At 50.2% G+C, this 57,671-nt stretch carries 49 protein-coding genes, 2 pseudogenes and 1 riboswitch (2 of these 52 cut by a window edge); of the genes and pseudogenes, 17 read left to right on the top strand and 34 right to left on the bottom strand.

The features are described from left to right. The 5 genes and pseudogenes from lpdA to mdh form a co-directional block, all read right to left on the bottom strand. Window positions 1–1,338 carry the 5' portion of a dihydrolipoyl dehydrogenase gene (gene lpdA / locus C2M34_RS04780; RefSeq protein WP_105200195.1) on the bottom strand. It extends 75 nt beyond the left edge of the window, so 1,338 of the gene's 1,413 nt are visible here — the first part of the coding sequence; the start codon lies at window positions 1,336–1,338; its stop codon lies off the left edge, out of view. A 153-nt stretch (window positions 1,339–1,491) separates the two neighbouring features. Continuing rightward, window positions 1,492–3,381 (bottom strand): pyruvate dehydrogenase complex dihydrolipoyllysine-residue acetyltransferase, encoded by a 1,890-nt coding sequence (aceF, locus tag C2M34_RS04775; RefSeq protein ID WP_105258195.1) that lies wholly within the window; start codon window positions 3,379–3,381, stop codon window positions 1,492–1,494. Between the two features lie 10 nt (window positions 3,382–3,391). After that, complete coding sequence (gene aceE, locus C2M34_RS04770) at window positions 3,392–6,058, bottom strand: pyruvate dehydrogenase (acetyl-transferring), homodimeric type (RefSeq protein ID WP_105258194.1); 2,667 nt, start codon at window positions 6,056–6,058, stop codon at window positions 3,392–3,394. 88 nt (window positions 6,059–6,146) lie between these two features. Then, window positions 6,147–6,896 carry a pyruvate dehydrogenase complex transcriptional repressor PdhR gene (pdhR, locus tag C2M34_RS04765; RefSeq protein ID WP_105200192.1) on the bottom strand — a complete coding sequence of 250 codons (750 nt, stop codon included), beginning with the start codon at window positions 6,894–6,896 and terminating at the stop codon, window positions 6,147–6,149. A 282-nt stretch (window positions 6,897–7,178) separates the two neighbouring features. Next, window positions 7,179–8,113: pseudogene (mdh, locus tag C2M34_RS04760) on the bottom strand (malate dehydrogenase). A 493-nt stretch (window positions 8,114–8,606) separates the two neighbouring features. On the opposite strand from mdh, the gene argR reads away from it, so the two are divergent. After that, on the top strand, window positions 8,607–9,074 hold the full coding sequence (argR, locus tag C2M34_RS04755) for a transcriptional regulator ArgR (protein WP_105200190.1): 468 nt from the start codon (window positions 8,607–8,609) through the stop codon (window positions 9,072–9,074). Window positions 9,075–9,113: 39 nt separating this feature from the next. Here the strand turns inward: argR and C2M34_RS04750 are convergent, their stop codons facing one another. The 5 genes from C2M34_RS04750 to C2M34_RS04725 form a co-directional block, all read right to left on the bottom strand. Beyond that, complete coding sequence (locus C2M34_RS04750; RefSeq protein ID WP_105258193.1) at window positions 9,114–10,010, bottom strand: Dyp-type peroxidase; 897 nt, start codon at window positions 10,008–10,010, stop codon at window positions 9,114–9,116. Window positions 10,011–10,070: 60 nt separating this feature from the next. Next, window positions 10,071–11,111, bottom strand: a complete 1,041-nt coding sequence (locus C2M34_RS04745) for an ABC transporter ATP-binding protein (RefSeq protein WP_105200188.1) — start codon at window positions 11,109–11,111, stop codon at window positions 10,071–10,073. Beyond that, entirely contained in the window at window positions 11,111–12,742 is a 1,632-nt protein-coding gene (locus C2M34_RS04740) for an ABC transporter permease (RefSeq protein ID WP_105214699.1), read from the bottom strand. The genes C2M34_RS04745 and C2M34_RS04740 overlap by 1 nt, the downstream gene beginning before the upstream one ends. 13 nt (window positions 12,743–12,755) lie before the next feature. Continuing rightward, a complete protein-coding gene (locus C2M34_RS04735) occupies window positions 12,756–13,772 on the bottom strand; it encodes a Fe(3+) ABC transporter substrate-binding protein (RefSeq protein WP_105258192.1) in 1,017 nt (338 codons plus the stop codon). Between the two features lie 856 nt (window positions 13,773–14,628). Next, window positions 14,629–15,081: a Spy/CpxP family protein refolding chaperone gene (locus C2M34_RS04725; protein WP_105258191.1), complete on the bottom strand. Its 453-nt coding sequence runs from the start codon at window positions 15,079–15,081 to the stop codon at window positions 14,629–14,631. A gap of 165 nt (window positions 15,082–15,246) precedes the next feature. On the opposite strand from C2M34_RS04725, the gene C2M34_RS04720 reads away from it, so the two are divergent. Genes C2M34_RS04720 through C2M34_RS04710 form a run of 3 tightly spaced genes read left to right on the top strand, consistent with a single transcriptional unit; the run spans window position 15,247 to window position 18,246 of the window. Next, on the top strand, window positions 15,247–15,930 hold the full coding sequence (locus C2M34_RS04720) for a response regulator transcription factor (RefSeq protein WP_105200183.1): 684 nt from the start codon (window positions 15,247–15,249) through the stop codon (window positions 15,928–15,930). Beyond that, window positions 15,931–17,298, top strand: a complete 1,368-nt coding sequence (locus C2M34_RS04715) for an ATP-binding protein (protein WP_105258190.1) — start codon at window positions 15,931–15,933, stop codon at window positions 17,296–17,298. It begins immediately after the preceding gene. Window positions 17,299–17,304: 6 nt separating this feature from the next. Further along, window positions 17,305–18,246: an alpha/beta fold hydrolase gene (locus C2M34_RS04710; protein WP_105258189.1), complete on the top strand. Its 942-nt coding sequence runs from the start codon at window positions 17,305–17,307 to the stop codon at window positions 18,244–18,246. A 124-nt stretch (window positions 18,247–18,370) separates the two neighbouring features. Here C2M34_RS04710 and panP read toward each other — a convergent pair whose 3' ends face one another. The 7 genes from panP to C2M34_RS04675 all read right to left on the bottom strand — a co-directional run bounded on the left by panP (window position 18,371) and on the right by C2M34_RS04675 (window position 27,089). After that, the gene (gene panP / locus C2M34_RS04705; protein WP_105200180.1) at window positions 18,371–19,999 is read right to left on the bottom strand and encodes a pyridoxal-dependent aspartate 1-decarboxylase PanP; all 1,629 of its coding nucleotides are present in this window, start codon (window positions 19,997–19,999) and stop codon (window positions 18,371–18,373) included. A gap of 233 nt (window positions 20,000–20,232) precedes the next feature. After that, on the bottom strand, window positions 20,233–20,898 hold the full coding sequence (gene trmB, locus C2M34_RS04700) for a tRNA (guanine(46)-N(7))-methyltransferase TrmB (protein WP_105258188.1): 666 nt from the start codon (window positions 20,896–20,898) through the stop codon (window positions 20,233–20,235). Beyond that, window positions 20,898–21,665 (bottom strand): ABC transporter permease, encoded by a 768-nt coding sequence (locus C2M34_RS04695; protein ID WP_105200178.1) that lies wholly within the window; start codon window positions 21,663–21,665, stop codon window positions 20,898–20,900. Before C2M34_RS04695 ends, trmB begins: the two co-directional genes overlap by 1 nt. Before the next feature lie 2 nt (window positions 21,666–21,667). After that, the gene (locus C2M34_RS04690) at window positions 21,668–22,588 is read right to left on the bottom strand and encodes an ABC transporter ATP-binding protein (RefSeq protein ID WP_105258187.1); all 921 of its coding nucleotides are present in this window, start codon (window positions 22,586–22,588) and stop codon (window positions 21,668–21,670) included. Then, window positions 22,589–23,212: a flavin prenyltransferase UbiX gene (locus C2M34_RS04685; protein ID WP_105214717.1), complete on the bottom strand. Its 624-nt coding sequence runs from the start codon at window positions 23,210–23,212 to the stop codon at window positions 22,589–22,591. Then, on the bottom strand, window positions 23,209–24,564 hold the full coding sequence (gene mpl / locus C2M34_RS04680; RefSeq protein ID WP_105258186.1) for a UDP-N-acetylmuramate:L-alanyl-gamma-D-glutamyl-meso-diaminopimelate ligase: 1,356 nt from the start codon (window positions 24,562–24,564) through the stop codon (window positions 23,209–23,211). The genes C2M34_RS04685 and mpl overlap by 4 nt, the downstream gene beginning before the upstream one ends. A gap of 95 nt (window positions 24,565–24,659) precedes the next feature. After that, a complete protein-coding gene (locus tag C2M34_RS04675; protein ID WP_234398766.1) occupies window positions 24,660–27,089 on the bottom strand; it encodes a zinc-dependent metalloprotease in 2,430 nt (809 codons plus the stop codon). A gap of 177 nt (window positions 27,090–27,266) precedes the next feature. Here C2M34_RS04675 and C2M34_RS04670 point away from each other — a divergent pair, with 177 nt between their 5' ends. After that, a complete protein-coding gene (locus C2M34_RS04670; RefSeq protein ID WP_105200174.1) occupies window positions 27,267–28,235 on the top strand; it encodes a class 1 fructose-bisphosphatase in 969 nt (322 codons plus the stop codon). Between the two features lie 61 nt (window positions 28,236–28,296). On the opposite strand, the gene C2M34_RS04665 is transcribed toward C2M34_RS04670, so the two are convergent. From C2M34_RS04665 to C2M34_RS04650, 4 genes are all read right to left on the bottom strand, one after another. Further along, entirely contained in the window at window positions 28,297–29,124 is an 828-nt protein-coding gene (locus C2M34_RS04665) for a sulfurtransferase (RefSeq protein WP_105258184.1), read from the bottom strand. A gap of 45 nt (window positions 29,125–29,169) precedes the next feature. Next, window positions 29,170–29,574 carry an adenylyltransferase/cytidyltransferase family protein gene (locus C2M34_RS04660; RefSeq protein WP_105258183.1) on the bottom strand — a complete coding sequence of 135 codons (405 nt, stop codon included), beginning with the start codon at window positions 29,572–29,574 and terminating at the stop codon, window positions 29,170–29,172. After that, a complete protein-coding gene (locus C2M34_RS04655; RefSeq protein WP_105258182.1) occupies window positions 29,564–30,643 on the bottom strand; it encodes a CDP-glycerol glycerophosphotransferase family protein in 1,080 nt (359 codons plus the stop codon). The genes C2M34_RS04660 and C2M34_RS04655 overlap by 11 nt, the downstream gene beginning before the upstream one ends. Window positions 30,644–30,873: 230 nt before the next feature. Next, window positions 30,874–31,974, bottom strand: coding sequence for a phosphoribosylaminoimidazolesuccinocarboxamide synthase (locus C2M34_RS04650; RefSeq protein ID WP_105258181.1), 1,101 nt, complete (start codon window positions 31,972–31,974; stop codon window positions 30,874–30,876). Between the two features lie 276 nt (window positions 31,975–32,250). Here C2M34_RS04650 and C2M34_RS04645 point away from each other — a divergent pair, with 276 nt between their 5' ends. The 4 genes from C2M34_RS04645 to C2M34_RS04630 all read left to right on the top strand — a co-directional run bounded on the left by C2M34_RS04645 (window position 32,251) and on the right by C2M34_RS04630 (window position 35,814). Then, on the top strand, window positions 32,251–33,288 hold the full coding sequence (locus C2M34_RS04645; protein WP_105200305.1) for a CDP-glycerol glycerophosphotransferase family protein: 1,038 nt from the start codon (window positions 32,251–32,253) through the stop codon (window positions 33,286–33,288). 82 nt (window positions 33,289–33,370) lie between these two features. Continuing rightward, complete coding sequence (locus C2M34_RS04640) at window positions 33,371–34,069, top strand: ABC transporter ATP-binding protein (protein ID WP_105258180.1); 699 nt, start codon at window positions 33,371–33,373, stop codon at window positions 34,067–34,069. Continuing rightward, window positions 34,056–35,315 carry an ABC transporter permease gene (locus tag C2M34_RS04635; RefSeq protein WP_105258179.1) on the top strand — a complete coding sequence of 420 codons (1,260 nt, stop codon included), beginning with the start codon at window positions 34,056–34,058 and terminating at the stop codon, window positions 35,313–35,315. Before C2M34_RS04640 ends, C2M34_RS04635 begins: the two co-directional genes overlap by 14 nt. 7 nt (window positions 35,316–35,322) lie before the next feature. Next, a complete protein-coding gene (locus C2M34_RS04630) occupies window positions 35,323–35,814 on the top strand; it encodes a DUF3299 domain-containing protein (protein ID WP_105214747.1) in 492 nt (163 codons plus the stop codon). A 193-nt stretch (window positions 35,815–36,007) separates the two neighbouring features. On the opposite strand, the gene mutM is transcribed toward C2M34_RS04630, so the two are convergent. Beyond that, window positions 36,008–36,817: a bifunctional DNA-formamidopyrimidine glycosylase/DNA-(apurinic or apyrimidinic site) lyase gene (gene mutM, locus C2M34_RS04625; protein ID WP_105258178.1), complete on the bottom strand. Its 810-nt coding sequence runs from the start codon at window positions 36,815–36,817 to the stop codon at window positions 36,008–36,010. 187 nt (window positions 36,818–37,004) lie between these two features. Between mutM and C2M34_RS04620 the strand changes: the two genes are divergently transcribed. Then, on the top strand, window positions 37,005–37,928 hold the full coding sequence (locus C2M34_RS04620; RefSeq protein WP_105200165.1) for a manganese-dependent inorganic pyrophosphatase: 924 nt from the start codon (window positions 37,005–37,007) through the stop codon (window positions 37,926–37,928). 45 nt (window positions 37,929–37,973) lie between these two features. Here the strand turns inward: C2M34_RS04620 and C2M34_RS04615 are convergent, their stop codons facing one another. The 7 genes and pseudogenes from C2M34_RS04615 to C2M34_RS04585 form a co-directional block, all read right to left on the bottom strand. Further along, a complete protein-coding gene (locus tag C2M34_RS04615) occupies window positions 37,974–38,729 on the bottom strand; it encodes a HesA/MoeB/ThiF family protein (protein ID WP_267894342.1) in 756 nt (251 codons plus the stop codon). After that, window positions 38,726–40,263 (bottom strand): annotated as a pseudogene (gene thiE, locus C2M34_RS04610) (thiamine phosphate synthase). Before thiE ends, C2M34_RS04615 begins: the two are co-directional and overlap by 4 nt. Before the next feature lie 7 nt (window positions 40,264–40,270). Beyond that, window positions 40,271–41,062 carry a thiazole synthase gene (locus tag C2M34_RS04605; RefSeq protein ID WP_105258177.1) on the bottom strand — a complete coding sequence of 264 codons (792 nt, stop codon included), beginning with the start codon at window positions 41,060–41,062 and terminating at the stop codon, window positions 40,271–40,273. Continuing rightward, on the bottom strand, window positions 41,063–41,260 hold the full coding sequence (thiS, locus tag C2M34_RS04600) for a sulfur carrier protein ThiS (protein ID WP_105214765.1): 198 nt from the start codon (window positions 41,258–41,260) through the stop codon (window positions 41,063–41,065). It lies immediately after the preceding gene. 11 nt (window positions 41,261–41,271) lie between these two features. After that, window positions 41,272–42,276: an FAD-dependent oxidoreductase gene (locus C2M34_RS04595; RefSeq protein WP_105200161.1), complete on the bottom strand. Its 1,005-nt coding sequence runs from the start codon at window positions 42,274–42,276 to the stop codon at window positions 41,272–41,274. Further along, complete coding sequence (gene thiC / locus C2M34_RS04590; RefSeq protein ID WP_199878772.1) at window positions 42,276–44,225, bottom strand: phosphomethylpyrimidine synthase ThiC; 1,950 nt, start codon at window positions 44,223–44,225, stop codon at window positions 42,276–42,278. Before thiC ends, C2M34_RS04595 begins: the two co-directional genes overlap by 1 nt. A 129-nt stretch (window positions 44,226–44,354) precedes the next feature. Further along, window positions 44,355–44,472: riboswitch (TPP riboswitch) on the bottom strand. Window positions 44,473–44,495: 23 nt separating this feature from the next. Next, window positions 44,496–44,939, bottom strand: a complete 444-nt coding sequence (locus tag C2M34_RS04585; protein ID WP_105187885.1) for a YaiI/YqxD family protein — start codon at window positions 44,937–44,939, stop codon at window positions 44,496–44,498. 166 nt (window positions 44,940–45,105) lie between these two features. Here C2M34_RS04585 and C2M34_RS04580 point away from each other — a divergent pair, with 166 nt between their 5' ends. Continuing rightward, complete coding sequence (locus tag C2M34_RS04580) at window positions 45,106–47,892, top strand: S9 family peptidase (RefSeq protein ID WP_105258175.1); 2,787 nt, start codon at window positions 45,106–45,108, stop codon at window positions 47,890–47,892. A gap of 221 nt (window positions 47,893–48,113) precedes the next feature. On the opposite strand, the gene C2M34_RS04575 is transcribed toward C2M34_RS04580, so the two are convergent. From C2M34_RS04575 to zapB, 3 genes are read right to left on the bottom strand one after another with little or no spacing between them, the layout of a single operon-like run. Continuing rightward, entirely contained in the window at window positions 48,114–49,091 is a 978-nt protein-coding gene (locus tag C2M34_RS04575) for an MBL fold metallo-hydrolase (RefSeq protein ID WP_105258174.1), read from the bottom strand. Window positions 49,092–49,127: 36 nt separating this feature from the next. After that, window positions 49,128–49,418, bottom strand: coding sequence for a cell division protein ZapA (locus C2M34_RS04570; RefSeq protein ID WP_105200157.1), 291 nt, complete (start codon window positions 49,416–49,418; stop codon window positions 49,128–49,130). Continuing rightward, window positions 49,418–49,639 carry a cell division protein ZapB gene (gene zapB / locus C2M34_RS04565; protein ID WP_105200156.1) on the bottom strand — a complete coding sequence of 74 codons (222 nt, stop codon included), beginning with the start codon at window positions 49,637–49,639 and terminating at the stop codon, window positions 49,418–49,420. The genes C2M34_RS04570 and zapB overlap by 1 nt, the downstream gene beginning before the upstream one ends. Window positions 49,640–49,904: 265 nt before the next feature. Here zapB and C2M34_RS04560 point away from each other — a divergent pair, with 265 nt between their 5' ends. Further along, on the top strand, window positions 49,905–50,744 hold the full coding sequence (locus tag C2M34_RS04560; protein WP_105258173.1) for a 23S rRNA (adenine(2030)-N(6))-methyltransferase RlmJ: 840 nt from the start codon (window positions 49,905–49,907) through the stop codon (window positions 50,742–50,744). 49 nt (window positions 50,745–50,793) lie between these two features. On the opposite strand, the gene C2M34_RS04555 is transcribed toward C2M34_RS04560, so the two are convergent. Next, window positions 50,794–51,651 carry a cation diffusion facilitator family transporter gene (locus tag C2M34_RS04555; protein WP_105200303.1) on the bottom strand — a complete coding sequence of 286 codons (858 nt, stop codon included), beginning with the start codon at window positions 51,649–51,651 and terminating at the stop codon, window positions 50,794–50,796. Between the two features lie 334 nt (window positions 51,652–51,985). After that, window positions 51,986–52,432, bottom strand: coding sequence for an REP-associated tyrosine transposase (locus C2M34_RS04550; protein ID WP_105200154.1), 447 nt, complete (start codon window positions 52,430–52,432; stop codon window positions 51,986–51,988). A 289-nt stretch (window positions 52,433–52,721) separates the two neighbouring features. On the opposite strand from C2M34_RS04550, the gene trmL reads away from it, so the two are divergent. From trmL to C2M34_RS04525, 5 genes are all read left to right on the top strand, one after another. Then, window positions 52,722–53,186 (top strand): tRNA (uridine(34)/cytosine(34)/5-carboxymethylaminomethyluridine(34)-2'-O)-methyltransferase TrmL, encoded by a 465-nt coding sequence (gene trmL / locus C2M34_RS04545; protein WP_105200153.1) that lies wholly within the window; start codon window positions 52,722–52,724, stop codon window positions 53,184–53,186. 22 nt (window positions 53,187–53,208) lie between these two features. Then, window positions 53,209–54,051, top strand: a complete 843-nt coding sequence (nadC, locus tag C2M34_RS04540) for a carboxylating nicotinate-nucleotide diphosphorylase (RefSeq protein WP_105258172.1) — start codon at window positions 53,209–53,211, stop codon at window positions 54,049–54,051. 372 nt (window positions 54,052–54,423) lie between these two features. Further along, complete coding sequence (locus C2M34_RS15990; protein WP_199878771.1) at window positions 54,424–54,864, top strand: pilin; 441 nt, start codon at window positions 54,424–54,426, stop codon at window positions 54,862–54,864. Between the two features lie 120 nt (window positions 54,865–54,984). Continuing rightward, window positions 54,985–56,679 (top strand): type IV-A pilus assembly ATPase PilB, encoded by a 1,695-nt coding sequence (gene pilB, locus C2M34_RS04530; RefSeq protein ID WP_105258171.1) that lies wholly within the window; start codon window positions 54,985–54,987, stop codon window positions 56,677–56,679. A gap of 96 nt (window positions 56,680–56,775) precedes the next feature. After that, window positions 56,776–57,671, top strand: partial view of a type II secretion system F family protein gene (locus tag C2M34_RS04525; protein WP_105258170.1) — the 5' portion only. The gene runs 328 nt beyond the window's last position; only the first 896 of its 1,224 coding nucleotides appear in the window; the start codon lies at window positions 56,776–56,778; its stop codon lies beyond the right edge, outside the window.

Below are 57,671 nucleotides of genomic sequence, written 5' to 3'. Positions count from 1 at the left end.
AGACTCGTTAAGAGTCGGGTGAGCATGGATAGTTAGCGCCAGGTCTTCACCGTCTGCACCCATCTCAACCGCTAGGCCGATTTCACCCAGCATTTCACCGGCGTTGATACCAACCATGGCACCACCAATGATACGGCCATTGTCCTTATCGAAGATAAGCTTAGTTTGACCTTCGGTACGTGCAGAAGCGATAGCACGACCCGATGCTGCCCACGGGAATACCGCAGTTTCAATATTAAGGCCTTGCTCTTTCGCTTCTTTCTCAGTTACACCTACCCAAGCGATTTCTGGATCTGTGTAAGCGATTGAAGGAATACACTTAGGATCGAAGAAGTGCTTCTGACCAGAGATAACCTCGGCAGCAACGTGACCTTCGTGAACCGCTTTGTGCGCAAGCATAGGCTGACCTACAACGTCACCGATTGCATAGATGTGACCAACATTGGTCTTCATTTGCTTGTCGGTGTTGATGAAGCCGCGCTCGTCTACGTTAACACCCGCTTTCTCAGCGTCGATAAGTTTACCGTTAGGTGTACGACCAACAGCAACTAGTACCTTGTCGTAACGTACTGGCTCAGCAGGTGCATTCTTACCTTCGAATGATACGTAAAGACCATCGTCTTTCGCTTCAACAGCAACTACCTTAGTAGAAAGCATTACGTTGAACTTGTCTTTTACGTAGCGCGTGTAGATCTTGATAACGTCTTTATCAGCCGCAGGAACTAGTTGATCAGCAAATTCAACAACGTCGATTTGTGAACCTAGTGCACGGTAAACAGTACCCATCTCAAGACCGATGATACCACCACCTAGTACAAGTAGTTTCTCAGGAACGTCTTTAAGCTCAAGGGCACCGGTTGAATCGATTACGCGATCATCTTCAGGGATGAAAGGTAGGTTAACAGGCTGAGAGCCCGCAGCGATAATAGCATTGTCGAAAGTGATAGTAGTGCCATCAACGTCTAGGGTATTGCTGCCAGTGAATTTACCGTAGCCGTTAACTACCTTCACTTTACGCATTTTCGCCATGCCGTCTAGGCCGCCAGTTAGCTGGCCAATTACAGACTCTTTCCAACCACGGATCTTGTCCAGGTCGATTTCAGGCTTGCCGAAAGAAACACCGTGAGACGCCATTTCGCTTGCGTCATCAATAACTTTAGCAACGTGAAGTAGTGCTTTAGATGGAATACAACCTACGTTCAAGCACACGCCACCAAGGGTGCTGCGTGACTCAACTAGAGTGACTTCTAAACCTAAGTCTGCGGCACGGAAAGCTGCAGAATAACCACCAGGACCACCGCCTAGTACAACGACTTGAGTTTTGATTTCGTTGCTCATGCTATTACCTTATTTTGTCCGAACGGGAAGCAATAACGAATAATTTCATTTACCCGCCATTACTCACAAAAATTGTGCAAAGATTGTATCATTGCAAAGTAAAAAAATCCCAGTAAAAACCGTTTACTGGGATTAAAGTTCTATCTATTTAGCTTACATTACCAGGTTGCGAATATCGCTTAGGTAATTTGCCAGGGTCACAGTGAAGCGTGCTGCCAAGGCACCGTCAATTACACGGTGGTCGTATGAGCAGCTTAGCGGCACCATGAGGCGCGGCTCAAACTCTTTACCATTCCACTTAGGTTTGAAGTCAGACTTAGACACACCCAAGATCGCCACTTCTGGCGCATTCACGATTGGCGTAAATGCCGTACCGCCGATGCCACCCAGGCTGGAGATGGTGAAACAGCCGCCCTGCATATCTGCAGAGGTCAGCTTGCCATCGCGCGCTTTGGCAGAAATTTCCATCAGCTCACGTGATAGTTCGATGATGCCTTTTTTGTTTACATCACGCACTACCGGTACAACCAAACCGTTTGGTGTATCTACAGCGATACCTATGTGTACGTATTTCTTCAGGATCAGGCTTTCACCGTCTTCCGATAGCGATGAGTTAAAGGTTGGGAACTCTTCCAACGCTTTCGCCGCTGCCTTCATTACGAACACAAGTGGAGTGATCTTCACGCCTAGCTTTTTCTTCTCGGCAAGGGCATTTTGCTCCTTACGGAAAGCTTCCAAGCTGGTGATATCCGCTTCATCGTATTGAGTTACGTGAGGGATATGAACCCAGTTACGGTGCAGGTTGGCACCAGATAGTTTCTGGATACGTGAAAGTTTCTTCTCTTCCACATCGCCGAACTTGCTGAAGTCCACTTTTGGCCATGGGATCAGATCTACACCCGCACCATTACCACCTTTACCGGCATTGCCAGACTCAACCTGCTTCACTAACTCTTTCACATAGTTCTGCACGTCTTCTTTAACAACGCGGTTCTTACGGCCAGTCCCTTTTACTTTCGCAAGGTTGATACCAAACTCACGCGCTAAGCGGCGAACCACAGGCGATGCGTGCGCATAGTCACTGTTCTCAACGAAGTCTTCACGCTTCGCTGGCGCCGGACCACCTGCTTTTTGAGCAGGAGCGGCAGCTGGTGCAGCGGCAGGCGTTGCTGTAGCAGCAGGTGCAGCCGCACTTGCATCTACTGGCACTGAGCCTTGCACTTCGAAGGTGAAGATAAGAGAGCCAGTGCTCACCTTGTCGCCCACATTCACTTTTACTTCTTTGACGATACCGGCGAAAGGAGCAGGCACTTCCATAGAGGCCTTGTCGCCTTCAACGCTCAGAATTGATTGCTCTTCTGAGACGCTGTCACCAGCGCTGACCATAACTTCGGTCACTTCAACTTCGTCACCGCCGATATCTGGCACAACCACTTCTTTGATTTCAACGCCACCAGTTTTTGCTGGTGCCTGAGCTGGAGCGGCTGGCGCTGCAGCAGGTGCTGAGCCGGCAGTTTCAAAGACAAACACCAGCGAGCCAGTTTTCACCTTATCGCCTACGTTGACTTTAATTTCTTTAACCACACCGGCTTGTGGTGCGGGTACTTCCATAGAAGCCTTGTCGCCTTCAACGCTTAGGATTGATTGCTCTTCTTCTACCGTGTCGCCGACGCTGACCATGATTTCAGTAACTTCAACTTCATCGTCACCGATATCAGGTACCTTGATGTCAACGCTTTCGCTTGCAGCCGCGCTCGCCGCTGGGGCGGCAGGTGCACTTTCTTGCGCAGGCGCAGCTTCGGCTACCGCCGACTCACCTTCGAAAATCATGATCAAGGTGCCGGTTGAAACCGTGTCGCCTTCAGCGATTTTAATCTCTTTAACCACACCCGCTTCGCTTGCAGGTACTTCCATAGAGGCCTTGTCGCCTTCTACGGTAATAAGCGATTGCTCAACTTCAACCTTGTCGCCAACGGCAACAAGAATCTCAGTAACTTCAACCTCATCACCGCCGATATCTGGAACTTTAATTTCAATAGTCATTGCTAACCTCTTAAGCGTACAGCGGGTTAATCTTGTCTGCGTCGATGTTGAATTTCTTAATTGCTTCGGCAATTACAGACTTCTCAACATCACCACGTTTAGCCAGCTCAGTCAGTGCGGCAACTACCACGTAACCTGCGTTCACTTCGAAGTGACGACGTAGGTTTTCACGGCTATCCGAACGACCGTAACCGTCGGTACCTAGTACGCGGTAAGACTCAGCCGGGATAAAGGCACGAATTTGCTCTGCATAGTTCTTCATATAGTCGGTCGCAGCAATCGCAGGTGCATCACCTAGTACAGAAGTTACATAAGGCACTTTTGCCTCTGCTTCTGGGTGTAGCATGTTGTAACGGTCTGCGTCTTGAGCATCACGGGTGATCTCATTGAATGAGGTTACCGAGAATACGTCAGAGGCAATGCCGTAGTCATCGCTAAGGATCTGTGCTGCTTTGCGTACTTCATTCATGATAGTACCTGAGCTTAGAAGCTGTACCTGGCCTTTGCTGCCAGCGTAACTTTCTAGCTTGTAGATACCCTTACGAATACCTTCTTCGGCGCCTTCTGGCATCGCCGGCTGATGGTAGTTTTCGTTCATCAGAGTCAGGTAGTAGAACACGTTCTCTTGGTTCTCACCGTACATGCGACGGATACCGTCTTCGATAATTACAGCAACTTCGTAGCCAAACGTTGGGTCGTAAGAAATACAGTTAGGCACTGTGTTTGCAAGAATATGGCTGTGACCATCTTCGTGCTGCAGACCTTCACCATTAAGCGTTGTACGACCAGCCGTTGCACCTAGAAGGAAGCCACGTGCTTGTTGGTCACCGGCCATCCACGCCATGTCACCTACACGTTGGAAACCAAACATTGAGTAGTAGATGTAGAACGGGATCATAGGTAGATCGTTGGTGCTGTATGATGTTGCTGCAGCAACCCATGAAGACATTGCACCTAGCTCGTTGATACCTTCTTGCAGTACCTGACCACCTTGGTCTTCTTTATAGTAAGAAACGATGTCACGGTCTTCTGGACTGTAGTTCTGGCCGCGCGGGTTATAAATACCGATTTGACGGAACAGACCTTCCATACCGAAAGTACGGGCTTCATCGGCAATAATAGGCACTATGTTTTTACCAATGCCCTTGTCTTTAAGAAGTACGTTTAAGGTACGTACGAAAGACATGGTCGTTGAAACTTCACGCTTTTGCTCTTCAAGCAGTGGCTTGAATGCATCTAACTGAGGTAATGCCAGCTCTTCGCTAAAGTTAGGTAGACGCTGTGGCGTGTAACCGTGTAGGGCATTACGACGGGCGTGCAGGTATTCGTACTCTTTCGAACCTTCTTCCAGAGTCAGGTACGGAAGATTTGCTAAATCATCTTCAGATACCAAGTCATCTAGACCAAGACGGCTACGTAGGTGCGCTACGTGGGTCATGTCCATTTTCTTAACCTGGTGCGCGATGTTCTTACCTTCAGCAGCATCACCCATGCCATAACCTTTAACGGTTTTTGCAAGGATTACAGTTGGACGACCTTTGGTTTCTTGTGCTGATTTGAATGCTGCGAATAGTTTCGAAGGCTCATGACCACCGCGCTTAAGGGCGAAGATCTCTTCGTCAGTCATATCGGCAACAAGGGCTGCAGTTTCTGGGTAACGACCAAAGAAGTGCTCACGTACGTAGGCGCCATCCTTCGCTTTATAGGTTTGGTAGTCACCATCAAGCGTTTCGTTCATAAGCTGTAATAGCTTACCTGTTGTATCTTTAGCAAGAAGCTTATCCCAGCCACTGCCCCATACAACCTTGATCACGTTCCAGCCGGCACCTTTGAACAGACCTTCAAGCTCTTGAATGATCTTGCCATTACCCATTACAGGTCCATCTAGACGCTGCAGGTTACAGTTAATTAGGTAACATAGGTTATCCAGACCTTCACGAGCGGCGAATGAAATCGCACCACGTGATTCTGGCTCATCCATCTCACCGTCACCCAGGAAGGCATAAACGCGCTGGTTAGATGTGTCTTTAAGACCACGGCCGTCAAGGTACTTAAGGAAACGCGCTTGATAGATTGACGCAATTGGACCCAGACCCATGGATACGGTTGGGAACTGCCAGAACTCTGGCATTAATTTCGGGTGCGGGTAGGAAGGAAGACCCTTGCCATCCACTTCCTGACGGAAGTTATCAAGCTGATCTGCAGTCAAACGACCTTCAACAAAAGCACGGGCATAAATACCCGGTGAAATGTGGCCTTGGTAATAAACCAGGTCACCGCCGTCTTGCTCATTAGGAGCACGGAAGAAGTGGTTAAAGCATACTTCGTAGAAGGCTGCTGACGACTGGAAAGACGCCATGTGTCCACCTAAGTCAAGTTCCTTCTTAGACGCACGCAGAACAATCATGATCGCATTCCAACGGATGATAGAGCGGATACGGCGCTCGATATTTACATCACCCGGGTATGCAGGTTCTTGATCTGCAGGGATGGTATTAACGTAGTTAGTGGTGGTGCCGGTTGGCATATCAACACCGTCTAAACGCGCTTGCTCTAGCACTTGCTCAAGAATGAATTGCGCTCGCTCAACACCCTCTTCACGCACTACAGACTCAAGGGCTTGTAACCACTCTTGGGTTTCTAATGCGTCTACGTCAACTTTATTGACTTCAGACATATGGAGTTTTCCTTATGTTTAAAATACGAATTTAAAATGCTAAAAAGCCCCCGTGCGAGCAAGGCTCCACAGGGGCTTAAAGCGAATTTTATTGTGTGCGGGTACGTCGCAATGAGCGCTCGATACGTGAGTGCTCCTTGGTCGCTTCCAATAATGCCTCTTCAATAAAGGCTAAGTGGGCATTACTGGCTAAACGTGCCTGCTCTGGGTGCCCTTCAATAACGGCTCCCATCAACACTTGACGGTGCTCAGCAAGTTGCTGTGACACCTCGGTTTTCTTCATCAGTACCTGCAGGTTTTGCAGGACATTTTGCTCCAGCAAGGCCTGCATACCGCGCACCAAATGCAGCAAAACTACATTGTGTGACGCTTCGGCGATGCAAAAATGAAAGGCATTGATGGCTTTGGCCTTCGCCGCCAGGTCATCGCTTACCTGAGCGATTTTTTCAAAGCTTTCTTTAACCTTGTCAAAATCAGTTTGGGTACCACGCAAGGCTGCATAGTACGCCGCAATTCCTTCAAGGGCATGACGAAACTCTAGTAAATCAAATTGTGATTCCGGGTGCTTACTGATCAGCTCGAAAAGCGGATCGCTTAACCCTTCCTCCAACTGGTTTTTGACAAAGGTGCCACCGCCTTGACGACGAGTGACTAAGCCTTTGGCTTCGAGTTTTTGAATTGCTTCGCGCAGCGACGGACGAGAGACTTCAAACTGTTTCGCAAGCTCACGCTCCGGCGGTAATTTTTCACCCGGTGCTAACGAGCCCTCGAGAATCATGTTCTCAAGTTGCGCTAGGATCACATCCGAAAGTTTCGCTGCTTTGACTTTTAATGACATGGTTATCTTTAGCTTCGGGTAAATTGGTCATACCAAAAAGTGCGGATAAGGTATCAGATTCCCCTCAGGCTGTCAAAATTGCCGCTATACACCGCCATTTTTATTCACTTCAGTATGTAAGATATGGACAAAAGTGAAAGTAATTTTCGCTCGGTAACAAATGGTCAAACCAGTTAATTGTATGTAAAAAGGCATAAAAAAAGCCCCTACAACAATCTGTAGAGGCTTATGCATCCGCGAGTAATACTCAAGGGATGCGACTAACTGCCCAAAGGCGTTAGCTTATTTATTCATGAAGTCGACACCTTCTTGGATGTCTTTGTTCAGAGTTGCAAGCATGTCGTCTTTTGCTTTTTGCTCAAACGCGCTTAGCTCGCCGTAAGAAAGAAGCTCTTCAACACCGTTCTTACCAAGGCGTACTGGCTGTGCGAAGAATTGTGCGTCTTCACCATTACCTTCAACGTAAGCGTATTCGATCACGTCTTCACCCTGTAGGCCTTTCACTAGTGATAGGCAGAAACGTGCTGCCGCTCACCCATTGAAAGTGTTGCACTACCGCCACCGGCTTTAGCTTCAACAACTTCAGTACCCGCGTTTTGAATACGTGTAGTAAGTGCTGCGATTTCCTCGTCAGAGAAAGTAGCGCCTTCCACTTGTGAAAGAAGAGGAAGAATCGTTGTGCCCGAGTGACCACCGATCACAGGAACTTTAACCTGGCTTACGTCTAGACCTTTAAGCTCAGCTACGAAAGTCTCGGCACGGATAACATCAAGCGTTGTTACACCGAATACGCGAGCTGGGTCATAAGTACCCGCTTTTTTGAATACTTCAGCAACGATTGGCACAGTGCCGTTTACCGGGTTAGTGATAACACCCACCATGGCTTTAGGACAGTTTTTAACTATGCCTTCAGCAAGAGTCTGGATGATGCTCGCGTTTACGTTGAATAGGTCAGCACGATCCATGCCCGGCTTACGTGGCATACCCGCTGGGATCAAAACAACGTCACAACCGCTTAGTGCTGCATCAAGGTCGTCTTTACCGAAACCTTTTACTGCTACTGCAGTTGGGATGTGTGATAGGTCTACGGCAACACCAGGAACAACAGGCGCTACGTCGTATAGAGACAGTTCAGAACCAGCAGGAAGGCTATTTTTTAGTAGTAAAGATAGCGCTTGACCGATACCACCGGCAGCACCTAAAACGGCAACTTTCATTTTAATTCTCCGTAAATAACGAGACTAGGTTATGTGAGATTAGGGTCATCAGACCTAAAGATGGCCTAAAGATAATGAAAATAGGCGATAAAGACAAATTAATCCGCGTTATTTTGAGGATAATCTCGACCATAGTCGTAAACTTAACTGTAAAGATTCTAGGGTCTGTTTATCTTTGAGGTTTACTTTATGTTCAATCTAAACGCATTCTGGTCACGACGCTCGTTATGGTGCATAGTCATTCTATGTACATGGCGAGTAACACAGAGCAGGATGCGTTTAGATGAACCCGTAGGGCAGCGCTTGTAGCGCATTTCTACTGTGTTGTTACATGTTCATGTAGAATAACTACACCACACATGTGCCGCCTTGTATAAATACACTACAAACTGCTGAAGAAACAAACAGCAAAGGTCAACAGACCCTACTAAGATGAAATACACTGACTTCTTAGGTAGAATATTGACAACAATTTGCAAAGAAGAATGACATTATGCAAGCGCAAGAAAAACAGGAAGCTTTGGTCAAGGCCTTTAAGGCAATTCTTAAAGAAGAAAACTTTGGTTCACAAGGTGAGATTGTCGACGCCCTTAAAGAACAAGGTTTTGACAACATCAGTCAAAGCAAGGTTTCGCGCATGCTTAGTAAATTCGGCGCGGTGCGAACCCGAAATGCCAAACAGGAAATGGTGTACTGTTTGCCGGCCGAACTCGCCGTACCAACCGCTAAGTCCCCACTGCGCCAATTGGTGATCGATATAGTTCACAATGAAATGATGATCATCATCAACACCAGCCCGGGTGCGGCGCAATTGATTGCCCGCCTGCTCGACTCCTTGGGCAAGGCCGATGGCGTACTGGGCACCATAGCCGGTGACGATACCATCTTTATCGCTCCCGCCAAGGTGTCTGAAATCGATGTCACCTTAGATCGGGTACGCAAACTATTCGATAACGTATAAAAAAAAGAGGCGCTCGCCTCTTTTTCTTTGTGCAATTACTTATAAACTTTTCAGTAATTCCACCGAGGGAGCAAAGAAAGCCGCGCCCATATCCGCCTGGGTGAAGTCGAGCCAGGCATCATAATGCAGATAATTACCCAGCTGGCTATTAAGCATTTGCGCAAAGGCATTACCACTGGCGGCGCAGGTCACCGACAGCAGACCTTGTTTATTCATACTCGCAAAGGGCATACCCTGATGTAATAACAACGGCTGGCCCTTTTCATCTTTTAACTCGGTGCACACCGCATGACTGTTGGCGTTAAGCGGCATCAACAGCTCACTGTCAAGACGCGTGCGTCCCATTACCAGCTCCTGATCTTCCTGACTTAGTGCCTGCCAGGACGTGAGGTTATGGGTAAAGCGCTGCACATGGATATAGCTGCCATGCGCAAAATACTCTTCGTCACTGACTAAAGCGGTAAGCATTTTCTGGCGCCCGAAAGGGGTATCCGGAGCATAAACAAAGCCGTTAAAATCGCGGCCATCGAGAAAACGGAAACAGCTGATTTCCTCAACCAGCTCCACCTTCCCTGCCAATAATTGCAAAACCCGCTGACCAAAAAGATGATTTACGTCTTCACGGTCCGAGCGTATTTGCACAAATAAATCGAATGGCTGCACACCGACGCTATGATCGCTATGACTGATACGAGGAAAACTCGTGAGTGTTGATGGTGTACGTTGGGGGTGTAATAGCGGCCAATACTGAGCGCCGATGGCAACAAAGCTGGCCACCATGGCCTCAGAGAAGCGCTCGTCAAACTCCGTCTGCACATCGAGGAGCTGAGCAAGTTTGCTCTTGAGTGCTTCATCCTGACCATCAAGGACATTAAAAAACAGATGCAAGCCATGTAAGTTAGCTTGCGCGCACACGCCGGATTGCGCTTTGGCCATCTAATTTCCTATGTTTTTATTCTTGGATTGTGCCCGCCTGCGCTGCGGGCTGGGGCTGTTTTAGGCGGTGAAAAAATTCACCGCATGTGAACTAATTGTAATAGATAGCCTTTGTCCCGGCAAAAACTCTTGTTCAGGTTGTTTTACTGGTATTTCAATCTCTTGCCCTAACACCTGCACCCGATACACATACTCGGTGCCGACAAAACGCTTAGACACAACGGTTACAGGCCCCTTGTCATCGCGTATCAGTTGCAAGTCGTGCGGGCGCACGTATAACTGCCCGGTAAGCTCATTACCCGCCACCGCTTGGTGCGATTGAACCACGCCAAACTGGGTTTCAAAGTGATAGTCATCCTGTTTTTGCGCATCCAGATATAAACCTGAGCCAAGAAACTCGGCCACCACTTTCGAGCGCGGGTGATGAAAAAGCTGCTGCGGTGTGCCCTGTTGAGCAATTTGCCCTTGGTGCATCACAGCTAGGGTATCGGCAAAGGCAAAGGCCTCTTCCTTGGAGTGAGTCACGAAAATCGCCGACACCTGCTGGTCTTTAATAATGCGACGAATATCGGCGATCAGCTGAAAGCGCACCTGATGGTCAATATTGGAAAAAGGCTCATCCAACAACAAGAGGCTAGGCTTATAGGCTAAGGCTCGGGCGATGGCGACTCGCTGCTGCTGGCCACCGGATAACTGATGCGGGTAGCGGTTGGCACAGTCTTCGAGATGGACCAGCGCCAGCATTTCCTTAACCCGCTGCACCTTGTTGGCCCGGGTCATGGCCTTTAAACCAAAGGCGATATTCTGGGCCACATTTAAGTGTGGAAATAGGGCATAGTCCTGAAACATCATGCCCATATTACGATGCTGAGGCGCCACAAAGCGATTATCGTCGCATAAAATGGTCTCGCCGAGACGGATAACCCCTTGATGCGGGCGCAGCAAACCGGCGATGGCCTTAAGAGTGGTGGTTTTGCCGCAGCCACTGGCTCCTAACAGGCAAAGAATTTCGTTATCGCCCAAATGCAGGCTCAGGTTATCCACCACGGCACGCTCGCCATAGTTAAAGCTGATATTGTCTAAATGAAGCTGTGCCGTCATCAGTGTTTTTGCTCCATAGAGCGATTAATAAAATAAAGCGGAATAAGACCCACAAGGACGATAAACAAGGCCGCCACCGAGGCCAGCTCAAGCTGTTCGTCGCTGACATATTGGAACACATGGGTGGCCAGGGTTTCGAAGTTAAAAGGCCGCAGCAGCAAGGCCGCTGGTAGCTCTTTCATACATTCGATAAAGACCAATAATCCTGCGGTTAAAATGCCCCGCTTCAGAATAGGAATATGTACACTGGTCAGGGTTTGCCTCGCATTGCGCCCCATGGACTGGCTGGCCATATCCAAACTCGGGCTAATACGGCTAAAACTCGATTCTATGCTGCCGTGGGCAATGGCGTAAAAGCGCACCACATAGGCAAACACAATTGCAAACAGGGTGCCGCTTAAGAACAGCCCAGGAGCCTTATCGTAGGGCTCAAGCCACAGATTGATGCTCTCTTCCAGAGTCGTCAGCGGCAACAACACTGCGATGGCCAGTACCGTACCCGGTAAGGCATAGCCTGTGCTGGCAAGACGCCCAGGCCAAAGGCTGGCAGGCGACGGCGTTAAGCGCTGAAAGTAAACCACCAAGATACTCAGGGTAATAGCCAGGACGCTCACCAGAGCGGAAATCTTCAGGCTTTGCCAGGCATAAAGGAAAAACTCGCTGTTCCAGGCCTGCTCGAAGTAATCGATGGCATAACCCCCGAGCACCCAGACCGGCACCACAAAGGCGACCAATAATACTAGGCTGGCAAAAGCGCTGGCGGCGAATGCCTTGCCACCGGTGAGCGGATAGAGAGACTCATCACTGGGCTGGGTTTGTCGCTCAAACACAGCCTGATTACGACGGGAATAGCGCTCAATAAAAATCGCCACAAACAGAATTAGCAGCATGATGCCGGAAATTTTCGCCGCCGCGGTCAAGGAGTAGTAACCAAACCAAGTATCATAAACGGCGGTTGTTAAGGTGCTGACGGCAAAGTAACTTACGGTGGCAAAGTCGGCCATGGCTTCCATGCTGATCAGCGCTACCGCCGCGGCAATGGCGCCCTGGCTCAAAGGCAGACTGATCTTAAAAAAGCTTTGCACCGGCGTATTCCCCATGATCTCCGCGGCCTGCACCAGCTTATGTGACTGCTCCTTAAGCGCCGTTTTAAAAATTAAAAACAAATAGGGATATAACACCAGGGCCAGCATAACTATGGCACCGCCTAGGGTACGGATATCGAAAAACCAATAGTCGTCGGGAGATTGCCAGCCAAAGGCATCGCGCAGCGCAATTTGCACTGGCCCCGCATAGTCGAACAAATCTGTATACACGTAGGCAATCAGGTAGGAGGGCATGGCCAGGGGCAACATCAAGGCCCAGGAAAAAAGCTTTTTACCGGGGAAATCACAATAGGCCACCAACCATCCCAGCGGCAGCGCTATCACGCAGCTCAACAAGGCCACGCCAAGGATCAACAAGATGGTGTTGCCGATATAATCCCACAGCACGGTTTCCCACAAATGCGCAAACACCAGAGGATCACTTTGCAAGGATTCAAAAATCAGGAAGCCTAACGGCAACGACAGGCCTAAGCCTGTCGTCCACGCAATCAGCTGCCACCAGGACAGCGAAAATTTAAACTGCATTGAAACTAATCAGTTAAAGGTCGAATTTAACCTCGTCAAGGAGTCGTAACGCGGCGCTACGGTGCTTGCTAATTTCCCCCAGCGGCAGCGTATCTTCTTTAAACTCACCCCAGGACGCAACCAGCTCAGACAAGGGCACACCCGGCTTCACCGGATATTCCATATTGACGGAGGCATACATATTTTGTGCCGTATTGTCGGTCATAAACTCGATCAGTTTCAAGGCATTTTCCTTGTTTTTCGAGTGCTTGGTCAGTACCACACCAGAGACGTTCACATGAGCGCCACGGTCTTGCTGGTTAGGGAAGTTGATATACACGGCATCCGCCCAGGCCTTTTGCTGCTCATCCTGCATCATTTTGCCGAAGTAATAGCTGTTACCTATGGCCACATCACACAGGCCCTCTTTCACCGCTCTCACTTGAGCGCGGTCATTTCCTTGCGGCTTACGCGCCAGGTTGGCTTTTAGGCCTTCGAGCCACTTTTTCGTCTCGGCTTCACCATGGTGAGCTATCATGGATGCCACCAAACCCAGGTTATAAGGGTGCTTGCCCGGACGCATACAAACCTTGTTGGCATACGCATCCGTGGCCAGGTCTTCGTAACTCAGGCTATCTAGCTTGCCGACTCTGTCTTTTGACGAATAAACATTACGAACGCGCTTGGTCAGTGCCACCCACTGACCATCAGGGTCGCGAAAGCCGGCGGGAATATTGGCATCGATCTGCTCGCTGCTGATGGTTTGCGTCAGTGCCATGTCTTCTAGCTGCATTAACGCACTGAAGTTTGAGGTTAGCACCAAATCAGCCTGCGTATGCTTGCCTTCACGCTTTAAACGCTCGATAAGACCTTTTTTGGCAAACACCACCTTGGTTTCGATACCGGTTTGCTCGGTGAATTTTTCTAAAATAGGTTCAATTAAGAAGGGCTGGCGAAATGAGTAAATATTAACGGTTTCTGAGGCTAATGCTGGCGCTGCAGACAAAACTGAAACAACCGATGCCAATGCAAATCCAAGTGCTTTCTTCACCAAGAGCTCCTAGTTAAATAAAAATAATTCTCAAAAGCATCATACTGTTTAAGACGAAAAAGTACAGTGCTAAACCGCTGGTAACCCCAATAATTTCCCAGTTGGCCCCCCACCTTGTGAGATATATCTTACAAGTCACATGGCGATTGCCGCAATCAGTGCTAAAAATTTAAACAAAACATTGCGTAACTCATTATTTATTAAGGAAAACATAGTTTATTACGCGGGTTTTACAGCTTTTATTATGAGTTTACCTGGCTGACCAGGGAAGAAACATTCCCTTATACTATCTTCATTGCTTGTGAGGGCGTACAAGCGGCAAAGTTAGGAAAACTTAGCAGGGACTGCCAGGAAGGACAGCTGCAGGATGCAGAACACGAAGGACTGTAATCTAGGACAAGGAAAAAGAGCAGGATGCTCAGGCACAGGATGTGCGAGAGGATACGGGCATTGGTTCGCCTAAGGAACGCCAGCAGGGAGCGGGCAACACAGGATGTGGGGGAGAGAACCAAAGCGGCTTAGTTATTCAAAATGCTAACTACATGCGATGCACTAAACCGTACGACAGGTTGTCACAGGAAAAAGGGGACAGGGACGACACTGCAGCAGCCATGTTGCAGCTTAATCACCCAGTGATTACAGGGAATTGAACTTGCTTCAATGCCGGCAGGATGCTGGAAAATTCCGTCAGCGCGACCTATATGGTCGCGTCTTTTTTATCTGCAATAAAATTTATCCCTGGTGTTTAACTGATGCTCACACTGTATTCCCAGCTGCGTTCATCTCCTTATAAACACACAAAGAAAAAGGGAGAAATTTCCCCCTTTTATTACTGCGTAGCTCAAATCAAACCAGCTTATTTATTGGCATCCCGTTTCTCGGCATGACGTTTACTACGCTTTTCCTTCATTTGTGCAAACTTTTGTTGCTGCTCTTCGGTAAGAAGATTCCATACCTGATGCTTGCTTTTCAGATGAGCAATCTTGCGCTCCATCTGTTTGCTTTGCTGGGCCTGAATGATTTCTCGGGCCGCCTGCTCATCAAAACTTTCGCTGGTATTAGTTAGCGCTTGCAAAGCCTTGTAGCCCTCGTGACGCGAGCCTCGTTGTGGCTTAAGTTGTTTATTGGCATCCATAATGGCTTTGATTTGCGTTTGCTGTTGCTCGCTAAGCTGTAATTGCTCAATCATGTGCTCGCTTAGCATGCCGCGCTCACCCTGTTTATGATGACCGCCCTGGCCTGCCATGGCGACGCTTGATGCTAAGCCGATAGAAATAACGGCGGCTGTAAGTAATTTATTTAATTTCATAACGGACTCCTAAGTTGTCCTTGGTTGTGAACTGGGTGTGTTATTTACTCTAGCAAGCGCAACGCAAAGCAGTGTCAGGAGCACGTAAAGGTTGTGTAAAGGTGTCGCACTGGAAACTTGCTATCAGTTAAGATGAAACTAGTTCCCGTGTTTTTGAGATAGGCGATGAAGGTTTTATTAATAGACGACGACATTGAACTGGCCTCCATGCTCAGTGAATATATACACTCCCAAGGCTTTGAAGTGGAATGTGCCCACGATGGTGAGCAAGGTCTGGCAGTGGCCATGGAAAACAGACATGACCTGATCCTGCTTGATGTAATGCTGCCTAAGCTCGACGGCTTTGAGGTACTTAAGCAACTGCGCGCCACTTCCTTGGTACCAGTGATCATGCTAACCGCCAAGGGCGATGATTTTGATCGCATCTTCGGCCTTGAGCTTGGTGCCGACGACTATATTCCTAAACCCTTTAATCATCGCGAACTGATAGCAAGGATCAAGGCGATCACCCGGCGCATAGAACATATAAACAACAGCCAGCCGCGCCAAGAGTTGGAATTTGCCAACCTGAATATCTGTATGCAAAGTCGCAGCGCCAGCGCGCAAGGGCAAGCCCTGACCCTGACAGGTACCGAATTTGCAATCTTACATCTATTGTTACAAGAGCCCGGCGCAGTGATCAGCAAGGAGCAGATCAGCGAGCAGGTGTTAGGCCGGCGTTTGGCGCCCTACGATCGCTCCATAGATATGCATGTCAGCAACCTGCGCAAAAAAATAGCCGAACACATAGAAAACGAGCGCATTCGCACCGTTCGAGGTGCCGGCTACGTACTGATCGGAGACGCCTAAGTGTTCAAGCCTTTTAACAAGCTCTATGTAAAAATTTTCCTGTGGTTCTGGCTCACCTTCGCGGCCACCATAATACTCATGGCGGCACTGAGCTCAGTTAGCTTCAGCGATCTCAGTTATGAACCCTTGCAGGGCAGCGATGCCCATTACTTTAAGCGTTTGGGTCATGCTCTGGAGCGCTCGGCTAAAAAGCATCAGCACACGGCAGAGGCAGTGATCAACCAAGGACGCATGAAAAAACGTAAGCTATATCTGTATTCACCGGAAAAAGACCTGGCCTACAGTAACTTTAACGCCGCTGATGAGGTGGATTTAGGCCTGCTGAATTTTCGCCAGGATATGATGCCACAGATGATTTTTAATGAGCATTTCCACGCCCTCGGGCCCTTGCTGATCAATTTGCCAGATGGCCAGTACCAACTGTATGAGCTGCGCCCAGGTCGCACCCTACCCTGGTTTGTGCGTCTCAAACTCCTGCCCCATTGGCTAAAGGTAGCGGTTGCCGTAGGAGCCTCCTTATTGTTGAGTTTTCTCTTTACCCGCACCCTGATAGGCCCGCTTAATTCCCTGCGCTCTAGTGCCCGGGCCATTGCCGAGGGTCAACTCGACAGCCGTGTGACTCAAGCCGCACAGCGAAACGATGAAATAGGCATTCTCGCCCGTGAATTCAACGCCATGGCGCAGCGTCTGGAAACCCTGGTCAATACCCAAAGGACCTTGCTTGGTGATATCTCTCACGAGCTGCGCTCACCGCTCACGCGCTTATCACTGGCCTGTGCCATAGCTCAGGACAAGGCCGATAAAGACACCTTGGCACAGCTGCAACGTATAGAAAAAGAAGCGCAACTCTTGGACCTGATGATAGAGCGCATACTGACGCTATCACGTCTGGAGAACCGCCAGCAAAACCTGCAAACCCAAGCCATTTCTCCAGCGCAACTGTTTGCCCCTGTGTTTACCGATGCCGAGTTTGAGGCCAAATCACACAACAAAACCATCAGCTTACCCCAATTGCCAGAGCAACCGCTGCTGAATGTCGATGCCATGCTCTTGGCAAGCGCCTGCGAAAACCTGCTGCGCAACGCCATCAAATATGCCAATAGCCATATCGACGTGACGCTCAAGCATGAGCAGCAACAATGGCAACTGAGCATTCGCGACGACGGCCCGGGCGTTGCCGAGCAGGAACTGGCTCATATTACCGAGCCCTTCTATCGCGTCGACACAGCCCGCACTCGCCACAGCGGCGGCACCGGGCTAGGTTTGGCCATTGCCGCCAAGGCCATCGCCGCCCATCAGGGGGAGCTGGTATTGCAAAATCATCCTCAAGGTGGTTTAGTAGCCACCATCAAGCTACCTACGACTTAATACTGAATGTTTTATTCCAGCGAAGCCCTGCTCCATAAAAACCATGATGCCATTGCCCATTTTTGGCATCAGGATATGACCTCAGGCTTTTTGGATACCAAGCATGGTAAGTTGTTTTACGCCTATCATCTGCCCTATCGCGCCGATTACGCCTTGGTGATCAGCTCGGGGCGCATCGAAGCGGCGCAAAAATATCAGGAATTGCTGTGGGAGCTGGCGCGTAACAATATCGCCGTGTTTATAGTCGATCATCAGGGCCAGGGGCGCTCCTACCGCCATCTTACCGATACCCATAAGGGCTATGTCGGCGATTTCGAGGACTATAAATCGGATCTGCATGAGTTTATTACCCAGGTCGTCAATCCCCAATGGCCGGGCAAAAAGGTCTTGCTCGGTCACTCCATGGGCGGCGCCATCGCTCTGGATTATGCATGCACTCATCCTGAACAGTTTGCCGGACTCTTTTTAAGTGCCCCCATGTTGCAGATAAACACGGGCTCAACGGCGCCCTGGCTCGCCAAGTTGTGGGCCAGCTCTGTCTGCACCTTTACCAAGGGCGAAGGTTATGTGCCCGGACACGGCCCCTATGCGGCGGTGCCCTTTAGCGAAAATGAATTAACCCATAGTGAGGAGCGTTACCGGCGTTTTCGTGCCTTGTATCAGCAAAGCCCGGAATTACAGCTAGGTGGCGTGACCTATAAATGGTTGAATGCGGCCTTTAAGGCGATAGCAAAACTAAGGAAGAGTCTGTGCCCTGTGCCCTTGTTTATTGCCGCAGCGCAACAAGATAGCGTGGTGGATACCTCGCCCTATCAGGACTTTGTCCATGCCCAGCAGCAGGCCGCGTTAAAAACCTACTCTGGCGCTCGGCATGAACTTTTATGCGAGCAGGACTCCATACGAAAAGCCCTGCTGCGCGATTTGCTCAACTTCTGCGAGCAATTATAAGTAACCTGAGCTTCGGATAGCTAATGCCTTTCTAGCAGCCTGTTTTGGCGCTAACGGCGTTGAGTTCACTACCAATAGCCAGCTATTAGTGCGTAAATTCGCCTGGTTATCCCTTACCCAAACCTCAGGTTAAGTATTTCGCTAGGTATTTCTTATACATGGGATCGGACAAGGCCAGCTCCCGCTGCTCAGCCAGGATATTTTGCAATATTTCCTTTGAAGTAAGAGGGTTAGCCAAGACCACACGGAACACTACGGTCGGCTGATAGCCATATTCTGGCGGCGTTAATCGGGTTCGCGACACGAATGAACGTCCGGCTTCACGCTGGCGCTTCTGCATACTGGCGGTAAAGCGGTTAAGGGCAGCGTAAATATCCAGCTTGGTTTGCTCATCGGCGGTTTTTAAGCGCGCCTTGATGGCCTCGGGCACATAGCGATAGGTCAGCAAACACAGCTCAGGCTCGGAGATCAGTTCAAAGTCCGGCTCCGCCTTGATCAAGTCGGCAAAGTAACGGGCCTTGTCCAAGCTCTTGTCGATCAGCATTTCATAGCCTTTACGGCCAATAATACGCAAGCAGGCATGCACCAGCATGGCCATGCCCGGACGGCTGCCTTCCAGGGTATGGCTGCCTAAGTCTTTTGAGCCCTTACGCAGAATATATTCGGCGTGGTGTTCGATGGCATCGGTGGCCGTGGGATCTTTAAACAGCACGATACCCGCGCCCATGGGCACATACATTTGTTTATGGGCATCTATGGTGATGGAGTCGGCACGCTCGATACCGGCCAACAAATGACGGGCATTTTGCGACAACAGGGTCGCGCCACCCCAAGCTGCATCGACATGGAAATGGCAGTCGATTTCCGCCGCCAAATCCGCCATCTCATTAAGAGGGTCGATATTCCCGGTTTCCGTAGTCCCGGCTACACCGACAATGGCCATCACCTTAATACCTTGCGCCTGCAGCGCCTGCGCTTCTTTGCGCATGGCCTCCACATCCACCTTATTGTCTTTATCGGTAGGAATGGATATAAAGTGGTCGCGACCTATGCCAAGTAAGTCTGCCGACTTACCCAGTGAATAGTGACCGCGCTCCGACACCAGTACCGCCAGGCCCTTGTAGCCATAGTGGAACATGGCCGCAATAAGGCCTTGAGCGCCTATGCCTTTAAAATCACCTTCGGGTTTGAGTAAGCGGTTACGGGCGATCCACAGCGCCGTAATATTAGCCACTGTGCCGCCGGAGCAAAAAGCGCCCAGGGATGTCTTGGCACTGTGCATCCATTTATCATAAAAACCCTGCTTACGGTCATAAGCCATATGATGGAGCATGCCGATAACCTGGCGCTCCAAAGGCGTAAAGGCCTTAGAGGTCTCAATTTTTACCAGGTTCTGGTTTAAACCCACCATCAGCTTAGACAGCGGTAACACAAAGTGAGGCAGGGCCGAGGTCATATGGCCGATAAAGCTTGGAGCTGCGGTGTGCACCGAATGCGCCACCAGCTTATCCATGATGTCCTGCGCGTGAGCGCTGACAAACATAGGCTCTTCTGGGATCTGCGCCGATTCAAAATCGCGCTCAATTTCATGCAGCGGTTTTTCCACCGCAGCGATGTTCTCATTCAGGAAACCGGCCAGGTTACTGGAGATCTCGGCTTCTATTTTGCTGAGCGTTGAGTCCGGTGCCTCTGGCACCGTAAAGACGCGCATCAAGCTGTGCTCTGATGCTACGGCAAAACGCTTATCACTCATGACATACCTAATTGGGTTGGCTTGGATACCGGTTCACTATACCGATATAAGGCGATGACGGATCGCTTCAAGCGGTCGATTTACTTGCGCTCACTTTATAGCAATCACCTAAAAAAGTCTTGCAGCTTTGGTCAATTTTAAGAATGTTGCATGAATTTTTTACGACATTCTCAACATAAGTTTCAGTGATGGGCACAAGTTCGGAGTCCGTCCTTGTGCCCAACCAGATACGCTTACAGATCAACCACTAAGCGATAGCTTTGCTGGCCACTGGCCCAATACTTACGCTCGAACGGGGTAATGGCTGTGTCACTGGCATACTCACTGACCTGAGTTGGGTGTCCCGCCAGTTGCAGAGCACGGGCAAACTCACGCACATAAATATCCCAGTTGCTGCGCAGTTCAAGCTTGCCGCCAAGCTGCACTATGCTTGGGAATACCGCGGCACCATGCCAGCGTCGCTGCAAGTGCTTGGCTTTGGGCCAAGGGTTGGGATAGAGCAAATAATGGTGCGTTGGCTGCCAGTTGGCCTGCACAGCCAAGCGCCAAAAGTCGTTCAGATCCGCCTGCACCAGCATATACTGGGCATCTTCATCCTGGCGATACTGCACATCATGCTTATCTAAACGGTGCGCCGACTTATCTATGCCTATCACTAGCGCGTCTGGGTGCAGCTTAGCCAAGTTCGCTGTACTCTCCCCGACGCCACAACAGGAATCAAGAATAATAGGGCCATTAAAAGCCTGCACCCTGGCATTAACCTCATCAAAGGCCGCTTGGGTATGCGCGGCAATGGGCTTTTTAAACTCCACACTCAGGTGCTTGTTCACCACTTCATCAAGTTTTTCATGCAGGCTTGGCTGGTTAGAGACTATGGCTCTTGAATTTGCTTCGCTCATCAGTGACGTAACCCCACACCCTTACGAATCAATGTTAATGCTAAGGTAAATAACACAGTAATAAACGCCAGCAAGACGGCGAATGAGAACCAGATATTTACATCGGACACACCTAAAAAGCCAAAGCGGAAAGCATTAACCATGTAGATGATGGGGTTAATTTGCGATACCCCTTGCCAAAACTCAGGCAGTAGCGTGATGGAATAAAACACGCCGCCCAGGTAAGTCAGTGGCGTTAGCACAAAGGTAGGGATAATGCTGATATCGTCGAAGCTGTTGGCATACACGGCATTGATTAAACCGCCGAGGGCAAACACCGCCGAAGTTAAAATCACCGTGGCGACAATCACAAAGATATTATGAATTTGAATATCCACAAAAAACAGTGATACCAGGGTCACGATTAAGCCCACCAGCATGCCACGGGCCATGCCACCGCCCATATAACCCAGCACAATAATGTAATTGGGCACCGGCGCCACCAGCAGCTCTTCTATACTCTTTTGAAACTTGGTGGAATAGAAACTTGAAGCCACATTGGAGTAGGAGTTAGTGATCACCGACATCATGATCAGACCCGGGACGATAAATTCCATATAGCTAAAGCCACCCATTTCGCCGATGCGCGAGCCGATCAGGCTACCGAAAATCACGAAATACAGGGTCATGGTGATCGCCGGGGGCACCAGGGTTTGCACCCAAATTCGCAAAAAACGAATACATTCTTTGATCCAAATACTTTTTAGCGCAACGCCATACTTCAACATGATCACTCCCCTCGCCCTTGATTTAACAAGCCGACGAACAACTCTTCTAAACGGTTGGCCTTGTTACGCATGCTCAACACAGTATTGCCCTGCTCACTTAAGGCGCTAAATACGCCATTAAGGCCCTGTGACTTGGCGACTTCCACCTCCAGGGTGTGGTCGTCGGTCAGGGCAAATTGGTAGCCCTCCAGGCTTATCGGCTGCACCGGCTGCTTTAAATCAAGCACAAAGGTTTCTTTATCCAGCTTAGCCAGCAGCGCCTTGATGGTGGTGTGCTCAACTATGATGCCATGGTCGATAATGGCGATGTTTTTACAGAGCAGCTCGGCTTCTTCCAAATAGTGGGTGGTAAGAATAATGGTCACCCCTTGCTTGTTGATTTCACGTAAGAAATCCCACATGGAGCGGCGTAATTCGATATCTACACCCGCGGTTGGCTCATCAAGGATCAACAGCTTGGGCTCATGCATCAGGGCGCGGGCGATCATCAGGCGGCGTTTCATACCACCAGAAAGCGTACGATCGGCCTTGTCTTTTTTATCTAACAAACCAAGCTGTGCCAGGTACTTGTCGGCACGCTTATGGGCTTCGGCGCGAGGCACGCCATAATAACCGGCCTGGTTAACTAAAATCTGCTGCAGGGTTTCAAACTGGCTAAAGTTAAACTCTTGCGGCACTAAACCCAGCTCGGATTTAGCCGCTTCCAGGTCGGTATCTATATCATGGCCGAAAACTTCAACCTTGCCCGCGGTTTTGTTCACCAGCGATGAGATCACCCCTATGGTGGTGGACTTACCGGCGCCATTGGGGCCTAACAGGGCAAAGAAATCTCCCTGCTGTACTTGTAAATCTATGCCTTTGACGGCTTCAACGCCGTTTTTATAGGTCTTTTTTAACCCTTGAATATTCAATGCAATGGTCATTTATTTTTGTTCTCCATAACCCCAACGCGAGGTAAGTCTCTGCTCTATGCCCAGATGATCGAGAATACGGGCTACCATAAAGTCGACCAGATCGGCTATCGACTCAGGTTGATGATAAAAGCCCGGAGCCGCCGGCATTATGGTGACGCCCATGCGCGCCAGTTTCAGCATATTTTCCAGGTGAATTTCACTAAAAGGGGTTTCTCTGGGTACCAAGATCAGTTGGCCACGCTCTTTGATCACCACATCGGCGGCACGCTCCATCAGGTTGTCCGAGGCGCCTAGGGCAATTGCCGACACGGTACCGGCACTGCAGGGACACACCACCATTTTTTTCGGCGCGGCTGAGCCTGATGCTACCGGGCTGAACCAGTTATCCTTACCAAAGACCTTAAGTTGGCCATCGGCAGCATTGACCAAGGCACTGAGTTGCTCCGTTGCCTTATCCTCATGGCCGGACAGCTTAATGCCTGATTCGGTATCAAACACCACCCGGGCGGCGCTGGAGATCAACACAAATACCTGGTGGCCTTGCTCTATCAACACCTGTAATAAACGCAAACCGTAAGGGGCTCCGGAGGCGCCGCTAAAGGCCAGGGTAATGGGCTCTTTAAATGTGCTCATGATGTTTCCTTTTGTGCTAAGGCATGGAGCAGCTTTTGGTGAATGCCGCCAAAGCCACCGTTACTCATAACCAGTATATGACTCCCAGTTTCGGCCGCGGCCACTATCTCTGCCACCAAGGCATCAATATCCGCTAAACAACGGGCACCGGCCTGCTCGGCGCGCTCTTGCAGCGACCAGCCAAGCTCGGGGGGCTCGAATAAAAATACTTCATCGGCGCCTGCCAGGGAGTCCAGCAGGGTGTCCTGATGCACACCCATCTTCATAGTGTTTGAGCGCGGCTCTAGCACCGCAATAATGCGCTCATCGCCGACCTTGGCACGCAGACCCGCCAAGGTGGTGGCAATGGCCGTGGGGTGATGGGCAAAGTCGTCATAAACATTGACGCCAACCACCTCACCCTTGTGCTCCATACGGCGCTTAGGCGAGATAAATTCCGCCAGCGCGGCTATGCTGCTTGCCACCGGAATACCCACATGGCGTGCGGCGGCTATGGTCATCAGGGCATTCTTAACATTGTGTTCGCCAATGGCCTGCCAACGCACCACGCCTTGCGGCTCACCGGCAAACAGCACGGTAAACTCACTGCCATCGGCCTTCAATAATTGATAATCCCATTGCTCAGCACCTAAGACTTCTTGCTCACTCCAAAAGCCCTTGTTGATCACCTCGACCAGAGCCTGATCATCGCTGGGGTAAATCGCCTTGCCCGAGCCCGGCAGGGTTCGCAGTAGGTGGTGAAACTGGGTTTGAATGGCGCTTAGGTCGGCAAAAATATCCGCGTGGTCAAATTCCAGGTTATTCAGGATCAGCGTTCTTGGCAGGTAATGGACAAACTTACTGCGCTTGTCGAAAAATGCCGTGTCATATTCATCGGCTTCGATAACGAAAAACGGGGTTTCACCCACGCGCGCCGAGATACCGAAATTCTGCACTACACCGCCAATTAAAAAGCCCGGCTTGAGTCCGGCGTATTCGAGCACCCAGGCCAGCATACTGGCAGTGGTGGTTTTACCATGGGTACCGGCGACCGCTAACACCCAGCTATCACGCAGGATATGCTCTTTTAGCCATTCAGGACCCGAGGTATAACGCAGGCCTTTTTCCAATACATATTCAACACAGGGATTGCCGCGACTCATGGCATTACCAATGACCACTACGTCGGGGGCTGGCTCTAGCTGAGCGGGATCATAGCCCTGCACCAATTCAATGCCTAACTCTTCAAGCTGAGTGCTCATCGGCGGGTAAACGTTTTGATCCGAGCCGGTCACATGATGGCCTAAGGCCTTGGCAATCGCCGCAATACCGCCCATAAAGGTACCGCAGATGCCGAGAATATGTATGTGCATAATGACTTCCTAATAATAAAAGCCGCGCAATCGCTAAGTATTGCGCGGCCTTATATGATGCCAAATTTAGCCCTGCCAATCTACCTAGGGTCTCCCTAAATAGGCGAGCCTGGTGGTAAGGGTAATGGCTTAAAGCCTTGTTGCCACTGACCGGTTTCAAGGAAATGATTAATGGCATCGGCCAGATGTTGTTTAAAGGCGCTCTCCCCTGAGCTAACGCTACCTAGCAGCTTGTTTTGTCGGTAATCATCAGCCACACGCTGCAGGTAAAATTTGAACTGGGCCTGTACCTCAGGTGCCACCTTATCGCTGGCAACCAGATTGGCAAAGTGCTGTGCCGTCAACCATTGAATACGGTGCTGCACTTTTGCCTCCATGGCATTGCCATGGTTATTGTCGAATACCCGCTTCACCAGGGTATCAAGCAAGGTATCCAGATTATAGGCCTGTTCAGAGCGGGCACCTTGCTGCGCCAGACGATTAACGCGCTCTGGGTGTAACAGCAGGCTCAAGCTATGGTTTGCCGCCACTTCAGGCAGAGCCATGGCATCCAGAGTCAGACCGGTACGGCCTACTATGCTTTCGCGGGTGTTGTATTCGCCATAGGCTTTAGGCGGGATCAAGGCCAGAATTGACTCCGGCACCACCAGCTCTTTGGCATCCAAAGTAAGCAGCAGCGAGGCCAAAGCCTGACGTTGCACCCCGGCATCGACCACTTGCGCGCCCTGCACCTGCTCTTTACCACGCACCTCGTAGCTGTAATCCACACCGGCGATCAGCTTGACCGCGGCTTCCACCTGATAACGGTGGAATAGATACAAGGGCACCAGCACTTCTTCAAGCTGAGATAAAGAGGTGCCGGCTTTGATATTATCAACTCCAAAACGGGACAGGGCTTTGGCCCGTACCGCCATCACGCGTTCCAGCTCTCTACTTGGATTATCGCCGTTATCCCACAAATGACCATTGGGATGGGCGCCGCCCTGAGCACGGGCGTCTCTATCGGAGATAAACTCGAGGCCAAGGGCGTTGTTCTCGGCAAGGATCTTGGCCAAGGCTTGAGCCTCGTTTTGGCGGCTAAAGTCGCCATAACCATATTTAATCACCTGTTCATCCCACACGCCCATGCCCTTGGCATAGGCTTTTGATATATCCAGCACGCCCTGCTCGTCCAGGCTGACCAAGGGATGCGGGTAGTCCATCACCGAAGCACGCGCTTTGGGCGAAGCGGCAAAGTTATGGGCTATTCCCAGGGTGTGGCCAATTTCATGGGCACTGAGCTGACGAATTCTGTCCAGCGCCATGGCCTGCAACTCGGCGGTGACTTCATCACCCTTTTTATAAGGAGCGGCCAGGGCTTCGGCAATCAGGATATCCTGACGCACACGCAGCGAACCTAGTGTGACATGACCTTTAATAATTTCACCGGTGCGCGGATCTATCACTGAGCTGCCGTACGACCAGCCTCGAGTGGCGCGATGTACCCATTGAATAACGTTAAAGCGTACGTCCATGGGATCGGCATGCTCGGGCAGCATTTTGACCTGGAAGGCATTTTTATAACCGGCTTTTTCAAACGCGGCATTCCACCATTTGCCACCATCGAGCAAGGCGCTGCGCACCGGCTCCGGCACACCCGGATCAAGGTAGTAAATAATGGGTTTCACCGGCTCGCTAACGGCCTGATTGGGGTGTTTTTTGGCCAGGCGGTGACGGGGGATATAACGCACCAGCATGCTCTCCCCCAAGGGCGCCGAATAATCCTTGTGCTCTATGCTCCAATACCCGGATTGCGGGTGGAAGGCTCTTGGCTGGTATTTATCGTCCGGCAAGGCAACGAATGAGTGATGCATATTCACGCTGATGGCGTAAGGGTCGGCGCTCACCTGTTTCACATACTCGCCAGGCTTAGTGCCGGTAAAGGTGAGCACAGCTTCCAGTTCGGTATTTTTCACAAATGACTTACTGCGCGGCATAAACACCGCACTGCGGCTGGTGTCGACACTAAAGTTACCTTGCTTACGCGCCGCCAGGGTGCGACTAACACCGTGCACATCACTGAGCAGATAAGGGGTGTAGTCCAGCAGCACTCGGGAATCCGTGCTCGCCTGCACCTCAAAACCGTACAAAATACTCGAGGCAAAGGCCTCATTCACGCTTTGTTGCTCTGCACTGTTACTGCTTGAGGCACGGTAATTCGTGTTCAAGGCACGCAACATCACCTTGTTGCCCATACGCTCGAACTGCGCCAAATAGGTATTACCCAACTGGCCACGGTCTAAGCCTATATCATTGGAGCCCAAACCATAGGGCAGGCTTTGCTGCAATAGAAATGGCGCCTTCAGCTTATCCACCTCAAGATAGAGCTTGCCCTCATCATTGGCATAATAAAAGGTGAAATAGCCAGGATATTTGCTCATATTTTGAGTAAATTGGCTGATAGACTTAATTGCTGCCTGCGCTTGGGTTATCATAGGCAAGAACAAAAGAAACAGTGCTATTCGTATTATCTGCGTACTTGGCATAATTCTCACTTTTGTTGTTATTGGTATCGTAGGTTGGCTGTGGAATTTATAAGCCTTGAGTATATCTCTCTGCCTTGAGTCTACAACCACAAAGCGATAAATAGACAGCGTAATCTAGACGACATCCTCTCACTTTAAAATGTCGTGTAGACCCCATAAAACTTAGGAACAATTAAGATGCGACGACTCCCCCCAGTCTTGCTTGAAGATGGTTGCTCACATGACCTTATTTCACTTATCCGTACTATTTTAGCGGCCTGTAAAGAAATCTCTTTCCGTGTTGGCCAAGGCGCCCTGTCTGGTGTGCTAGGTTCTACACTGGATGAAAACATCCAGGGCGAAACGCAAAAGAAACTGGATGTACTTTCCAACCAGCTGTTGAAAGACATCCTTTTAGAGTCCGGTTATGTTAAGGCCATCGCCTCGGAAGAAGAGCCGGGCACGGTTGCGGGTAACCCAGACGCAGAATACATAGTCGCATTTGACCCTCTTGATGGCTCATCAAACATTGATATCAATTCATTGGTTGGCACCATTTTCTCTGTTATGCGCGCGCCAAAGGATGCAGATCCGGCTGATCCTAATATCTTTTTGCAAAAGGGTGACCAGCAGGTAGCCGCAGGTTATGTGCTCTACGGCCCATCGACCATGCTGGCGCTTACCACGGGCCAGGGCACACGTATTTTCACCCTGGATAAAACCCAAGGTACCTTCTTGTTGACTCAGGACTTTGCCAAGGTGCCGGAGCAAACCAAAGAATTCGCCATTAATACATCGAACCAGCGCCACTGGCAGCCGGCGATGCAAAACTATATTACCGACCTATTAGCCGGTGAAACCGGACCTCGTGGTCGCAACTTCAATATGCGCTGGATTGCCGCCATGGTAGGCGATGTTCACCGTGTACTTAGCCGCGGTGGTTTATTCACCTATCCTGAAGACACCAAAAACCCGGAAAAGCCGTACAAATTGCGCCTACTTTATGAAGCCAATCCTATGGCCATGCTTATCGAGCAAGCCGGCGGCCTGGCCTCAACCGGTTATGAGCGCATTATGGATATAGAGCCAGAGCAAATTCACCAACGTGTGGCTGTAATTTTGGGCTCAAAAGAAGAAGTGGAAGCCTGCTTAAGCTACCACAAATAAAGTTAAAAAAAGGGCAGTTGATACTGCCCTTTTTTATTTAACTTAAATCCTGAATAGCCCCTTATTTTTCCAGCGGCAGTTCATGGCGGGCGCCCCACTCGCTCCAAGAGCCATCATAAACCTGTAAGTTAGTATGGCCACACTCATACGCGGCCAGCGCTAAAATACAGGCGGTGATGCCCGAGCCACAGCTAAACTGCAAGCGCTGAATATCCTGTTCAAGCAGTTGCGCCAATGCTTGCTGCAACTGTTCCTGTGGGCGTAGCTCGCCATCTATTATTAACTCGGCATAAGGCAAGCTCTTGGCATTAGGAATATGTCCGGCGCGCATGCCTTCTCTGGGTTCGGCCATCTCACCACTGAAACGCTGCGCCGGTCGGGCATCAAGCAACAAGGTCGAGGTATCGTCGATAGCCGCCAGCACCTGCTCGGTATTAATAAAAAAGTCCGCCCGTGAGGAGGCTTTAAAATTACCTCGCTCCTCGGCGCTATGCCAGCCCTGTTGCACCGGCAACTCGGCGGTGCGCCACGCCGGTAGACCGCCACGCAGCACCTTGACGTTATCGAAACCAAAGGCCTTAAACATCCACCAGGCTCGGGCGGCGCTAAATAAGCCTTGGTCGTCATAGACCACCACTTCCGAGTCCTGACTCACTCCAGCTTCTTGCATCTGTTGCTCAAATTGAGCGGCGCTGCATAAAGTATGAGGCCAGGGGCTGGCGTTATCGGCCAGAGCGCTTTTAATATCAAAACGCTGCGCCCCTTTAATGACCGCCGCCGGCGCATATTCGCCCGACTTACCCGGGAGTACCATGCCGGCATCAAAGATTTTTAGCTTGGGGTTGTGCAGCTGTGCATTCAGCTGCGCCACGGTGATTTGCTGGCTCATACACCACCTTGTCATTGGATACTTATTGCAACAATAACATGGACGTTAGCAGAACTCTGGCTGTCGCACCACTTCGATAATTTCTGTGGTCGAAATACTCGGAGTGCGCGGCAAGTAAATTACCTCACAGATATCATTAAATTCATCAAACTTTCCGCGCCAATCATCACCCATAACCAGGATGTCGGCACCATGCTCTTTGATATATCTGCGCTTAAGAGTGAGACAGTCTTCCACAAACACTCGGGTCACATCCGACATGGCGGCAATGATACGCAGACGGTCCTGTTGCGAATACACAGGCGCACGCCCTTTTTTCTGTCTATTCAACGCATCGGAGGAGACACCAACGATTAACTCGTCACCGAGTTTTGCGGCCCTTTGTAACAGGTTTACATGGCCGACATGGAACACATCAAATGTACCAAAGGTAATTACTTTAATTGTCATATAAGAAGCTTACTATTCGCTGAGAACTTAGCCCATCCAGCTTCCCTGCGAGCTTTGTTATTGTTTTTATGTTGTCTTGATTATGTTTTGCCTGTGGTTGCGACAGCGCTTGCTCGATCGCTCCAGGCAATTGCTTGGCTTTATCGACTTTGAAGGTTAAGGCCTCAAAGTAGTCGATATCCGAGTCTAATCTTGCCTTAAATCTATAGGCAAAGGGGCCGCGATATGACCACCTTAATTTATAAAAATTGCACCAGATAACCGGCTTTTTAAGGGCAAAAAACTCAAAAATTGCCGACGATGCATCGGATATCATCACATCGGCCAAAGCCATAAATGGCACCAGATTAAACTCACTGATAGCCGCCAGGTAGACGTGCTTGCGCTGCGCCCACTTATTGAGCAATTGTTGTTGTTTTTGGTATTTATTTCTCGTTAGTGAAAAGAAATGCGGCTTAATAATAATGTTGCAGTGGGCATATTCATCCACCCAATTTTTTTCCATCATTTCTATGGAGCTGGGATAAAATGTCGGCGCATAGAGTAAGGTTGGCTTATTTGGGTCTAAACCCAGATCTTCCAGGCTGTGCTGCGATGTAAAAGCCTGGCGTTGCAACAAAGGGTCTAGCTTAGCGTATCCGGTATCGACAAACTTATCATTTGGATACAGGCTCTCAAGACGTGCTAAACGGTGCTCACCTTCAACGAAGCGTACGCTAGCCGCATTATTTGAAGCATGGTAATAACAGGCCTTAGGGCCAATACCATGCTGCATTAATACGGTTTTTTTGCTTTGGTTTAACACCTGCATTTGGGCAAAGGCTTTGCCAAAAATAATCCACTCGCCATCACATTGACGATAAAAGTCGAGGGATTCATCCTCACTCTCGAGCCAATGCACAGGTAGCTTGTGTGTTTTTATGGCTGCATCAGCCGCCTCTTTTAACGCCTTATCCTGCTCATTGTAAAATACGAAGCACACCGCCGCCCCTTGCTGCAGCAATTGCTTATACAGGGGTAAATATTGGGGAAGATAGTATAAGTGCAATACATCAAAGAAAACTTTCATTTCTTATTCACACTGTTTTAACAATGTTGTGCATCATACTAAAGTTAATTCTTAATTTTTAGATTTGCGCGCAAATATAAGGATTAAGAATTAGTTTTCACCTGCTTAAAAATACCACTGTGACCAGTTTGAATCGTCTCTCGGCCCAGGCAAAGCAGTGAAAGGGGGAGGCACATAAAAAAATACCGCTGCACCTAGGTGAGCGGTATTTTCAAAAAGGGGAAGTTAAATTAGTCGATTAACTGATATTCGTTATCGAGAATGGCAATAATTTCACTACGTGGATCCGCTGGAATTTCCAGTTGCTCACCGACAATCTTGCTGGCTATCCCCACATAGGTTTGCGATACCTGCATCATCACCTCTACCGGCAACTTGTACGCTTTAGCCAGGGCTTCACGCTCATCCATACGGTCTTTATTCAACAATACATCGCTGTCCGGCACATTATTGATCAGTAACTGGCGGAAACCTTCTTTCGAGTTTTCAATGATCTTACCATCACGGTAGGCCGGGCCATCCCAGATACGTGAAGAGTCCGGCGTGCCCACCTCATCGATATAGATAAGCTGTTCATTGCCGTTCATGTCTTCCACATAACCAAACTCAAACTTGGTATCAACAAAGATCTGATCCAGCTTGGCCAGCTCGGCGCTGATCAATTCAAAACCTTGCGTCAGCAGGTGCTCGTACTTGGCCACATCGGCTTCGCTGCTGAAATTAAAGGCGTCCAGGTGGTCGGTGATATTCTTGCGGGTGATATTTACATCGTCCACCGCCGGCACATCATCTAGGCCCTCTATAATGCCCTTGGTTGAAGGCGTGATCAGCACTTCTTCCAGCTTCTGATTGGCTTCTAGGCCTTCGGGTAAGTCGATACCACAGAAGCTGCGAATGCCCTTGGCATAATCGCGCCACATGCTGCCGGTAATATATTGACGAGCAATGGCTTCTACTCTAACGGTTTTGGCCTTGCGCACGATCCATACATAAGGGTGCGGAATATCAACAATGTGGTTGCCCGCCAAACCCGCGGCATCGAACTGCTTAAACCAGTGTGACGCCACCGCATTAAGGGCAATGCCTTTGCCTGGTACGCCGTTTAGACCTTGTTCACCCTGCCAGATGCAGTCGAATGCAGAGATGCGGTCAGAAATCACCATAAGCGCCAGCTCGGTGCCCTCTGGTACGGCATAGCCTTTTTCGGCAATTAGGCGCGCACTGTCTTGCTCGGTTAACCAGTATACCGAACGAACCTTGCCGCTGTGCACGGGTCCTTTGGTACGAATAGGTAAATCGTCATTAATGTCTAAGACTTTATAATTGCTCATGGCTACTCCAACAAGGGCTTGAGAGGCGAATGCTTGGCCTTGGCAGCGCTCACGGCAACCAAGACTTTAGGCGCGCTATGATAAGCTAGCTGGACACGAAGATAAAGAAAAACGCCGCCATAAGCGGACTTTTGTCCTATCTTTTCTAATCACGCCTAAAACTAGCGCCTGCATCTGTCATTCGCTCTTCATCTTGCTGTAAACTAAAGAACATCTTAATCGATTAAGGGCCTTCTAGTGGATTTAGCAAGCAGCACTCAGGGTAAACGTTATTTAATGTATATATCGCAAAATTACTCCTATGCAATTTTGCGCCCATTGCAAAAACAAATTCTTGCTCATGGCGGAGAAGTGAAGTGGTTTTTAGAAGGCTCCGAAGTAAACCCTGACTTTTTAGCCGAGGATGAACAGCGTCTCCATAGCATTGACGAAATCAAAGCCTGGGATCCACACGCCACGTTTGCACCTGCGAATATTTTGCCCACTTTTTTCCCCGGTAAAAAAGTGGCTGTATTCCATGGATTTGATGCTGGCAAACTTAACAGCCGTGGTAAAAATGATCATTTCACTATTCGCGGTTGCTTTGACCTCTATTGTACTCAGGGTCCCAACACCACAGGCCCATTTACCGAGCAAGCTAAAGAGATGGGGTTTTTCCGTGTCAGGGAAACAGGTTGGACAATGCTTGATTCCTTATTTTCAACCATCTCTGACAACCCATATGTCTCGGCTACGGATACACGCCCAACGCTGTTAATCTGCTCCACATTTTCCAAACGCCTGTCTCTTGCGCCAGTATTAATTAAACAAGTCAAACAGCTGAGAGACAGTGGCAAATACCGTATTTTGGTGCAATTCCATCCCAAGATGGCGACAGAGATAGTCGACCAATACAAGGCGATGCAGGATGAGAATCTCACCTTTGTTGAGACCGACAACGTTATTCCATTGCTGCAAGCTGCTGACGTCATGCTCTGTGACACATCTTCGATTTTATTGATGTTTTTATTATTGCGCCGCCCAGTGGTGACCTTTAATAACCAGGCTCCGGGGCCACATTTGCTTAATATCACCGAAGCGGATCAGGTGGATGACGCCATTGCCGAAGCGCTTAATCAGCCACCCGAGCTTATGGCCAATATCGAGGCCTTTTGCCAACAACTGCACCCCTATCAGGATGGGCAATCCAGTGTCAGAGTGCTGGCGGCCACCAACGACCTGATAGACTCAGACGGCAAGGAGCTCAAACGCAAACCACTTAATCTGCTACGCCAGTTTAAAATGCGTAAGAAGTTATCCTATTGGCGCTGGTAACGGCGCTTAATCGCAACCCCCTGTTTTGCTCAGACGCTCGTGATAAGCTAAGCGCAGCGAACAAGAAGATATAACGGCGCCAATGATAGACATAGATAAGTTGTGGTTTTCCTGGCAGGGTCATACCGGCCAACCCACCTTGAGCATAGACGCTCTGCATATTGCCAAGGGAGAACATCTGTTTTTACACGGCCCCAGCGGCAGCGGTAAATCCACCCTGTTGTCCTTGCTGGCCGGGATTCAAACACCGCAGCGCGGCAGCATCAGGCTTAACGGTACTGCCATCGAGACCTTGAGTAGCGCCCAGCGCGATCAATTTCGCGCCGACCACCTGGGCTACATCTTCCAAAGTTTTAATTTACTACCCTATTTAAGCCCCATTGAAAACGTGACCCTAGCCTGCGCCTTTTCCAAATTACGCAAGCAACGGGCTCTGGCTCATCAAGCGTCACTTAACGAGGTCGCCCACACCTTGCTTACCCAGCTGGGATTAGCACCGCAGTTTCATCAACAGCCAGTCAATACCCTGAGCATAGGTCAGCAACAAAGGGTGGCCGCTGCCCGCGCGGTGATCGGCGACCCGGAAATCATCATTGCCGATGAGCCCACCTCGGCGTTGGATGAAGCCAATCGCCAGGCCTTTATCGAGTTACTGTTTGCGCAAACGGATAAAACCGGTGCCACCGTGGTGTTTGTTAGCCACGAACAAAGCCTGGCACCACTGTTCTCCAAGGTGGTGCACTTGGATGACTTGCAAGGAGCAGCCGATGATCTTGCTTAAATTAGCCAGTAAAAGCCTGCTCAATCGCCGCGCCAGCGTGTTGTTAAGCCTGCTGACCATAGCCATTAGCGTAATGCTGCTACTCACCATAGAAAGAGTACGTATGCAGGCCAAGGAAAGCTTTGCCGCCACTGTGTCGGGCACGGATTTGATCGTCGGTGCCCGTACCGGCGATATTCAATTACTGCTCGCCTCGGTATTTCGCATCGGCCATATGAATAATGGCGTGAGCTGGCAAAGCTATAAGGATATCAGCAGCAAAAAGGGCATTAAATGGGCGCTGCCCTTGTCTTTGGGCGATACCCACAAGGGCTATGCGGTGCTTGGTACCACCGGCGATTACTTTAGCCACTTTCAATATGGCAAAAAGCAGCACCTTAGCTTTAGCAGCGGCGCTCCCTTTGCAGAGGACAACGAAGTGGTGCTTGGCGCCGAAGTGGCCAAACGCTTGGGCTATGGCTTGGGTGATAATATTGTCGTCGCCCATGGCATGGGTAAAACCAGTTTTCATCACCATGATGACAAGCCTCTGGTTGTGGTAGGCATTCTCGCCGCCACCGGCACCCCGGTGGACAAAACCCTGCATATCCCTTTGATTGCCATCGCGCAATTACACGGTGCACAGGCGCATCATGAAGATGAAGAACAACATAACCATAACGAGCCCCATGCTGCCGACTTAATCGGTGAGCCCAAACAGATCAGCGCCTTTTTACTGGGTTTTGACAGCCCCCTCTATACCCTGCAGGTCCGCCGCAATATTAATAACTACAAAGGCGAACCCCTGATGGCCATTATGCCCGGGGTCACCTTGCGAGAGTTATGGGGCATGTTGGCCATGGTCGAAAAGCTGTTGCTGTTATTCTCTATCGTGGTGCTGCTGGTCAGCCTGCTGGGCATGCTTACCACCTTGTTGGCCAACCTGTCGCAACGACGCCGTGAGCTAGCTATTTTGCGCTCGGTGGGCGCTAAACCCTGGCATATATTCTCCTTGATGAGTATGGAGTCCCTATTGATCAGCCTGCTTGGCACCAGCTTCGGAGTAGCCCTGAGTTATCTTTTGCTGACGCTGGCACAGCCACAATTACAGGCTCAGGCCGGTATCAATATCGATCTTCAAGGTATCTCAAGCTATGAACTTATGCTGATCGCCGTTATTATGGCGGCAGCCTGGATTGTCGGCTTAATCCCCGCAGTCCGTGCCTATTTTTATTCCCTGCATGATGGGATGAGTGTTAAGACCTAGGATTATTATGAGTCTATTTAATCGTTTTCTAGCCGTACTATTAACCTGTGTGAGTGTGGCCTCTTTCGCCAATGAACCGGTGGAAATTTTTTGGGAAGATTTAGTGCCCGAGGGGCATGTGACCGTCGATACCCGTAATTCCGCCGCCAGTCACGAAGGTGCTGACCAAAACTGGGTGCAACCGAATTTAGACGCTCCCGTGGTGCAAAAATACAATGGTAAAACAGTAAGTTTGCCAGGCTTTGTGGTACCCCTTGAGGGCGACAGCGAGGTGATCACCGAGTTTCTGCTGGTACCCTATTTCGGCGCCTGTATTCATGTGCCACCGCCGCCGCCAAATCAAATTGTACATGTCACCATAGCCGATGGCGTGCCTATCGAAAGCCTGTATGACGCCATAGTCGTGACCGGGGTAATGAGTGCTGAAAGCTGGAGCGGTGATATCGCCAAAACCGGCTATAAAATCAAAGGTATTGGCGTCGCGCCCTTTGAGCTATAAGGCAATTTTGCATTTTTGTAGGTCGGTGCTCTGCGCCGACATTTAAGCAAAGGTGCAGATTTGTCGGCCTGAAGGCCGACCTACAACGACATGGTAAAAATCATGCTCTATTGTCGGCCTTTCGGCAATGTGCTCCTGTATTGCTCTACTACCGCCACCCATGGCGGCAAACCCCGACCTACACATTCACCCACTAGCGCTGGCAGCGCTTGCAATACACAGTGCTGCGCCCACCCAGACGAATTTCCGTCAGCTCACTTTGACATTCAACACAAGGCTGACCCTTACGGCCATACACCAGTAATTGCTGAGCGAAGTAACCCGGTTTGCCATCACTTTGGGCAAAATCCTTCAGGGTTGTGCCACCTTGCTCAATGGCCGCGGCCAAGGTTTCCTTGATGATCGGCGTGAGCTTCTGATAGCGCGCTAGGCTTACCTTGCCGGCTTCACGCTTTGGGTTAATGCCGGCCTTAAACAGGGATTCGTTAGCATAGATATTGCCCACCCCGACCACCACATGATTATCCATCAGAAACTGCTTAATAGGCTGCTTCTTATTACGCGACTTGGCAAATAACCAATTGGCATCGAAATCATCGGTCAGCGGCTCGGGACCAAGTTTACTAAACACCGAATGCAGGCTGTCGAGCTCCTGCCACAAACAGGCGCCGAAACGACGGGAGTCGTTCAATCTCAAACTCAAGCCGTTGTCGAAATCAAATACCACATGGTCATGCTTTTTAAGCGGCTCATTAATAGGCACCACACGTAAATGACCGGACATGCCTAAGTGCAGGATCACCGCTCCTTCGTCGGTATGCAGCAACAGGTACTTGGCCCGCCTGCTCACGGACTCAATGATTTTTCCACCTAGTTCATAGACTTGCTCACTTACAGGCCAACGCAATTGGTTTTGGTGAATACTCACTTTAGTGATGGTGCGCCCTTCAACATGGGGAGCTATGCCTAAACGGCTAACCTCGACCTCTGGAAGTTCAGGCATACAAACTTATCCTTCTAATGGTAAAAATAGCTGTTGCGCTTGGAGCTAACTGCCAAGCTTATGGTGCATCCAGCAAAAATAATGAGCCCAGTGTAACCAAAAAGTCGCCCTCAATCAGCCCATTTGCCGCTACCCCAGAGCGGTTAATTATTGTTACAATAGGGGCAAAGTATTTTGGAGAGTCACAATGGCCATGTATGTAGTGGGACACAAGATCCCTGATTCTGATTCTATCTGCGGTGCAATTGCACTGGCATACCTTAAAAACCAGATCGGTGAAGAAGCGATCCCAACCCGTTTAGGCGAGTTATCACCAGAAACGCAATTTATCCTTGACCGTTTCGGCTTCGAAGCCCCAGAGCTTAAAATGAGCTATGCCGGTGAAGATGTGTATATCGTTGACCACACCGAAAAAACTCAGGCTCCCGATGATATCGATCAGGCCCGCGTAGTAGGCGTAGTCGACCACCATAAGCTTGGCGATCTGACTACCTCAACTCCGCTTGAGTGCTGGATCCGCCCGGTAGGTTGTTCAAACACCATTATCAAAATGATGTATGACTTCTACAATGTGGAAATCCCTCAGGGCATCGCTGGCTTGATGATGTGCGCCATCCTGAGCGACACCGTCATTTTCAAATCACCAACCTGTACTACGGCCGATATCAAATGCGTTGAAGCCCTGGCAGAAATCGCTGGCATCGACGACCCGAAAGAGCTGGGCATGGAAATGTTCAAGGTAAAATCTGCCGTTGAAGGCACGCCGGCACGCGACCTGGTTATGCGTGACTTCAAAGACTTCAACATGAACGGTAACCTGGTTGGCATCGGCCAACTGGAAGTGATCGACCTGTCTGTATTTGACGATATCAAGGCCGACTTGGAAGCAGATATCGCCAAGCTGAAAGAAGAAGGCAACCGCCACAGCGTATTACTACTGTTAACCGACATCATGAAGGAAGGTTCGCAAATGCTGATCGCCTCTGATGATGAAGGCATAGTAGCCAAAGCCTATGGCGCTGAGATTGCAGACTCGAAGGTATGGCTTGATGGCGTACTGAGCCGTAAAAAGCAGGTTGTACCGCCACTGCAAGACGCATTCGCAGGCTAAAGCAACCTACTAACATAAAAAGCCAAGCACCTCGCTTGGCTTTTTTTATTTCCCACAACACGCGCAATCCGGATTTTTAACCAGTTTAAAGGTTTTTTGCCCCAAAGTCTGGGCATTATAACTGTGCAGCGTCCCCGCCTCACCGGAGCCCAAGATAGCCTGAATGGCCAACAAGGCCTGCTGTGCGCCAATAATGCCAAGCAAGGGCGCTATCACTCCTTGGGTAGCGCAATTAGCGCTGGGGTTATCTTCGCGCTCGGGAAACACGCATTCATAGCAAGGCGATGACGAAGAGCGAAGATCAAAATAGGCCAGATGGGCGCTAAAGCCCGTCGCCGCCGCACTCACCAATGGCTTATCAAGGGCGTAACAAGCGCGGTTAAGCGCATAACGGGTGGCAAAATTATCGCTGCAGTCCAGCACCAGATCGCAGTCACGAATATGCTCGGCGAGATTGTCGGCATCGGCGCGCTTAACCTGCGCCTCGATGGCAATCTCATTGTTTAGACTCGCCAGTACCTTGGCCGCGGCCTTAGCCTTGGGCTGCCCAAGGTGGTTAACCTTAAACAGCACCTGACGCTGCAGATTACTGAGTTCCACCAGATCATCATCCATCAATCGCAGCCGCCCCACACCGCTGCTGGCCAGATACATCAGCGCCGGGCTGCCCAAACCGCCACAGCCGACCACCAGCACGGTGGCGTTTTTCAGACGCAACTGGGCATCAATACCAAAACCATCCAGCATCAGCTGCCGAGAGTAGCGGATTTGCTCCTTGGCACTTAACTCTTTTGTGCTCACTCACGCTCTCCGGCGATCGCTTGCTGTAACTCGGCAATGGCCGCTTGCGGGTCGGCCGCTTCGGTAATGGCGCGCACCACGGCAATGCTGCCCACTCCGGTTTCCACCACCTCGTCCATGCGCATCAGATCAATGCCACCAATGGCCACGCAGGGATAATGCGGCTGCATCAAGGGCACAAAATGGCGCAGCTTTTCCAGGCCTTGGATTTGTCCGCTCATGTCCTTAGTCGTAGTCGGATAGATGGCGCCAAAGGCCATATAGCTGGGACGATAATTGTGCGCCAGCAGCATTTCATAAAACCCATGGGTGGATAAGCCCAACCGCATGCCGGCATCTTGAATAGCCTTGAGATTGGCGGTGTGTAGATCTTCCTGGCCCAGGTGTACCCCATAGGCACCGTGCTTCAGCGCCAGCTGCCAGTGGTCGTTAATAAACACCTGTGCCTGATGAGTTTTTCCCAACTCAATGGCACTGATAATATCCTGCTCCAAATTGCCGGCCTCGGCGTCTTTAATGCGTAACTGCACTGTTTTAATGCCGCTTTGCAAACACAGTGCTAGCCAATCCAGGGAATCAACCACTGCATACAGGCCAAGACGTTCAGGGCAAGGGACAAAGCCGGCGGCATAATTAAAATCATTGGCACAATCAAAATCCAGGGCATCGCCCAGCCAGGTGCCCGGTTCAATTACCAGAGGAAAGTCGGCCAAATTTTCCGGGAACTGGGTGTGCGCAACCGGGCCCACACCCTCGCCATAACGTTTTGCGGCTTTTAACCCGGCATTGATATAGGCCTTGCCAAGGATAAAAGCGTCTTTTAGGGGATAGCCCTTAGCCAGGCAGGATGCCAGCACCGAGGACAGGGTACAGCCGGTGCCATGGGTATGAGGCGTGACAACGCTCTCATTTCCCAGCCAGTACTCTTGCTCGCCGTGACGGCAAAAATCAACGCAGTAACCTTGCGGATAATCCCAGTGGCCACCCTTGATAATAACGCTCTTGGCGCCCCACTGCTGCAGGCGCTTGGCGGCGTCACGCAGGGCATCCGGACCTATCAGGTACACCCCGGTAAGCAATTGCGTTTCGTACACATTGGGGGTGATCACATCCACCAGCGGCAACAGATGCGTTTTTATGGCGTCGGCAATCTCGCTTTGCGCGTCTTCCTCAATCAGGCTATCGCCGCTGCTGGCAATGGCCACCGGGTCGTAAATAACCAGGGGCGGTGTTTCCCAGTTGTCGCGATAATACTGTAAGTGCTCGGCAATCAACTGAATTTGCTGGACATTGGCAAGCATGCCTATTTTTATGGCTTGGGGTCTCAGGTCATGGGCCAGGGCCTGCAACTGGGATTCGATAACCGTCAAATCCACCGGATTCAATGCCTCAACGGCAAGGCTATTTTGCGCCGTCAGCGCCGTGATTACGCTGCAACCATGTACGCCAAAGCTGCGCTGGCCTGTAAATCCGCTTGAATACCGGCGCCGCCGCCACTATCCGAGCCGGCAATTGTCCAAACTATTTCGTTCATACTGCTCTCACTCGTTAAACTGGTGCCATACTGGCATACCCAGGGTCGGTGTTGAAGGCACGGCGGTGGATTTTACCGCCATAGGTCCGGCCAAATAGCTTTGTCGACCAGCCAAGGTGGCATTGGCAAAGGCGCGCGCCATCAATACTGGGTCATTGGCGCCGGCGATGGCCGAGTTTAACAACACCGCATCGGCGCCCAGCTCCATGGCCTGACAGGCATGCGACGGCACACCCAGCCCGGCATCGACAATCAAGGTGACATGAGGCAGGCGCTCGCGAATGCTTTGCAACGCATAAGGGTTAAGAATGCCCTTGCCTGTGCCTATGGGTGCCGCCCAGGGCATGATCACCTCACAACCCAAAGCGGCCAGGCGCTGGCAAATCACCAGGTCGTCGGTGCAATAGGGTAAGACCTTAAAGCCCTGGGCCAGCAATTGCTCGGCGGCCTCAAGCAAGGCCACAGGATCCGGCTGCAGGTTATAGTCATCGCCTATAAGTTCTAGCTTGATCCAATCGGTGGCGAAGACCTCACGACACATCTGTGCCAGGGTCATGACCTCCTGCACACTGTGACAGCCGGCGGTATTAGGCAGCACGGTCAAGCCAGTGTCTTTAATAAGCTGCCAAAAATCATCGCCTGCGGCCTGAGAATTTTGTCGTCTAAGGGATACGGTGACGATTTCGCTCTCACTGGCGAGGATCGCCTCCTGCATACACTTGGGCGAAGGATAAAGCGCCGATCCGATCAGCAGGCGACTGTTAAATTCCTGACCGTAAATGCTAAGTGTATCCCTCATCTAACCCCCTTGTATTGGCGCGAGGATGTCGAGCCGGTCGCCGTCTTGCAGCACCAGCTGCGGATATTGCCCCTGAGCCACAAATTGGCCGTTGACGGCCAAGGCAAAGGGAGGCGTGGCACCAAAGCTAGCCAGGGCCTGCTTTGCGCTGGCCTGCTCCGGCACCTCAAAGGCGCTGTCATTAATAAAAATCTGCATAATTCATTACCTTAAAATGCGGTATTAAACTCGGTCAGGGCCGAGCGCACCACGGCGGGAGCCAGCATATAACCATGACGGTACAGGCCATTGATACTGATCACCCTACCCTGACGACTGACGCTGGGGCGGTTATCCATCAATGCCGGGCGTAAGCCCACCTGCAAGGCCTCAATATGGGCCTCGGCAAAACCACTGTGTACGCTAAAGGCGGCACTCAATAGCTCCAAACCACTGCGCACCGTGACTGGGCGCTGATCCTGAGATTCGATTTCCGTGGCACCTATGACATAACGATTGCCCGGTTTCGGGGCAATATAAATGGGGTAACGCGGATGCATCAGGCGCACCGGGCGCTGCAGGAAAACCTCGGGAGCCACTACCCGAGCCACCTCGCCGCGCACACCACGCAAGGGCAGCTCGCCCTTGGCGCCCATACCGCGACAATCAAGCACTGCCAGATAGTCCTGCTGGGCCAGCTCCTGTGGCTGTACCTGGGTGTGAAAGTGAAATCGCACTCCGGCATTTTTTAAGCGCGCATAGCTATGGTGGAAAAAGCCGAGGTTATCTAGCTGCCCCTCACTGGGCAGGTAAAGCCCGCCGCCAAAACGCCCGGCCAGCTCCGGCTCCAACTGGCGCAGGCGCGCCGCGCTTAACTGCTCCGGCGCATAACCGGCCAAGGGCTTCAACTGCTTTTGAAAATGCGCCATCGCCCCTTGATCCTGCGGGTGGGCGACAACCACGGTGCCTTGGCGCTGAAAATGCACCTGAGTGTCGAGCAGCGCCAGCAATTGCGGCCATATCGCCAGAGACTCCAGCCCCAGCTCGGCCAAATCCTGCTCGCACAGCACCGACTCTGCCAAGGGCGCCAGCATGGCAGCGGCCACCGGACCGGCACTGCCGCTGCCCTCGGCGTCGCCACTGTCGAATACTTCGAGCCGGTAATGCTTGGCCAGCAAGAGTGCGGCCACCCGACCGCACAAGCCAAAGCCCACTATGGCTATTTTTTTACCCATTAGTAGGCCTTGTGATACAGCTCGCTGCCGGCGGCCTTAAATTCCGCCGACTTGGCCTTCATTTCAGACTCCACATCGACCATGCGAACGCTGATCTCCTCGCCCAAATTATTCGGGTCTATGCCCTTGGCTTCTAAGTCCTTGGCATAGTCACGCACTTCCTGGGTGATCTTCATGGAGCAGAATTTTGGTCCGCACATGGAGCAAAAATGTGCCACCTTGCCCGATTCCTGCGGCAGGGTTTCATCGTGATATTCACGGGCACGATCCGGGTCGAGACCCAGGTTGAATTGATCCAACCAGCGGAACTCAAAGCGCGCCTTAGACAAGGCGTTATCGCGTTCTTGGGCGCCAGGATGCCCCTTGGCCAAGTCCGCCGCGTGGGCGGCTATCTTGTAAGTGATCAAACCTTCTTTTACGTCTTCCTTATTGGGCAGGCCAAGATGCTCTTTTGGCGTCACGTAGCAAAGCATGGCACAGCCGTACCAGGCGATTTGCGCCGCACCAATACCCGAGGTGAAATGATCATAACCTGGGGCGATATCCGTGGTCAGCGGCCCCAAGGTATAGAACGGCGCCTCGCCACAATGTTCCAACTGCTCGTCCATATTAGCCTTGATCATATGCATGGGTACATGGCCCGGGCCCTCAATAAACACCTGCACATCGTGCTTCCAGGCAATTTTTGTCAGCTCGCCCAAGGTGCGCAGCTCGCTAAATTGAGCTTCGTCATTGGCATCGGCGATCGAGCCGGGACGCAGACCATCGCCCAGGGAGAAACAGATATCGTACTGCTTGAGGATTTCACAGATCTCTTCAAAGTGGGTGTAGAGGAAGTTTTCCTTATGATGCGCCAGACACCATTTCGCCATAATAGAGCCACCGCGCGAGACGATGCCGGTTACCCGCTTGGCGGTCATGGGCACATAACGCAGCAGCACACCAGCGTGAATGGTGAAGTAATCCACCCCCTGCTCCGCTTGCTCAATTAGGGTATCGCGGAAGATTTCCCAGGTCAGGTCCTCGGCCACCCCGTTGACCTTCTCCAGCGCCTGATAAATGGGCACTGTGCCCACAGGTACCGGTGAGTTACGAATCACCCATTCACGGGTTTCGTGAATATAACGGCCGGTTGATAGATCCATGATGGTGTCGGCGCCCCAGCGCGTCGACCATACGGTTTTTTCTACCTCTTCCTCGATGGACGAAGTCACCGAGGAGTTACCGATATTGGCGTTGACCTTGACCAGGAAGTTACGGCCAATGATCATCGGCTCGGATTCCGGGTGGTTTATATTGTTAGGGATCACCGCGCGGCCACGGGCAACCTCGTCGCGAACAAACTCAGGCGTAATAAAATCAGGGATGCTGGCACCAAAAGACTGGCCCGGGTGCTGTTCCTTAAGTAACTGCTCACGTACCTCGGCACGGCCCATGTTTTCGCGAATGGCAATGTATTCCATTTCCGGGGTAATTATGCCCTGACGCGCATAATGCATTTGCGTCACGTTTTTACTGGCTTTGGCACGGCGGATCTGGGGCAAGTGCTCAAAGCGAATATGATCCAGGCCTTCATCGGCCATGCGCTGCTGGGCAAACTGCGAACTTTTGCTCTCTAGCAACTCGGTGTCGTCACGCCCTTCTATCCAGGCCTGACGAAACTTAGGTAGACCCTTGCGTACATTAAGCTCAAAGTCGGGATCCGTGTATGGGCCCGAGGTGTCGTAGACGCGGATAGGCGCATTTTTTTCATAGATGGGGCTATCTTCGGTGCCACCGACAAAGCTGTCGCTTAAGGCTATTTCCCGCATGCCCACGCGCACGCCGGGCAAGGTGCCTTCAACATAGACTTTTTGCGAATTAGGAAAGGGTTGGCCGGTAAGGTTATGAATATAGTGCGACGCCGCTTCTCGGTTTTGACGACGGCTAGGTTTGTTCGATTCTGACATGACGCTTCTCATTAATTGGTTGAGTGTGTCTTGTCTGGAGGTGCAAAGACCTTGCTGGTCTGTGCCTTTGGTCCGTGCGCGTACGCGCCGCTTAGGCTGGGCCGAACTTGTGCCAAGTTAGCACAAGCGTGCCGAGGCAAGCTTGTTCCCTACGCAGGTATGAGCCTGATCAGGTTAACGGATCCCGCAATTGCGATCTCAGCCCCTTGATACCTAATGGTAAGTTAGGGCACTCCGACAAGTGTTCGTGGCGCAGTCTAGCCTAGAAACTCACTGCTGCGCAAGCCAGCGGTCGAGATGATTGGCAAATTGTTGTTTATCCTGGGCGCTCAGCGGCGCCTGGCCACCGGTTTGAATGCCACTGCTGCGCAGGGTATCCATAAAGTCGCGCATATTCAGGCGTGACTTGATGTTTTCCTTGGTATAGAGCTCGCCGCGGGTATTCAGTGCCAGTGCGCCCTTATCGATCACTTCCGAAGCTAGGGGAATATCACTGGTGATCACCAGCTCACCGCTTTGCACCTGCTTCACAATTTCGTTATCGGCCACATCAAAGCCCGGCATCACCTGCTGCATGCGCAAGTATTCCGAGGCCGGCAGGCGAATATACTGATTAGCAACAAATACCGTTTTGGTTTTGGTGCGCATAGCGGCGCGGCAGATTATCTCGCGAATGGCCACCGGGCAGGCATCGGCATCAACCCAAATACTCATAGTCTTCAATCTAGAAAGTGAAAACACCAGTATACGCGGGGTTAGACCGAAGAAAAACCGCTAAGGTGCGATTCAACGGCAATAACGGACGGCTTATCGAATTTAGTCGCGCTGCAAATTTAAGCGCTTACAATGGGCAAAAAAAACGATACAGGAATGAATTGTTATGAAACCTGCACTGACGGTACTTAGCGCTGCGCTGATTGCGACGCTTGGCACCCAAGTTTATGCCCAAGAGGCACTCGAGTTTAGCGATGTCTTTGACTTTAAATATCCCAAGTCCACGGTTTTGGGTGAGCAAGGCAAGGTACTGGCCTTTAGTGCCGCCCCCTATCGCGGTGACGCCCAGGGTCTGGTGTATGACCTTGAGAGCAACACCTTGCTTGCCAGCGTTGAGCGCGGTACCCAGGCCAGCATCAATAAAAACAGCCAGTGGGCGGCGTTTTTGCAAGTTCCTTCCCTGTTAGAGAAAGAAACCGCCGATAAAAAAGCCAAGAAAAAACTAACAAACACACTCGTATTGGTCAATACCCAAAGCGGTGAGCAACAAGAGTTTGCTGCGGTGAAAGACTATCAAATCTCCGATGATGGTCGCTGGCTTGCCTATCGCCATGAGCAAGAAGAAAACAAAGCAGATGATAAAGACGAAGAAACTGATGCACCAGCAAACGGTGCAGAAAGCTCAGGCAAAACCGAAGACGCCATTAAGGCAGATAAAAAAGACAAGGTCTTAGAGCTGGTTGTCGTGGACTTGAACTCGGGTGTCAGCAGCAGCCAGGACGCAGTGCTCAAATTCGCCTTTAGCCACACAGGCGCTGGCTTGCTGTTCAATACGCAAAGTAAAGACGGCAGCGAAAACGAGATCAGTTACCTGGACTTAAACAGCGGCCAAAGCCATGTACTTATCGATGAGCCGGGTGTAACCCTCAGCGCTATCGACTGGCATCCAATGCAAAACCTAGTGGCCTTTAATGTCGGCAACTATGTGAATGATGACCAGCGTCGCCGAGACTATCGCACCATGCTTTGGCATGTTGAGCAAAACAAATTACAGGACCTGGATAGTCAATGGCAGGCGGGTAAAAAAGGCACGTTGAGCTGGTCTGAAGATGGCGAGCGCTTGTATTTCACCGCCCGTCCTACCCTTGCCGCCAAACCCAAAGAGCTAAAATACCAGGACGCCGAGTCACTGCGTGATTACGACACCATTATGGCCCAGGCCAAGCTTAATCTATGGCACCATCAAGACGCTGAAATCAAACCTCGCGAAGAGCAACAATGGGGTGAAGAGAATAAGCACCGTCATTATCAGGCGGTATATCACCTTGATGGCAATAAGGTGGTGCAGCTCGCGGATCCCCAGGTTCCCGAGCTCAACCTGAATAAAAAGGCCGATCACCTGCTTGGTTACAACAATCAGGATTACCTGGCACAAATCACCTACAAGGGCTTTTATAGCGACTACTATGCGGTCGATGTACTAACCGGTAACAAGCAACTGATCGTGGCCGAGCACCCTCACCGCCCCAGCCTGTCGCCCACGGGCAAGTATGCGGTCTTCTTTGACAAGGGCGTTTGGCAATTAAAAGACCTGGGCAGCAACAAGGTTCGCCCCCTAAGCAAGGCCATTAATGCCATCTTTGCCGATGATCAACACGACTACCCGTCTCCTGTCAGCGATTATGGTGTCGCCGGCTGGTACCGAGACGGCTCCAAGGTGTTAATTAACTCCAAGCATGATATTTGGGCGTTTGATACCCGCAGCGGGGAAGCCCAATCCTTGACCCAGGGTAAAGGCAACAACAAGCAATATCGCGTGATTAACCTCGACAGTGACAAGCTCGGGTTTAATCCAGATGAAACTCTGTTGCTGCGTGTCTTTGATTTAAAAGACAAGCAAGCGGGAGTGGCCCAGCTCAAGCTAACGGACAAGTCTTTAGTAACCTTGCTCGACGGCGACGCTCGGTTTGATCTGGTGAAAAAAGCCAAACACGCCGATAAGTATTTGTTTACCCAGCAAAGCTACTCGCAATTCCCGGATTACTGGCAAGCCGATAAAGACCTGGCCAATGCCAAGCAGGTCACTGACCTCAACCCGCAAATCGATCAGTTTAAATGGGGCAAAAAACCCGAGCTAGTCAGCTATAAAGGCTATGATGGTGAAGATCTTCAGGGTGTACTGATTAAGCCGGCCGACTATGTCGAGGGCCAAAAAGTACCGGTAGTGATCTACTTCTACCGCTATATGAGTCAGCGCCGCTTCGACTTCCCGAAGATGGAGCTGAATCACAGACCCAACTTCCCCATGTTTACCTCTAACGGTTATGCCATCTTCTTGCCGGATATTCGCTTTGAAGTGGGTCACCCGGGACCCTCGTCGACTAAAACCATGATCAACGCGGCACAAAAGCTTATTGATATGGGCGTTGCCGACCCGAATGCCATCGGCTTGCAGGGCCACTCCTGGGCCGGCTATCAGAGTGCCTTTATGGTCACGCAAACGGATATGTTTAAGGCCGTGGTGTCTGGCGCCCCGGTATCGAACATGACCTCGGCCTACAGCGGCATACGTTTGAAATCGGGTCTGGCTCGCCAGTTCCAGTACGAAACGGGTCAAAGCCGTATCGGTAAGCCCTTGTATGAGGCTCCCGAGCTCTACATTGAAAACTCACCGGTGTTTTTCGCCGACAAGGTGAACACCCCTATTATGGTGATGTTTGGCAATGAAGACGGTGCAGTGCCCTGGCAGGAAGGCATTCAATACTACCTGGCGCTGCGCCGTGCCGGTAAGGATGTGATCTTCTTGGAATACGAAGGCGAACCTCATCACCTCAAGCAATTCCCGAATCAGGTCGACTTCTCGATTCGCATGATGCAGTACTTTGACCATCACCTAAAAGGCAAAGCCGCACCACAGTGGATGCAAGAAGGCATTCCCTTTTACGAGGAATAAGAACGACAAAACATTGTAGGTCGGTGCTTCGCGCCGACATCTAAGCAATTTTGCATTTTTGTCGGCCTTTCGGCAATGTGCTCCTGCATTGCTCTACTACCGCCATCCATGGCGGCAAAGGCCGACCTACAACTACATGGTAAGAATCGTGCACATTTGTAGGTCGGTGCTCTGCGCCGACATCTAAGCAATTTTGCATTTTTGTCGGCCTGAAGGCCGACCTACAACTGTTTCGCGCGTTTAATGCCGGCTTCCAAAAACATGGCATAAGCTCGTTGTGCCAGCTCATCATCCTGAGGCTGATACCGCTTGGGAAAGGTTTCAACCAAGGTGGCGACATCGGCACTTGGATTCGCCTGAACATGCTTAACTATGGCCTCAAGCCAGGCCTTGGGCTTTGTTAAGTCGGATGTTGCAAGGACACCGCCATGACCCGGCAGCACCTGAGTCACGGGCAATTGTGATAACTCATCCAAAGCCTGCAGCCAGGCCTGATAGTTGGCCTCACCCGGGTACGGCAAAGTATCTACCATATCCGCGCCAATCAGCAGCTTGTCGGCCTTTACCAGAACGGCAATATCACCTTGGGTGTGCGCAGCAAAAGGCAGTAGCTCGACATTTAACTTGCCCAAATCAAGCTGGGTTGGCTGGGATATCACCTTATCGGGCGTTGAAAAGCGCAGCGATTGCCACTGCTTAAACCGCGCCTGGGCTCGCGCTATTTTGTCCCGCCAAGCGCGTTGCTCCTGCTCCGGCAGCTTTTCCATACGCTGCTGACTCAAAGCTATGCTTTTAACAAAACCATCCAAACGCTCGTTTAACTGCTCATGGGCGAGATGAAAATTCTCGCCAAGGAACTGATGCACTATAAGCTGGGCATCGGGAAATTGCTTTTGTACCAAGGCCAACCCAAGCAGGTGATCATCATGGGCGTGGGAGGCGAGCACATAGCACAAGGGCACGCGCAGTTGCTTTTTCAGCTCACCAATAAACGCTTCCGTTTGCGTAAACTCCCCTGGGGCATCCACCAGCAGCGCACACTGCTCTCCTTGGATCAGCGTCTGGTTGGAATCATAAAAGCGCAACTTAGCGGGCTGCTCAATAAATTCAACATGGTCACTGAGCGTTTGCCAATTTTGCTGGGCCAGGGCACCGGTCGCGACCACAGATAATATAAGGGCGCTTACGTATTGACGCATAAACGACTCTCCATAAAAAAGGCGCTCAAGGGCGCCTTAATCTTCTTGCTGCAAAGCAGCTTCTAGCTTGTCACACAAAGCATGTTGCTGTGCCGACAATTGATGCAACTGCGCCTTGGCCTCAAGCAGCTCATGAGACAAGGTCAGCGCTGCTAACAGCAAGGCCTTGTCATCATTGCGAATTGCCGAGCGCGTACGCATTTGCTCTACATTAGCATTTAAGTTTTCGGCCGCAGCGAGCAGTGCCTGCTCTTGCCCCTTGGGACAAGCAAACTGATGCTCTTTACCGAGCAGGTTTACCTTAACGCTGTGCCCTTTGTCACTCATTAGCTCGCCGCTTGCAGCTTCTCAAGTAATGAGCTCAATGTGGTGCTGGTTTCTTTTTGCTTTTCTTCGCTTTCAAGCACTTCAAGTTGCAAGGTTTCGTTTTCGTCTTGTAACTTGGCATTGCTTTCACGCAGCGCCGATACTTCTTGGCCTAGCTCTGCATTGCGGGCAATTAGTTTATCGACCAGTTGTTCGAGTTGGGAAAGGGTTTCTTGATTCATAAATGCGCTCTTTAAACTGTTGATTAGAGTGTGCAAATGTAAAGCAATCTGCCTAGGGATGCTAGGGGTTACAAGCGAATTCCTGTAAATTTTTCCAGTATTAACAGCGGGTTCATTTTCAACCGACCAAGGTTCAGCAAGCGTTTAACTTATCAGCGCGCTTTTTATACAAACAAGTCTTGGGCATACTATTGGCTATCGTCGGCTGTTTATCGCTGACAATAAAGAGTAAAATGGCGGCGCAACTTTTTGGTCTGGATTATTTATGCTCAGTTATCGTCACTCCTTCCACGCCGGCAACCCGGCGGATGTAGTCAAACACCTGGTATTGGCTCAGTCGCTTAAGCACATGGTGAAAAAAGACAAGCCTTTTGATTATATCGATACCCATTCGGGTGCGGGCTTTTTTGCCCTCGACAACGCCGATATGCAAAAGACCAAGGAGTATGCCGATGGTATTGCCAAGCTTTGGGATTACCAGGGTGATGTTGAGGCATTAAGCGAATATGTAGCTTTAATTAAGAGCATGAATAATGGCGCGGCGTTAGCCCATTACCCCGGCTCGCCTAAGGTGGCCGAGCATTACCTGCGCAAGCAAGACAAGGGTTGGTTTTTTGAGTTGCACCCGCAGGATTTGGCCTTGCTTGAGAAAAACATGGCCGGCAAGCGCTCATTGCGAGTAAAAGGTGAAAACGGCTTTAGCGGTTTACTCGGCTTGGTGCCGCCTTTATCTCGTCGCGCCTGCGTACTGATGGACCCGCCTTACGAAATTAAAAGCGACTATGACAAAGCCGTCGACAGCCTTATTAAAGCTCATAAGCGCTTTAGCAGCGGCACCTATTTGCTTTGGTACCCTGTGGTGGATCGCGAGCGCATCGATCGTATCGAACAACGTCTAACCCAAAGCGGCATTAAGAATATTCAGCTGTTCGAACTGGCCACCAGTGCCGACACCGACACCCATGGCATGACCGCCTCCGGCATGATAGCCATCAACCCGCCTTATACTTTAATGAAGACCATGGAGCAAGTGCTGCCCGAGCTGGTCACCTTATTAAGCGACAGCAGTGGCTTTTACCGCGCCCTACAATTGGTGGAAGAATAAGTTAGGCTTTTGTAGTAGGTCGGTGCTTCGCGCCGACATTTAATCAAAGCTAAAGGTGCTTGCGCGTCGCAGAGACAGGATCTTGGTGTATCAACACATCCACCTCCCCGCCGAACTCGGGATGTTTTTGCAGGCTAAAGGCGTCCTTTACCATAAGCTCAACCTCGTCGGCGATGCGATGGGCTTGCACTAAGGGAATATGGTCATCCAACTCTAAGTGAAACTCGACAAAACGCACCTTACCGCCTTGGCGGGTACGTAGGGCATGCACACCGTGCACAGCCTCATGAGCGCAGGCAACCGCCACTATATGAGCTTTTTCTTCATCGGGCAGCTCCTTATCCATCAGGTGCCCCGCACTTTCAGTGGCAATTTGCCAGGCGTTATACAATAAATAGGCGGCAACCAAAATGGCGAAATAAGGATCGGCGCCACTTATCCCGTAATAAGCCAATAACAACGCCAGCATCACAGCTAGGTTAAGGAACAAGTCACCCTTGTAATGCAAAGAGTCGGCCTTAAGAGCCACGGATTCGGTGCGCTTTAGCGCCTGATATTGCACAAACACCACAACCAGGGTACAGAAGATTGCAAACACACTCACCCAGACACCAAGCAAAGAATGCGTAATGGCGACCGGATTAAACATGCGCTCTATGGCATGAAAAGCGAGCAAACAGCCACTGCCGGCAATAAAAGCAGATTGGCCAAGGCCGGCTAGGGCTTCGGCCTTACCATGACCAAATCTATGGTCATCATCGGCGGGTTTTAGAGCATAACTGAGCACAAAGAAGTTCATCAAGGTGGCACTGATATCCAGTAAGGAGTCGGTAAGGGAGCCCAACATAGCCGCCGACCCCGATGCCAACCAGGCCCAGGCCTTAGCGAAAATCATTACGCTAACCATAATCAGAGTGCTGACGCTGGCAAAGCGCACCCAAAAATCATACCCCTTCCCTGTCTTTGGTGTTGGTGCTGCGTTGGCCACTAATTATACTCGCTATGATTCATTTACTTATATGGGCGTTATTGTAACCAAGTTTGCCATGCTTAGGCTAATTTTGGCTTCGCCCTTGTAGGTCGGGGTTTGCCGCCAGGGATGGCGGTAGTAGAGCAATGCAGGAGCACATTGTCGAAAGGCCGATAATGGAGCACCAATATCCCTTTGTCGTTGTAGGTCGGGGTTCACCCCGACAATAGAGCATCATTCTTTCTTTGTCGGCGCAGAGCACCGACCTAGATTACAAATAGCGGGAATTCCAAAACGGGTATTGTCCAAGGTTGGAAGCCAGGTGTTTACGTAGCGGGTTTGCGGCAATATAGCGAGCAATTTGCAACCTGTCATCTTCGGCCCTTAATTGGCGTTCAAAGTAGCCGGGTTGCCACACCTTACCTTTACGCGCTAAAAGCGTGTTGATGTCGGCCGCGGTGGCTCCCTTTAAACGTCCCACCGCCTCGTGCAGATTATCCTTCCTTAAACGTAATAGACCATGGAAATGATCTGGCATCAGCACCCAAGTCAGCCAAGTGCAGCGACAAACAAGCTCATGTTGGTGCAAATGCCAGCAGAATAATGTTGCCAGTTCAAAGCGTTGAAAAAATGGAATGCGTTGGTAACAAGTAAAAGTGATGAAGTATTCACCATTAGCCTGACTAAAACGTCCTTTTCGTAAATCATTTAAGCTCATGTCCAGATCCTTGGAAGGCTAAAATTTGATTATAGTTTAGATTCCTAAGTTAGGTATTTTGCACCGATAAAGGGAAAGATTGGTGATCCATTGTCGGCCTGAAAGGCCGACCTACAACCCTTGCGGCAAAGCCTGACCTACAACGACAATTCAACATGTGGGCATTTTTGTCGGGGTAAAGCCCGACCTACAACGACAAAGGCTGGCCTACAAAAGATGCGTTCTTAATACCAAGTTTGATATACTTGCGCCAATTTTGGCTTAGCACCTTAGATTGTCGATAAACACCATGCTAGACATCATCTTATTTCAACCGGAAATTCCACCCAATACCGGCAACATTATTCGCCTCTGCGCCAATACCGGGTATCGCCTGCATTTAATCGAGCCGCTGGGCTTTGAATGGGATGACAAACGTATTAAACGCGCCGGTTTGGATTACCATGAATTTTCTCAGGTGCAGCGCCATGCTGATTTACAAAGCTATATAGACTCACAGCAACCGAAGCGGATCTTTGCCTGCACCACCAAGGGCAAAAAATACCACCACGAGGTGAACTATCAGGCCGGCGATGCCCTGCTCTTTGGCCCTGAAACCCGAGGCTTACCGGATGACATTATTGCCGCTCTACCAGAGCAGCAGCGCGTGCGCATCCCCATGCAGGCCAATAGCCGCAGCATGAATCTGTCCAACGCGGTCGCGGTGTTTGTGTTTGAATCCTGGCGCCAGCTCGATTTCGCCGGTGCCGTTTAACTCTTCCAATAGGTACTAATTTATGACCCCAACTCCAGAACTTATCACCCGCCTGGTGGCGCAAGCACTTGCGGAAGATTTAGACGGACAAAGCGCCCTTGAGGGCGATATCACCGCGCAACTTATCCCCGCCGAGCAACAGGCCGATGCCAAGGTGATCACCCGCGAAGCTGGTGTATTCTGTGGTAAAGACCTGGTAATCGAAGTATTTCAACAGGTTGACCCAAGTGTAGAGCTGACCTTTTATATCGCCGACGGCGAACAAATGAGTTCGGATCAGCTTCTATTCACCGCCAAAGGCAATGCCAGAGCCATACTTACCGCCGAGCGCACCGCTCTAAACTTTGTGCAAACGCTTAGTGCAACCGCAACCGCGGCTCACAGCTATGCCCAAGTACTGGCCGGTTCTAACACCGAAATCCTCGATACCCGTAAAACCATCCCAGGCTTGCGCGCATTGCAGAAGTACGCGGTTAAATGCGGTGGCGGGCGCAATCACCGTATCGGTCTGTTCGATGCCTTTCTAATTAAAGAAAACCATATCAGCGCTTGTGGTGGTATCAGCGCTGCGATAGCTCAAGCACGTAAAAACCACCCAGATAAAGCGGTGGAAGTGGAAGTTGAAAACCTCAGCGAATTGGAAGAAGCGCTGGCCGCAGGCAGCGATATCATTATGCTTGACAACTTTTCGCTGGACGATGTACGCACCGCGGTAGAGCGCACATCTGGCCGTGCCAAGCTGGAAGTGTCCGGGAATATCACCTTCGAAACTTTGCAACAATATGCTAACGTCGGCGTTGACTTTGTATCCAGCGGCGCCCTCACCAAGCATATCAAAGCTATTGATTTATCAATGCGTTTCTAAAATAGAACCAAGCAATTTGACGCCGATACAAATGTTACACAATGTTATAAAAAGGGCTACCCAAAATAAAATCACCGTGATAGCATCTAGTTTCAAAGAATGAGGTTTATAAAATAAAGTAATACTTTGTTATAAATCAATGAAACTGTAACATCGGCAGCGTACACTTTTAAAAAATGCGGGTTAAGTTCGTAGCTCCTTAAAATTAGGCTACAATTTAACCGAACATTAGCGGTGCCGGCATTTTTCGTGTTAATGACTTTTAAAATTATTTAAAGCTATTAACATTGAAAACCAACCGGCGCTAAACTAGATTAAAGCAGTAGCTCTGGTTACCTTAACTTTGCCCAAAAAATCCTTTAGGAGAGGAAAATGGAAAAAATGACTCACAACAAACAACAGGGTTTCACCCTAATCGAATTAATGATCGTAGTTGCGATCATCGGTATTCTTGCAGCGGTAGCGCTACCTGCGTATCAGGATTACACTGTTCGTGCTAAAGTAACAGATGGTTTATCTCTAGCTTCTGCTGCTAAAACAGCGGTAGCAGAAAATGCCATGAACGGTAACGCTCTAGACCAAGGTTGGACGCAACCTGACGCGACAAACAATGTAGCAAGTGTTGTACTCACTCCAGGTGATGGTACGATTACTATCACTTATACAGCATCAGCAGGTAATGGTACTATCACACTAGTTCCTACTGCGGGCGGTAATGCTTTAGTAAGTGGTACAGTACCAACAGGCTCTCTTTCTTGGGACTGTACTGGCGGTACATTAACAGCCAACTTCCGCCCTTCTAGCTGTCGTTAATAGCTTAGTGTCAGTAGCTTAGTGGCTACTGGCACTTTCACCCTTTGCACTAACGTCACTAGTTTACACCCCCAATTTAACCCTGTATTTTAATCTTTATTTAGTTGATGAGAGATTCTAATGAATCTTACTTCCCCTCTTGCAAGACGTCTTTCTAATTTAGGCCTATTTAAACCAGAAGAATTGCAAAGTGCGGTCCGAAGCGACGCAAGCTCTTTAAGTGAAGCCATTTGTAAGGTTTCACAATTATCACCAGAGCAACTCCAGGCGCGTGCTAGCCAAATTTTCCATGTTTCCCAATTTGATATATCGCAATTTGATATAGCTTCATTTCCGGATCAGCAATACCTTAATGAAAAGCTGATCAGAAAACATAAGCTTCTGCCTATCGCCGTGGAAGGGAAAAAGCTTTACTTAGCCACGGCAGATCCCACTGATTTTAGCGCCTTTGAAGATTATGAATTTAATACTGGCATGCAAACCGAAGCCGTTGTTGTTAGGTACGATTACCTAGATAAAGCCATAGACTCACTTTTCGACAGCAGTTCCAGTCTAGGCCTGAGCAAAGATGATATGGAAGAGCTCGAAGGCGTCGAATCTGATGAGAGCAATAACAAAAAAAGCCTGACTACGGATGTAAACAGTAAGGAAGACGATGCCCCCATTATCGTCTATATCAACAAGATATTAATGGATGCCATTAAGCGCGGCGCCTCGGACTTACACTTTGAACCCTATGAAAAGCGCTACCGTATTCGCTTTCGCGTCGATGGTGTGCTTCATGAAATCGCCTCACCACCGGTCAACCTGGAAAGCCGTATTGCTGCCCGTATTAAGGTAATGTCTCATATGGACTTGGCGGAAAAGCGTAAGCCTCAGGATGGACGCATTAAGCTAAAAATTAGCGCGAAAAAAAGCATCGACTTCCGGGTCAGTACCCTACCCACCCTGTGGGGTGAAAAAATCGTAATGCGTATTCTTGATAGCTCAAGCGCTATGCTAGGCATCGATGTATTGGGTTACGAAGCTGAGCAAAAGAAATTATATTTAGATGCCCTAGCCCAACCCCAGGGTATGATATTGGTGACCGGCCCCACCGGCTCGGGTAAAACCGTATCTCTGTATACCGGCTTAAATATACTCAATACCGCAGAGCGCAATATTTCAACCGCCGAAGACCCGGTAGAAATCAACTTGGAAGGTATTAATCAGGTGCAGATTAATATGCGTGCGGATATGACCTTCGCAAATGCTTTACGTGCCTTTTTACGTCAAGACCCGGATGTGGTCATGGTGGGTGAGATACGAGACTTAGAAACCGCTGAAATCGCTATTAAAGCGGCACAAACCGGACACCTGGTGCTTTCTACCCTGCATACCAACTCTGCGCCGGAGACCCTGACTCGTTTAATGAATATGGGTGTGCCCTCTTATAATATCGCCAGCTCGGTCAGTTTGATTATCGCCCAGCGTCTGGCACGACGTCTATGTAATCACTGTAAAGAGCCAGAACAATTACCCCAGGAAGAGCTTATCAAGCAAGGCTTCACTTATGAGCAATTGGCTGAGCTCACTATTTTCAAGGCTAAAGGCTGTGATGAATGCACCGAAGGTTATAAAGGCCGGGTGGGTATTTACGAGGTCATGCCCATTACTCCGAAAATAGCGGAAATTATTATGCGTGGTGGCAACTCCCTAGAAATTGCCCAGGTCGCAACCCAAGAAGGCGTTAATAACCTTCGCGCCTCAGGCCTAAAGAAGGTGGCCCAGGGGGTAACCAGCTTGGTAGAAATAAACCGTGTTACCAATGCGTAGATAACAAATTTAAACCTTAATGCTCTACACTAAAGTAAGCGAAACGTAATCATCGTGTTACTATTGATGTAGTACAACAGGATTGTGGATAGAATAATGGCAAAACAACTAAAAAGTCAGATGGACACCTTCCAATGGGTAGGGGTTAGCTCCCGAGGTAAAAAGCTTGAGGGTGAACTAAACAGTACTAGCGTTGCACTAGTCAAAGCGCAACTGCGTAAGCAGGGCATCACCCCCTCGAAGGTAAAGCGCAAGCCCAAGTCCCTCTTCGGCAACGGTCAAAAAAGGATTAAGCCAGGAGATATAGCCGTTTTAACACGACAGTTAGCCACCATGCTCTTGGCGGGCGTATCACTCGTTCAGGCCATAGATATGATTGCCGATGGCTCGGAAAACCCCAGTATTAAGAGTTTGCTTAACAATATAGGCGAAGAAGTTAAAGCAGGTCATCCACTTAGTTCTGCGCTGCGTAAACATCCAAAGTATTTTGATGATCTCTATTGTGACCTAGTAGCGTCTGGTGAGCAATCCGGTGCCCTTGATCGAATTTTTGACCGTATCGCCCTTTATAAAGAAAAAGCAGAGGCACTTAAGTCCAAAATCAAAAAGGCACTTTTTTATCCCATCGCCGTTATAATTGTCGCTATTATAGTAACGTCCATTCTATTGATATTTGTGGTGCCTCAATTTGAAGAGATATTCACTAGCTTCGGAGCCGAGCTCCCGCCATTCACTCGATTTGTGATTAGTATCTCGGAGTTTATGCAGGCCTATTGGTGGATAATATTATTAGTATTGGGTATCTGTGGTTATATATTTGCTCAAGCCCGCATGCGCAATAAAGACTTTAGCGATAAGGTCGATGCCTATATTTTAAAAATCCCCGTTATCGGCATGATTTTGAATAAGGCGGCGGTGGCGCGTTATGCTCGTACTTTATCGACCACCTTCGCCGCAGGTGTGCCCCTAGTTGATGCCTTAGACTCTGCCGC

Origin of the sequence: Pseudoalteromonas sp. T1lg88 (assembly GCF_002964765.1) — a bacterium.
Classification (GTDB): domain Bacteria; phylum Pseudomonadota; class Gammaproteobacteria; order Enterobacterales; family Alteromonadaceae; genus Pseudoalteromonas.
The sequence above is the reverse complement of the archived record's forward strand: the minus strand, read 5'-3'. Positions and strand labels throughout refer to the sequence as shown.

Bases quoted from the DNA above. Each gene is read 5' to 3' on its own strand.
- aceF (WP_105258195.1), bottom strand. From the start codon at position 3,381: ATGACTATTGAAATTAAAGTTCCAGATATCGGCGGTGATGAGGTTGAA.
- aceE (WP_105258194.1), bottom strand. From the start codon at position 6,058: ATGTCTGAAGTCAATAAAGTTGACGTAGACGCATTAGAAACCCAAGAG.
- pdhR (WP_105200192.1), bottom strand. From the start codon at position 6,896: ATGTCATTAAAAGTCAAAGCAGCGAAACTTTCGGATGTGATCCTAGCG.
- argR (WP_105200190.1), top strand. From the start codon at position 8,607: ATGCAAGCGCAAGAAAAACAGGAAGCTTTGGTCAAGGCCTTTAAGGCA.
- C2M34_RS04750 (WP_105258193.1), bottom strand. From the start codon at position 10,010: ATGGCCAAAGCGCAATCCGGCGTGTGCGCGCAAGCTAACTTACATGGC.
- C2M34_RS04745 (WP_105200188.1), bottom strand. From the start codon at position 11,111: ATGACGGCACAGCTTCATTTAGACAATATCAGCTTTAACTATGGCGAG.
- C2M34_RS04740 (WP_105214699.1), bottom strand. From the start codon at position 12,742: ATGCAGTTTAAATTTTCGCTGTCCTGGTGGCAGCTGATTGCGTGGACG.
- C2M34_RS04725 (WP_105258191.1), bottom strand. From the start codon at position 15,081: ATGAAATTAAATAAATTACTTACAGCCGCCGTTATTTCTATCGGCTTA.
- C2M34_RS04720 (WP_105200183.1), top strand. From the start codon at position 15,247: ATGAAGGTTTTATTAATAGACGACGACATTGAACTGGCCTCCATGCTC.
- C2M34_RS04710 (WP_105258189.1), top strand. From the start codon at position 17,305: ATGTTTTATTCCAGCGAAGCCCTGCTCCATAAAAACCATGATGCCATT.
- panP (WP_105200180.1), bottom strand. From the start codon at position 19,999: ATGAGTGATAAGCGTTTTGCCGTAGCATCAGAGCACAGCTTGATGCGC.
- trmB (WP_105258188.1), bottom strand. From the start codon at position 20,898: ATGAGCGAAGCAAATTCAAGAGCCATAGTCTCTAACCAGCCAAGCCTG.
- C2M34_RS04695 (WP_105200178.1), bottom strand. From the start codon at position 21,665: ATGTTGAAGTATGGCGTTGCGCTAAAAAGTATTTGGATCAAAGAATGT.
- C2M34_RS04690 (WP_105258187.1), bottom strand. From the start codon at position 22,588: ATGACCATTGCATTGAATATTCAAGGGTTAAAAAAGACCTATAAAAAC.
- C2M34_RS04685 (WP_105214717.1), bottom strand. From the start codon at position 23,212: ATGAGCACATTTAAAGAGCCCATTACCCTGGCCTTTAGCGGCGCCTCC.
- mpl (WP_105258186.1), bottom strand. From the start codon at position 24,564: ATGCACATACATATTCTCGGCATCTGCGGTACCTTTATGGGCGGTATT.
- C2M34_RS04675 (WP_234398766.1), bottom strand. From the start codon at position 27,089: ATGCCAAGTACGCAGATAATACGAATAGCACTGTTTCTTTTGTTCTTG.
- C2M34_RS04670 (WP_105200174.1), top strand. From the start codon at position 27,267: ATGCGACGACTCCCCCCAGTCTTGCTTGAAGATGGTTGCTCACATGAC.
- C2M34_RS04665 (WP_105258184.1), bottom strand. From the start codon at position 29,124: ATGAGCCAGCAAATCACCGTGGCGCAGCTGAATGCACAGCTGCACAAC.
- C2M34_RS04660 (WP_105258183.1), bottom strand. From the start codon at position 29,574: ATGACAATTAAAGTAATTACCTTTGGTACATTTGATGTGTTCCATGTC.
- C2M34_RS04655 (WP_105258182.1), bottom strand. From the start codon at position 30,643: ATGAAAGTTTTCTTTGATGTATTGCACTTATACTATCTTCCCCAATAT.
- C2M34_RS04650 (WP_105258181.1), bottom strand. From the start codon at position 31,974: ATGAGCAATTATAAAGTCTTAGACATTAATGACGATTTACCTATTCGT.
- C2M34_RS04645 (WP_105200305.1), top strand. From the start codon at position 32,251: ATGTATATATCGCAAAATTACTCCTATGCAATTTTGCGCCCATTGCAA.
- C2M34_RS04640 (WP_105258180.1), top strand. From the start codon at position 33,371: ATGATAGACATAGATAAGTTGTGGTTTTCCTGGCAGGGTCATACCGGC.
- C2M34_RS04635 (WP_105258179.1), top strand. From the start codon at position 34,056: ATGATCTTGCTTAAATTAGCCAGTAAAAGCCTGCTCAATCGCCGCGCC.
- C2M34_RS04630 (WP_105214747.1), top strand. From the start codon at position 35,323: ATGAGTCTATTTAATCGTTTTCTAGCCGTACTATTAACCTGTGTGAGT.
- mutM (WP_105258178.1), bottom strand. From the start codon at position 36,817: ATGCCTGAACTTCCAGAGGTCGAGGTTAGCCGTTTAGGCATAGCTCCC.
- C2M34_RS04620 (WP_105200165.1), top strand. From the start codon at position 37,005: ATGGCCATGTATGTAGTGGGACACAAGATCCCTGATTCTGATTCTATC.
- C2M34_RS04605 (WP_105258177.1), bottom strand. From the start codon at position 41,062: ATGAGGGATACACTTAGCATTTACGGTCAGGAATTTAACAGTCGCCTG.
- thiS (WP_105214765.1), bottom strand. From the start codon at position 41,260: ATGCAGATTTTTATTAATGACAGCGCCTTTGAGGTGCCGGAGCAGGCC.
- C2M34_RS04595 (WP_105200161.1), bottom strand. From the start codon at position 42,276: ATGGGTAAAAAAATAGCCATAGTGGGCTTTGGCTTGTGCGGTCGGGTG.
- thiC (WP_199878772.1), bottom strand. From the start codon at position 44,225: ATGTCAGAATCGAACAAACCTAGCCGTCGTCAAAACCGAGAAGCGGCG.
- C2M34_RS04585 (WP_105187885.1), bottom strand. From the start codon at position 44,939: ATGAGTATTTGGGTTGATGCCGATGCCTGCCCGGTGGCCATTCGCGAG.
- C2M34_RS04580 (WP_105258175.1), top strand. From the start codon at position 45,106: ATGAAACCTGCACTGACGGTACTTAGCGCTGCGCTGATTGCGACGCTT.
- C2M34_RS04575 (WP_105258174.1), bottom strand. From the start codon at position 49,091: ATGCGTCAATACGTAAGCGCCCTTATATTATCTGTGGTCGCGACCGGT.
- C2M34_RS04570 (WP_105200157.1), bottom strand. From the start codon at position 49,418: ATGAGTGACAAAGGGCACAGCGTTAAGGTAAACCTGCTCGGTAAAGAG.
- zapB (WP_105200156.1), bottom strand. From the start codon at position 49,639: ATGAATCAAGAAACCCTTTCCCAACTCGAACAACTGGTCGATAAACTA.
- C2M34_RS04560 (WP_105258173.1), top strand. From the start codon at position 49,905: ATGCTCAGTTATCGTCACTCCTTCCACGCCGGCAACCCGGCGGATGTA.
- C2M34_RS04555 (WP_105200303.1), bottom strand. From the start codon at position 51,651: ATGGTTAGCGTAATGATTTTCGCTAAGGCCTGGGCCTGGTTGGCATCG.
- C2M34_RS04550 (WP_105200154.1), bottom strand. From the start codon at position 52,432: ATGAGCTTAAATGATTTACGAAAAGGACGTTTTAGTCAGGCTAATGGT.
- trmL (WP_105200153.1), top strand. From the start codon at position 52,722: ATGCTAGACATCATCTTATTTCAACCGGAAATTCCACCCAATACCGGC.
- nadC (WP_105258172.1), top strand. From the start codon at position 53,209: ATGACCCCAACTCCAGAACTTATCACCCGCCTGGTGGCGCAAGCACTT.
- C2M34_RS15990 (WP_199878771.1), top strand. From the start codon at position 54,424: ATGGAAAAAATGACTCACAACAAACAACAGGGTTTCACCCTAATCGAA.
- pilB (WP_105258171.1), top strand. From the start codon at position 54,985: ATGAATCTTACTTCCCCTCTTGCAAGACGTCTTTCTAATTTAGGCCTA.